At 71.8% G+C, this 56,079-nt stretch carries 50 protein-coding genes (2 of these 50 cut by a window edge); 25 read left to right on the plus strand and 25 right to left on the minus strand.

The window, feature by feature from the left end; translation table 11 throughout:
- A protein-coding gene (locus tag BN4251_RS09020; RefSeq protein ID WP_087484762.1) for an NADPH-dependent 2,4-dienoyl-CoA reductase crosses the window boundary here: on the plus strand, positions 1-795 show its 3' end. 1,269 nt of this gene lie to the left of the window's left edge; the window shows 795 of its 2,064 coding nt (coding positions 1,270-2,064); its start codon lies beyond the left edge, outside the window; its stop codon occupies positions 793-795.
- Between the two features lie 18 nt (positions 796-813).
- On the opposite strand, the gene BN4251_RS09025 is transcribed toward BN4251_RS09020, so the two are convergent.
- On the minus strand, positions 814-2,700 hold the full coding sequence (locus BN4251_RS09025; protein ID WP_087484763.1) for a penicillin-binding transpeptidase domain-containing protein: 1,887 nt from the start codon (positions 2,698-2,700) through the stop codon (positions 814-816).
- A gap of 30 nt (positions 2,701-2,730) precedes the next feature.
- On the opposite strand from BN4251_RS09025, the gene BN4251_RS09030 reads away from it, so the two are divergent.
- The 8 genes from BN4251_RS09030 (at position 2,731) to BN4251_RS09065 (ending at position 14,617) form a co-directional block, all read left to right on the plus strand.
- Positions 2,731-3,642 (plus strand): PfkB family carbohydrate kinase, encoded by a 912-nt coding sequence (locus BN4251_RS09030; RefSeq protein ID WP_087484764.1) that lies wholly within the window; start codon positions 2,731-2,733, stop codon positions 3,640-3,642.
- 98 nt (positions 3,643-3,740) lie between these two features.
- Positions 3,741-4,244 carry a glutathione peroxidase gene (locus BN4251_RS09035; RefSeq protein WP_087484975.1) on the plus strand — a complete coding sequence of 168 codons (504 nt, stop codon included), beginning with the start codon at positions 3,741-3,743 and terminating at the stop codon, positions 4,242-4,244.
- Between the two features lie 63 nt (positions 4,245-4,307).
- Complete coding sequence (locus tag BN4251_RS09040; protein ID WP_087484765.1) at positions 4,308-5,444, plus strand: SPFH domain-containing protein; 1,137 nt, start codon at positions 4,308-4,310, stop codon at positions 5,442-5,444.
- A 3-nt stretch (positions 5,445-5,447) separates the two neighbouring features.
- Positions 5,448-6,914, plus strand: a complete 1,467-nt coding sequence (locus BN4251_RS09045; RefSeq protein WP_087484766.1) for an arylsulfatase — start codon at positions 5,448-5,450, stop codon at positions 6,912-6,914.
- Positions 6,915-7,009: 95 nt separating this feature from the next.
- Positions 7,010-8,056 (plus strand): hypothetical protein, encoded by a 1,047-nt coding sequence (locus BN4251_RS09050; protein ID WP_087484767.1) that lies wholly within the window; start codon positions 7,010-7,012, stop codon positions 8,054-8,056.
- A gap of 60 nt (positions 8,057-8,116) precedes the next feature.
- Positions 8,117-10,786, plus strand: a complete 2,670-nt coding sequence (locus tag BN4251_RS09055; protein ID WP_087484768.1) for a PD-(D/E)XK nuclease family protein — start codon at positions 8,117-8,119, stop codon at positions 10,784-10,786.
- Complete coding sequence (locus BN4251_RS09060; protein WP_087484769.1) at positions 10,783-13,980, plus strand: UvrD-helicase domain-containing protein; 3,198 nt, start codon at positions 10,783-10,785, stop codon at positions 13,978-13,980. The genes BN4251_RS09055 and BN4251_RS09060 overlap by 4 nt, the downstream gene beginning before the upstream one ends.
- Entirely contained in the window at positions 13,973-14,617 is a 645-nt protein-coding gene (locus tag BN4251_RS09065; protein WP_087484770.1) for a nucleoside/nucleotide kinase family protein, read from the plus strand. The genes BN4251_RS09060 and BN4251_RS09065 overlap by 8 nt, the downstream gene beginning before the upstream one ends.
- Here BN4251_RS09065 and BN4251_RS09070 read toward each other — a convergent pair.
- The 5 genes from BN4251_RS09070 to BN4251_RS09090 form a co-directional block, all read right to left on the minus strand.
- On the minus strand, positions 14,604-15,101 hold the full coding sequence (locus BN4251_RS09070) for an FBP domain-containing protein (protein ID WP_087484771.1): 498 nt from the start codon (positions 15,099-15,101) through the stop codon (positions 14,604-14,606). The two genes, BN4251_RS09065 and BN4251_RS09070, sit on opposite strands and share 14 nt — an antisense overlap.
- Before the next feature lie 187 nt (positions 15,102-15,288).
- Positions 15,289-16,173: an aldo/keto reductase gene (locus BN4251_RS09075; RefSeq protein ID WP_087484772.1), complete on the minus strand. Its 885-nt coding sequence runs from the start codon at positions 16,171-16,173 to the stop codon at positions 15,289-15,291.
- Positions 16,174-16,204: 31 nt separating this feature from the next.
- Positions 16,205-17,203: a LacI family DNA-binding transcriptional regulator gene (locus BN4251_RS09080; protein ID WP_087484773.1), complete on the minus strand. Its 999-nt coding sequence runs from the start codon at positions 17,201-17,203 to the stop codon at positions 16,205-16,207.
- Between the two features lie 19 nt (positions 17,204-17,222).
- Complete coding sequence (locus BN4251_RS09085) at positions 17,223-18,872, minus strand: fucose isomerase (RefSeq protein WP_087484774.1); 1,650 nt, start codon at positions 18,870-18,872, stop codon at positions 17,223-17,225.
- Positions 18,873-18,889: 17 nt separating this feature from the next.
- Positions 18,890-19,966: a glycoside hydrolase family 172 protein gene (locus BN4251_RS09090; RefSeq protein WP_245810275.1), complete on the minus strand. Its 1,077-nt coding sequence runs from the start codon at positions 19,964-19,966 to the stop codon at positions 18,890-18,892.
- 375 nt (positions 19,967-20,341) lie between these two features.
- On the opposite strand from BN4251_RS09090, the gene BN4251_RS09095 reads away from it, so the two are divergent.
- The 4 genes from BN4251_RS09095 to BN4251_RS09110 all read left to right on the plus strand — a co-directional run bounded on the left by BN4251_RS09095 (position 20,342) and on the right by BN4251_RS09110 (position 24,814).
- Positions 20,342-21,697 carry an extracellular solute-binding protein gene (locus tag BN4251_RS09095; RefSeq protein ID WP_170931902.1) on the plus strand — a complete coding sequence of 452 codons (1,356 nt, stop codon included), beginning with the start codon at positions 20,342-20,344 and terminating at the stop codon, positions 21,695-21,697.
- A 26-nt stretch (positions 21,698-21,723) separates the two neighbouring features.
- A complete protein-coding gene (locus tag BN4251_RS09100; protein WP_087484777.1) occupies positions 21,724-22,647 on the plus strand; it encodes a carbohydrate ABC transporter permease in 924 nt (307 codons plus the stop codon).
- A gap of 1 nt (position 22,648) precedes the next feature.
- The gene (locus BN4251_RS09105; RefSeq protein ID WP_245810276.1) at positions 22,649-23,566 is read left to right on the plus strand and encodes a carbohydrate ABC transporter permease; all 918 of its coding nucleotides are present in this window, start codon (positions 22,649-22,651) and stop codon (positions 23,564-23,566) included.
- A gap of 129 nt (positions 23,567-23,695) precedes the next feature.
- Positions 23,696-24,814, plus strand: a complete 1,119-nt coding sequence (locus BN4251_RS09110; protein WP_087484778.1) for a glycoside hydrolase family 183 protein — start codon at positions 23,696-23,698, stop codon at positions 24,812-24,814.
- Between the two features lie 4 nt (positions 24,815-24,818).
- Here the strand turns inward: BN4251_RS09110 and BN4251_RS09115 are convergent, their stop codons facing one another.
- From BN4251_RS09115 to BN4251_RS09125, 3 genes are all read right to left on the minus strand, one after another.
- Positions 24,819-25,226 (minus strand): GNAT family N-acetyltransferase, encoded by a 408-nt coding sequence (locus tag BN4251_RS09115; RefSeq protein WP_087484779.1) that lies wholly within the window; start codon positions 25,224-25,226, stop codon positions 24,819-24,821.
- Between the two features lie 60 nt (positions 25,227-25,286).
- Positions 25,287-26,141, minus strand: a complete 855-nt coding sequence (locus BN4251_RS09120; protein WP_170931903.1) for a family 43 glycosylhydrolase — start codon at positions 26,139-26,141, stop codon at positions 25,287-25,289.
- 98 nt (positions 26,142-26,239) lie between these two features.
- Positions 26,240-26,806, minus strand: coding sequence for a helix-turn-helix domain-containing protein (locus BN4251_RS09125; protein WP_087484781.1), 567 nt, complete (start codon positions 26,804-26,806; stop codon positions 26,240-26,242).
- Between the two features lie 124 nt (positions 26,807-26,930).
- Here BN4251_RS09125 and BN4251_RS09130 point away from each other — a divergent pair, with 124 nt between their 5' ends.
- Complete coding sequence (locus BN4251_RS09130; protein ID WP_087484782.1) at positions 26,931-28,181, plus strand: MFS transporter; 1,251 nt, start codon at positions 26,931-26,933, stop codon at positions 28,179-28,181.
- 68 nt (positions 28,182-28,249) lie between these two features.
- Positions 28,250-29,389 carry a glycoside hydrolase family 183 protein gene (locus BN4251_RS09135; RefSeq protein ID WP_087484783.1) on the plus strand — a complete coding sequence of 380 codons (1,140 nt, stop codon included), beginning with the start codon at positions 28,250-28,252 and terminating at the stop codon, positions 29,387-29,389.
- 29 nt (positions 29,390-29,418) lie between these two features.
- On the opposite strand, the gene BN4251_RS09140 is transcribed toward BN4251_RS09135, so the two are convergent.
- On the minus strand, positions 29,419-30,795 hold the full coding sequence (locus tag BN4251_RS09140) for an exo-beta-N-acetylmuramidase NamZ family protein (RefSeq protein WP_245810277.1): 1,377 nt from the start codon (positions 30,793-30,795) through the stop codon (positions 29,419-29,421).
- A 193-nt stretch (positions 30,796-30,988) separates the two neighbouring features.
- Between BN4251_RS09140 and BN4251_RS09145 the strand changes: the two genes are divergently transcribed.
- Complete coding sequence (locus tag BN4251_RS09145; RefSeq protein WP_170931904.1) at positions 30,989-31,954, plus strand: formylglycine-generating enzyme family protein; 966 nt, start codon at positions 30,989-30,991, stop codon at positions 31,952-31,954.
- A 173-nt stretch (positions 31,955-32,127) separates the two neighbouring features.
- Here the strand turns inward: BN4251_RS09145 and BN4251_RS09150 are convergent, their stop codons facing one another.
- The 3 genes from BN4251_RS09150 to BN4251_RS09160 all read right to left on the minus strand — a co-directional run bounded on the left by BN4251_RS09150 (position 32,128) and on the right by BN4251_RS09160 (position 35,429).
- The gene (locus BN4251_RS09150; protein WP_087484785.1) at positions 32,128-33,435 is read right to left on the minus strand and encodes an alpha/beta fold hydrolase; all 1,308 of its coding nucleotides are present in this window, start codon (positions 33,433-33,435) and stop codon (positions 32,128-32,130) included.
- Positions 33,432-34,487 carry a LacI family DNA-binding transcriptional regulator gene (locus tag BN4251_RS09155; protein ID WP_087484786.1) on the minus strand — a complete coding sequence of 352 codons (1,056 nt, stop codon included), beginning with the start codon at positions 34,485-34,487 and terminating at the stop codon, positions 33,432-33,434. The genes BN4251_RS09150 and BN4251_RS09155 overlap by 4 nt, the downstream gene beginning before the upstream one ends.
- A 198-nt stretch (positions 34,488-34,685) precedes the next feature.
- Positions 34,686-35,429 (minus strand): GAP family protein, encoded by a 744-nt coding sequence (locus BN4251_RS09160; RefSeq protein WP_087484787.1) that lies wholly within the window; start codon positions 35,427-35,429, stop codon positions 34,686-34,688.
- A 104-nt stretch (positions 35,430-35,533) separates the two neighbouring features.
- Here BN4251_RS09160 and BN4251_RS09165 point away from each other — a divergent pair, with 104 nt between their 5' ends.
- The 3 genes from BN4251_RS09165 to BN4251_RS09175 all read left to right on the plus strand — a co-directional run bounded on the left by BN4251_RS09165 (position 35,534) and on the right by BN4251_RS09175 (position 39,282).
- The gene (locus tag BN4251_RS09165; protein WP_087484788.1) at positions 35,534-36,919 is read left to right on the plus strand and encodes a sensor histidine kinase; all 1,386 of its coding nucleotides are present in this window, start codon (positions 35,534-35,536) and stop codon (positions 36,917-36,919) included.
- Positions 36,852-37,556, plus strand: coding sequence for a response regulator (locus BN4251_RS09170; RefSeq protein WP_087484789.1), 705 nt, complete (start codon positions 36,852-36,854; stop codon positions 37,554-37,556). Before BN4251_RS09165 ends, BN4251_RS09170 begins: the two co-directional genes overlap by 68 nt.
- Before the next feature lie 238 nt (positions 37,557-37,794).
- Positions 37,795-39,282 carry a DHA2 family efflux MFS transporter permease subunit gene (locus BN4251_RS09175; protein ID WP_087484790.1) on the plus strand — a complete coding sequence of 496 codons (1,488 nt, stop codon included), beginning with the start codon at positions 37,795-37,797 and terminating at the stop codon, positions 39,280-39,282.
- Between the two features lie 19 nt (positions 39,283-39,301).
- Here BN4251_RS09175 and BN4251_RS09180 read toward each other — a convergent pair whose 3' ends face one another.
- From BN4251_RS09180 to BN4251_RS09210, 7 genes are all read right to left on the minus strand, one after another.
- Positions 39,302-40,294 carry an ArsA family ATPase gene (locus BN4251_RS09180; protein WP_087484791.1) on the minus strand — a complete coding sequence of 331 codons (993 nt, stop codon included), beginning with the start codon at positions 40,292-40,294 and terminating at the stop codon, positions 39,302-39,304.
- On the minus strand, positions 40,285-40,542 hold the full coding sequence (locus BN4251_RS09185; RefSeq protein ID WP_087484978.1) for a cory-CC-star protein: 258 nt from the start codon (positions 40,540-40,542) through the stop codon (positions 40,285-40,287). Before BN4251_RS09185 ends, BN4251_RS09180 begins: the two co-directional genes overlap by 10 nt.
- 77 nt (positions 40,543-40,619) lie before the next feature.
- Entirely contained in the window at positions 40,620-42,329 is a 1,710-nt protein-coding gene (locus tag BN4251_RS09190) for a carbon starvation CstA family protein (protein WP_087484792.1), read from the minus strand.
- A gap of 199 nt (positions 42,330-42,528) precedes the next feature.
- Positions 42,529-43,911, minus strand: coding sequence for a DUF1990 domain-containing protein (locus BN4251_RS18475; RefSeq protein WP_087484793.1), 1,383 nt, complete (start codon positions 43,909-43,911; stop codon positions 42,529-42,531).
- 60 nt (positions 43,912-43,971) lie between these two features.
- Entirely contained in the window at positions 43,972-44,610 is a 639-nt protein-coding gene (locus tag BN4251_RS09200; protein WP_087484794.1) for a DUF5701 family protein, read from the minus strand.
- An 87-nt stretch (positions 44,611-44,697) separates the two neighbouring features.
- A complete protein-coding gene (locus tag BN4251_RS09205) occupies positions 44,698-45,561 on the minus strand; it encodes an endonuclease/exonuclease/phosphatase family protein (RefSeq protein ID WP_140398414.1) in 864 nt (287 codons plus the stop codon).
- Entirely contained in the window at positions 45,558-46,613 is a 1,056-nt protein-coding gene (locus tag BN4251_RS09210) for a 3-deoxy-7-phosphoheptulonate synthase (protein ID WP_087484795.1), read from the minus strand. Before BN4251_RS09210 ends, BN4251_RS09205 begins: the two co-directional genes overlap by 4 nt.
- Before the next feature lie 358 nt (positions 46,614-46,971).
- Between BN4251_RS09210 and BN4251_RS09215 the strand changes: the two genes are divergently transcribed.
- Positions 46,972-48,915, plus strand: coding sequence for an aconitate hydratase (locus tag BN4251_RS09215; protein ID WP_087484796.1), 1,944 nt, complete (start codon positions 46,972-46,974; stop codon positions 48,913-48,915).
- A gap of 106 nt (positions 48,916-49,021) precedes the next feature.
- Complete coding sequence (locus BN4251_RS09220) at positions 49,022-49,234, plus strand: CsbD family protein (protein WP_087484797.1); 213 nt, start codon at positions 49,022-49,024, stop codon at positions 49,232-49,234.
- Between the two features lie 295 nt (positions 49,235-49,529).
- On the opposite strand, the gene thpD is transcribed toward BN4251_RS09220, so the two are convergent.
- Positions 49,530-50,426: an ectoine hydroxylase gene (thpD, locus tag BN4251_RS09225; RefSeq protein ID WP_087484798.1), complete on the minus strand. Its 897-nt coding sequence runs from the start codon at positions 50,424-50,426 to the stop codon at positions 49,530-49,532.
- A 282-nt stretch (positions 50,427-50,708) separates the two neighbouring features.
- On the opposite strand from thpD, the gene BN4251_RS09230 reads away from it, so the two are divergent.
- Complete coding sequence (locus tag BN4251_RS09230; protein ID WP_087484799.1) at positions 50,709-51,131, plus strand: hypothetical protein; 423 nt, start codon at positions 50,709-50,711, stop codon at positions 51,129-51,131.
- Positions 51,132-51,206: 75 nt separating this feature from the next.
- Positions 51,207-51,710 (plus strand): nucleoside deaminase, encoded by a 504-nt coding sequence (locus BN4251_RS09235; RefSeq protein ID WP_087484800.1) that lies wholly within the window; start codon positions 51,207-51,209, stop codon positions 51,708-51,710.
- A gap of 12 nt (positions 51,711-51,722) precedes the next feature.
- Here the strand turns inward: BN4251_RS09235 and BN4251_RS09240 are convergent, their stop codons facing one another.
- Complete coding sequence (locus BN4251_RS09240) at positions 51,723-52,373, minus strand: VOC family protein (protein WP_087484801.1); 651 nt, start codon at positions 52,371-52,373, stop codon at positions 51,723-51,725.
- A gap of 189 nt (positions 52,374-52,562) precedes the next feature.
- On the opposite strand from BN4251_RS09240, the gene BN4251_RS09245 reads away from it, so the two are divergent.
- Together BN4251_RS09245 and BN4251_RS09250 are read left to right on the plus strand one after the other, a co-directional pair.
- Positions 52,563-53,195 carry a hypothetical protein gene (locus tag BN4251_RS09245; protein ID WP_087484802.1) on the plus strand — a complete coding sequence of 211 codons (633 nt, stop codon included), beginning with the start codon at positions 52,563-52,565 and terminating at the stop codon, positions 53,193-53,195.
- Between the two features lie 70 nt (positions 53,196-53,265).
- Positions 53,266-53,511, plus strand: coding sequence for a hypothetical protein (locus BN4251_RS09250; protein WP_087484803.1), 246 nt, complete (start codon positions 53,266-53,268; stop codon positions 53,509-53,511).
- 19 nt (positions 53,512-53,530) lie between these two features.
- Here the strand turns inward: BN4251_RS09250 and BN4251_RS09255 are convergent, their stop codons facing one another.
- The 3 genes in view from BN4251_RS09255 to BN4251_RS09265 are tightly spaced (at most 49 nt apart) and all read right to left on the minus strand, a layout consistent with a single transcriptional unit that may run on beyond the window.
- Positions 53,531-54,997 carry an FGGY family carbohydrate kinase gene (locus BN4251_RS09255; protein ID WP_087484804.1) on the minus strand — a complete coding sequence of 489 codons (1,467 nt, stop codon included), beginning with the start codon at positions 54,995-54,997 and terminating at the stop codon, positions 53,531-53,533.
- 49 nt (positions 54,998-55,046) lie between these two features.
- Positions 55,047-55,613: a hypothetical protein gene (locus tag BN4251_RS09260; RefSeq protein WP_087484805.1), complete on the minus strand. Its 567-nt coding sequence runs from the start codon at positions 55,611-55,613 to the stop codon at positions 55,047-55,049.
- Positions 55,606-56,079, minus strand: the final stretch of a protein-coding gene (locus tag BN4251_RS09265) for a helix-turn-helix domain-containing protein (protein ID WP_087484806.1). Its footprint extends 603 nt past the window's final position; only the last 474 of its 1,077 coding nucleotides appear in the window; the start codon falls outside the window, past its right edge; it ends in the stop codon at positions 55,606-55,608. Before BN4251_RS09265 ends, BN4251_RS09260 begins: the two co-directional genes overlap by 8 nt.

Consider the following 56,079-nt stretch of genomic DNA (forward strand, 5'->3'; position numbering starts at 1 on the left):
CAGCTGCGCATGGCCGCCCGCATCCCCGGCAAGGAGGACTACGCCCAGGCGCTGACCTCCTGGCGGATGCGTCTGGCCGCGGCCGGGGTGGGGATCCGTCTGAACACCCGCCCGCACCCCCACGAGCTCACCGGCTTCCACGACGTCATCGTCGCCACCGGCGTCACCCCGCGCCGGATCGATCTGCCGGCCAGCGGCGGCCCCGAGATGATCAGCTACGCGGACCTGCTGGAGGGCCGCGCGGAGGCCGGGGACAGGGTCGCGATCATCGGCGCGGGCGGCATCGGGGTCGACGTCGCCGAGTTCCTCACCGCCCCGCGCCCCTCCCCCACCCTCGACGTGGAGACGTGGAAGCGGCACTGGGGCGTGGTCGAGGCCGACGAGGAGCATCGCGGCGGCGTCATCACCCGCCCCTCCGCGCCTGCCCGGCGCGAGGTCCACCTGCTGCAGCGCAAGGAGTCCCGGATCGGGGCGACCCTGGGCCGCACCACCGGCTGGGTGCACCGCGCCGAGCTGCGCCACGCGGGCGTGATCCAGCATCGCGGGGTGACCTACCGTCACGTCGACGAGCAGGGCCTGCACATCCTCGAGGGCGAGGAGGCGACCGTGCTCGACGTGGACACCGTGGTGATCTGCGCCGGTCAGGAGAGCGTGAACGAGCTCGCGGACGAGCTCACCGCCGCGCGCAAGGGCCGCTCGCCGCGGGTGCACGTGATCGGCGGGGCCCACGTCGCCGCCGAGCTCGACGCCGAGCGGGCCATCCGTCAGGCCGTCGAGGTGGTCGCCGGGCTCTGATCGCCCGGGTGCGCGCGGTCAGGCGCCCTCGAGCACCTCGCGGGCAATCGGTCCGGCGGTGACGGAGCCGTAGCTGCCGTCCTCGACGAACACGGCGATCACCAGGTCGCCCTGGGCGACGATCACCCAGGAGTGCAGCGACAGCTCGCCGTCCTCGTTCGTCCACTCGGCGGTGCCGGTCTTGCCGATCACGGGCTCGCCCGGCAGGTCGGCGAGGTCGTCGAGGCTGCCGTCGGTCACCACACCGCGCAGCATCTGCTGCATCTGCGTGGTCTCCTCCTCGGTGAGCGGGGTGGGCACCTCCGCGGCGGACTGCTCCTGCTCGGCGAGGATCCGCGGGGTGACGGTCTGCCCGTTCTGGACGCTCGCGAGCACCACCGCCATGGACAGCGGCGAGGTGAGCACGCGGCCCTGCCCCATCATCGCGGCGGCATGCTCGGTGCCCGTGTCCTGCGGATCCACCGAGCCCATGAACGCCTCGAGGCCAGCGGGCGTCGGCTGGCCGATGCCGAGAGTCGTCGCGGCGTCGGCGAGGGCCGGCTGGTCCACGGTGTCGTGCTCGAGCAGCAGCGCGGTGTTGCACGAATGGGCGATGACGTCGCGCAGCGGCAGCGTGCCGAACAGCGAGGGGTCCATCGAGTCGGCGTTCTTGAAGCTCGCACCCTCGATGGTCGCGGTCTCGGGGCACTCCAGCGCGGTGTCCGGGGTGACGCCCTCGCGCAGCAGGGCGAGCGCGGTGACGGTCTTGAAGGTGGAGCCGGGCGCGTACTGGCCCACCAGGCCCACCGGATAGGACTGTCCGGTGGGGCCGAGGGCCGCGGCGAGCACGTCCCCGCTCGAGGGCTGCAGGGCGATCACGGCCGACGGGGAGTCCTCGTCGGCGATCGCGGCGGTGGCCCGTCGCTGCAGGTCGTCGTCGAGCGTGGTGGTGACCGCGGTGCCGTCGACCGGGTCCACGGTGTGCAGGGGCCGCTTCTCGTCGGCGTCCTCATCGACGGCGAGCACCTCGACGCCGTCGGTGCCCACCAGGGCGTCATGCTCGGCGGCGACCACGCCGCCGGTCGCGACCAGGTCCCCGGCCTCGATCTCCCCGTCGGAGTCCTCGACGTCCTCGCTGCTGGCCTCGCGCAGCGCGCCGAGCACGCCGGGGGCGTAGTCGCGCTCGACCGCGAGCGGGCGGGTCTGCTCGGAGGCGTGGAAGCCGGTGATCTGCGCGGCCTCGACCAGCGGGTAGTCGCCCTCGTCGGAGGTGCGGATGGTCAGAGCGGGGACGAACGCCTCGGGGCCGTTGTCCGCGACGGCCTTCGCGTAGCGGTCCGGATCGGTGCCGAGCAGGCCGGCGAGCTCGCGCGCGGCGTCCTCCTGCGCGGACTCCTCGATCCGGGTCTTGTCCAGGCCCAGCACCTTCACGTCGTGCTCCCCGTAGAGCACCTCGCCGTCGCGGTCGGTGATCGTGCCGAGCGCCGGCTCTAGGGTCCTGAGGTCCAGGTGCTCGCCTGCGGCGAGGTCCGGTGCATAGATCTCGGGTGCGAGCTGGGCGGCCCAGCCGTCCTCGCCGCGCTCGAGGGTGGCCTCGGTGGTGTACTCCCAGGTCCCGGCGTCGTCCGGGAGGGTCCAGGTCCAGGCGAGGGTCACGGTGCGCCGGCCGTCCTCGGCGCTGCCGGAATCAGCGAGCTCGACCTGCGGGGCGGCGCCGGTGGCCTCGATCAGCGGACCGAGCACCGCCTGGTGCTCCGGTGCCTCGGCACGGGCGAGCGCGGCGGCGAGCGCCCCGGCCTCCTCCTGCCCGTCACCGGCGCGGTCCCGCCACAGCAGCGCGCCCGCGACCAGGGCCGCGATCGCGAGCACGGCGATCAGCACGATCAGGGGCGCTCGGCGGCGCGGGGCGGCGGAAGTGGGGGCCATCGCCCCATGCTCCCACCTAGACTCGTGCGCATGCCCCGAGTGCTCCACACCGCCCAGGCTCTCGTCGACGTGATCCTGGAGATCGACGAGCTGCCGCCGCGGGGCGGCAACGCCAACGCCCGCAGCGAGACCACCTACGCCGGCGGCGCGGTGACCACCCTGATCGCCGCCGCACGCACCGGGGCCACCGCGGTACACGGCGGGGCGCACGGTACCGGCCCGCACGGCGACCTGATCCGGCAGGCCCTCGCCCGGGACGGGGTGGCTCTCTCGGACTCTCCGCGCCCCGATCTCGACACCGGGTACTGCACGGTGCTGCTCGAACCGTCGGCCGAACGGACGTTCCTCACCGTGTACGGGGCGGAGCGGCAGGTCACCGCGCAGTCGCTGGCGACCCTCGCGCCGGAGCCCGGGGACCTGGTGTGCGTCTCCGGCTACAGCCTGTTCGAGCCCACCCGCGAGCCGATCCTCGAGTTCCTCGAGTCGCTCAAGGAGGGCGTGGACGTGGTGCTCGACCCGGGCGACCCCTTCGCCACGTTCCCCCGCGAGGTCCAGAACCGGATGCTCGCCCGCACCACGGTGTGGACCTCCAATGCGGATGAGGCGAAGGCCCTCACCGGGCTCGAGGCGCTCGAGGACACCCCCGAGGCGATCCGGCGCCGCCTCTCCCCCGGCGCCGCGGTGGTGGTGCGGGACGGCGAGCGCGGCTGCGTGGTGTTCCATCATGGGCGCGGCACGCAGATCCCGGCCTTCCCGCAGAAGGCGGTGGACACCAACGGCGCAGGCGACACCCACACCGGGGTGCTGCTGGCCGAGCGCGCGCTCGGCGCGGACTGGGAGTCCGCCGCGACCCGCGCCAACGCCGCCGCCGCGATCGCGGTGACCCGCCGCGGCACCGAGAGCGCCCCCACCCGGGTCGAGGTCGACGAGTTCCTCTCCTGACCTCTCCTGAACGGCTCCTCCAGCCGGGTCCCGGCCGTCGATCAGGGTCCGGACCTAGGATGGAGGCGCACCTCACATCCGACATGTTCAAGGGGACCATGGACGAGCAGGCCGGGACCGGCACCACCTTCCACGACTTCCGGGCGAGGACGATCGACGGCGTCGAGCAGGACTTGAGCGAGTACCGCGGCCGCCTCGTCCTGGTGGTCAACACGGCCTCGGAGTGCACCTTCACGCCGCAGCTGACCGCGCTGCAGGAGCTGCAGGACCGTTTCGGCGAGCACGGCTTCACGGTGATCGGCTTCCCCTCCGACCAGTTCCGACAGGAACCCGGCACGGACGAGGAGATCAAGGAGCTGTGCATCTCGACCTACGAGGTGACCTTCCCGCTGTTCTCGAAGGTCGATGTCAACGGGCCGGGCGCCCACCCGCTGTGGCAGTGGATGTGCACGCAGAAGGCCGGCGTGATCGGCGGCCGCATCGCCTGGAACTTCACCAAGTTCCTGATCGACGGCGAGGGGCGCGTGCTGCGCCGCTACGCCCCGCCGGTGCCGCCGGCGCGGATCGCGCGGCGGATAGAGACCGAGCTGGGGCTGCGCTGAGCGCTCCCGCACCGACGGTTGGTAGCGTGGGTCACAGCACCCGTCTACCCGAAAGGTGACCTCATGGAAGGCGCAGTACTCTTCCTCGTCCTAGGCCTCGGCCTGCTGATCTTCCTCGTGATCGTGGCGGCGCTGCTGTTCGGCGGCCTGCGCACCTCCCTGATGTTCACGGTGCATACGCAGGAGGCCGTGATCGTCGAGCGCTTCGGCAAGTTCAAGCACGTCGCGCACGCCGGCCTGAACTTCAAGACCCCCTTCATCGACAACACCACGCGCCCGGTCTCGCTGCGCGTGCAGCAGCTCGAGGTGAACATCGAGTCCAAGACCAAGGACAACGTGTTCGTCACCGTGCCGGTCGCGGTCCAGTACCGGATCCGCGAGGAGCAGGTCGTCGACGCGTACTACAAGCTCTCGAACCCCGAGGCGCAGATCCGCTCCTACGTGTTCGACACCGTGCGCTCGGCGCTCTCCGGCCTCGAGCTGGACGCGGCCTTCGAGTCGAAGGACGACATCGCCCGCAGCGTCGAGACCACGCTCTCGCAGCGCATGCAGGAGTTCGGCTTCAACATCATCAACACCCTGGTCCAGGACATCTCCCCGGACCAGCGCGTGCGGGACTCGATGAACTCGATCAACGCCGCCCAGCGCGACCGGGTGGCGGCGCAGTCCCTCGCCGAGGCGGACAAGATCAAGCGCGTCACCCAGGCGGAGGCCGAGGCCGAGTCCAAGCGCCTTCAGGGTGAGGGCGTGGCCGCGCAGCGCAAGGCGATCGCCCTTGGTATCGCCGAACAGTACGAGATGCTCCGCAAGGTGGGTATCGAGAACTCCGCCGAGCAGCTGCTGCTGATGACGCAGTACTTCGACACCATGCAGGACGTGGCCCGCAACGCCCGCTCCAACGTGCTGTACCTGCCCTCGAACCCGGGGGCCGTCGGCTCGATGGGCGAGGAGATCCGCACCGCGATGCTGCAGTCCCAGGCGGCCGCCGAGGCCAGCCAGGACGCCGACGTCGCCGATGCCGAGAACCGCAGGCGCAGCTCCGCGCAGCAGCAGCGCGCACAGCAGGAGGCCCGTGCCGAGCGCGCCCGCCAGCAGGCGGAGCAGCGGGCTCGTGAGGCGAGCCGGCAGGAGGCCCCAGAGGGCTACCCGGGCGGGGAGATCCCGCCGTGGGCGCACCCGAACAGCGGCAATCTGGGCTGAGCGATGACCGAGCGGCCCCACATCGTGCTCGTCTGCGTCGACGAGATGAGGGCGGATGCGATGGGGGTCGCCGGGAACGCCCACATCGACACCCCCAACCTCGACGATCTCGCGCGCGGCGGATACCGCTTCACCCGCGCCTATTCCGCCACCCCCACGTGCGTGCCCGCGCGCGTCGCGATGTTCACCGGGAAATCGCCCTCCCTGCATGGCCGCTACGGCTACCGGGAGGGGATCTCCTTTCCGGAGGCGTACCCCGTCACGCTGCAGTCCACGCTGCGGGAGGCGGGCTACCAGACCTTCGGCGTCGGGAAGATGCACGTGTTCCCGGACCGGGCCCGCTGCGGCTTCGACGAAGTGCTGCTGCACGACGGCTTCCTGCACACCTCACGCCGGCTGAGCCGGGGCCCGTCGGCGACGATCGACGACTACGTGGACTTCCTGCAGCGGGAGACCGGTGATCCGCGTGCCGACTACCAGGAGACCGGGATCGGCTGCAATGCGATGACGGCCCGGCCCTGGGAGCGCGCGGAGCGGCTGCACCCCACCCGCTGGGTGGCCGACGAGTCCTTCCGCTTCCTCGAGCGGCGCGATCCCACCCGGCCGTTCTTCCTGTACATGTCCTTCCACCGGCCGCACGCGCCCTTCGATCCCCCGCCGTGGCTGTGGGACAAGTACCGCGCACGCTCGGGCCCGGCGCGTGCACAGGGCGACTGGGTCTCGCGTTTCGACGAGCATCGGCGTGACTTCCACTCCGAGGCGGAGTTCGGAGCGCAGAAGGAGAGCACCCATGAACAGGTGCGAGCCGGCTACTACGGCTCGATCGAGTTCATCGACCTGCAGCTGAACCGGCTCAAGGAGACGCTCTCGGATCAGGGCCTGCTCGAGGACACGGTGATCGTGTTCGTCTCCGATCACGGCGACATGCTCGGCGATCACGACATGTACCGGAAGTCCGTGGGCTACGAGGGCTCAGCGCGGGTGCCGCTGGTGGTGCACGTGCCGCCGCGCTGGCGAGGGAGCTGGGGTGAGCCTGGAGAGGTCCACTCGATCGCGGAGCTGAGGGATCTGATGCCGACGCTGCTCGAGCTCGCCGAGGTCGCGGTGCCAGACGGCGTGGACGGCATCAGCCTGCGCCCCGGGAGCGGGACGCGCGATCACCTGCACGGCGAGCACGTGATCAGCGCTCTGGGCCGGCACTCGATGCAGTGGATCCGCTCGCAGCGCTTCAAGTACGTGTGGTTCTCCGGGGACGGGCACGAGCAGCTCTTCGATCTCGAGGCGGATCCGTGCGAGGAGCGGGACCTGGCCGGGGTCGATGACGTCGCCGGGGAGCTTGCGCGGCATCGGGAACTGCTGGTCGCCGAGCTCACGGACCGCGAGGAGGGCTTCGTGGAGAACGGAGCGCTCGTGGGCGGGCGGCCGGTGCAGTCCGAGGCGGCGTGGGTGCGCGAGTTCGCACGGCTCTGACCGGCGCTGACCAGGAGATCATTCGACGGAAGTCGTACTGGCCCGACCCCGTAGGAGGGCTATGCGGGGCTGCCCCGTGCGATGGGATAGGAGGCATGAACGAGAGCGCGCCCTCCCCCGACTACACCGTCGAGAAGCAGCTGGCCCGCACCGCGGGGGTGACCCTGGTGTGGTGGGCACACGGCATCGTGCGCCTGCTGCTCGCGGTGGCGATGGTCTACTACGGGGTCGCCAAGCTCGTCTTCGGCCAGTTCGGCGTCACCGACATGGGCGACGCGCTCATCGCCCAGGGCGAGATGAGCCCGATGGGGGTGCTGTGGCGGATGGTCGCCCTCTCCCCGCTGTTCCAGTTCCTGGGCGGCCTCGCGGAGCTCGGGGCGGCGCTCGCACTGCTGTGGCGGCGCACGATCCCGCTCGGCGCGGTGCTCGCCGGGGCGTCGATGGCCCTGGTCTTCGTGCTGAACCTCGGCTACGACGTGCCCGTCAAGCAGATCTCCCTGGCGCTGCTGATCATGTCGGTGCTGGTGCTGATCCCCTGGATGCCGCGCCTGTCCCGGGCGCTGCTCGGTCACGGGGAGATCCGGCCCGGGCCGGTGCCCGTGCTCATCCCCTGGCGCCCGCTGGCGAGGGTCACGAACGTTCTCGGACCCATCGCGGCGCTCGCGCTGGTGGGGCTGATCGGCTGGGGTGTGAGCGGGATGTACCCGGAGCGCAGCACCGACGAGACCACCCCTGCCGGGGTGTGGACGGTGCAGGAGGACGCCGCCGCGCCGGCTGCGCAGCTGAGCGAGGACACCCGCTGGAGCGCGATCGCCTTCGGCGAGGTCGAGTACGGGGGTCTCGCCTCGGTCCAGCTCCGGCGCGCTGACGGCGAGCTGCTGCACGGCCGCTACGAGCGCACCGGGGAGGGCACGGTCGAGCTCTCGCTGCGTCCGCTAAGGGATCCGGGGACCACGGCCCAGGAGTACATCGACTCCGAGCCCACCGAGCTGACCCTCAGCATCGTCGAACGCGAGGACGGCACCCTGCACGCCACCGGGGGCGGCCAGGACCTCGTGCTCGCGCCCAATGACTCCGCGATGGTGCTCTACGAGCGCGGCTTCAGCTGGGGCGTGCGCCCGGACGATCCCTTCAACCGCTGAGACGTCGGCCCCGTCCCCTAAGGTGGGACCGCACACGACCTGCGATGGAGGAGCCCCCGCATGCTGATCGAGTTCGGCTGGTCCCTCGATGGTGCCGCCTGGGCCGACGGGACGGGGACGACCGGTTCGGTGCGGCTGGGGCCGCGCGGTCTGGTCCAGCTGCTGCAGAGCCGCCTCGCGCTGACCCGTCCGTCGGTGGACCCCGCCGTGCGGATCGCGCAGTACGGCCGCGCGCTCGCGGCGGCGGATCATCCGTGGCCGAGGGAGTCCTTCGCCGTGGATCCCTGGGCGACGGCGGCGACCATGCTCAGCTGGCGGGATGCCGCGGTGGTGGCCGGGGCCGGGCTGCAGCCGCGCGAGGGGCTGCCGGCGCGGGTGGAGGCGCTGTGCGCGATCGAGCAGGTCGCGGACCTCTCCCCCGGCGCGGCGGATGATCTTCAGGAGCTGGTGGCGCTGCTGCAGGAGTCGCCCTGGCCGCTCGGCATCGAGCGCCTGCTGTGCCATGAGGCGCCCGAGTCCCTGCCGGGATCCTGGCCGCGGCTGCTGGCGCTGCTGGGTGAGGGCGGGGTCGAGGTCTCTGCGGCGGCGGAGCGGCCGACGGGGCGGCCCGAGCTGGTGCTGCTCGAGGCGGAGGACGAGTGGACTGCGGCGGAGGCCGCGGCGCGCTTCCTCGCCGGGCGCGAGGGACGAGCCGTGCATGTGCTCGCCACGGAGGACACGATCCTGCTGGACCAGGAGCTGCGTCGCCGCGGCCTGCCGGCCCTCGGCGTGGCGGAGTCCTCGGCGGATCGCACGAGCCTGCAGATCCTGCCGCTGTACCTCTCGATCGCGGTGGCGCCGGTGGATGTGCAGCAGCTCGGCGCGTTCCTGGATCTCCGGGTGCTGGACGCCCCGGACTCGGATCGGGAGCCGATCGGGCTGGTGCCCTCGCGGGTGCGCCGCCGCTTCCTCGACGCGCTCGCGGCGGAGCCCGGCACGGGAGGTGCGGCGTGGCGGGCGGTGCTCGAGGAGTTCGCGGGAGATCCCGACGCCTACGAGGTGGCCCGGGCCGTCTCCGATCTGGTCACCGCGCCGCTTCGCCCCGAGCAGCTCACCCCGGCGCGGCTGCGCGCGGCGACGGCCTGGCTCGGGCAGCGCCTGCGCGCCCTCGGCCAGGGGGATCCCGAGCTGCTGCGCGCGAGCACCCATCTGCAGACCTTCCTCGAGGTGCTCGACACCCTCGGAGACGATCACGTGCTCGACGAGCGCGAGCTCTCCCAGGTGCTCGAGGCCTCCGGCGGGCGAGCCGCCTCCCCCTTCGCCCGCCCCGAGGCGAGCGGCAAGCGCACCTCCTGCACCCGGCCCGCCCAGCTGCGGGCCGACGGCGGGGACGTGCTGTGGTGGGGCGCGGACCGGCAGGACGCCCGCACCGGCGTCACCTGGGACGCGAACGAGGTCGAGGCGCTCACCGCGCTCGGCGCACGGGTGCCGGACCCCGCGGCGCTCGCGGCCCTCGAGACCGACGCCGGGCTACGGGCGCTGCGCGGCGCGGGCCGCGTGATCGTGGTCCGCACCCGCACCCGCAGGGAGAAGGCCACCGCCCCGCACTCGCTGCTCGCGCACCTCGCGGCCGAGCGCGCACAGCCCGGCGAGGACGTCGCCGCGGTGCTCGAGAGCCACCGGGTGGATCCGCGCAGCGCCGTCGGCGCCGGGGCGTGGGAGCTCGCGGGATCGCGTCGGGCGCTGCACGTGCCCGCGCTCGAGGCGCCGACGGGGCCGCGCGAGGACCTCACCCGGCACGCCGCGCCCGCGCCGCATCTGCTGCCGCGGGCGCTGAGCTACTCGCAGGCGGAGAACCTGCTGGGCTGCCGCCAGAAGTGGACCTACCGCACGGGGCTCGGGATCCGGCCGGCGTCGGTCGCGAGCGTGCCCACCGGCAACCAGATGATCGGCACCCTCGTGCACGCCGTGGTCGAGGAGCTGGTCACCGCCCGGCAGAAGCAGGGCGGGGCGCCGGCGGCCGAGGAGATCGCCGAGATGCTGGACCGCCTGGTCCCGCAGCTCGCCTCGGAGCTGCTGCTGCCCGGGCGCGAGGTCGAGCTGACCACGATGCGCGAGACGGCCGTGCGCTCCCTCGAGGAGTTCTTCGGCCGGCTGGCCGCGGCGGGCCTGGTGATCACCTCGGTCGAGTCCCGCTTCGAGGAGCCGCTGCGGCTGCACCTGGCGCGAGGCGACGTCGAGGTGCCGTTCATGGGCTACCGAGACGTGCTCGCCGAGGATGCCGCGGGCCGGCCCACCGTGATCGACCTGAAGTGGACCTCGGCGGCGAAGAAGTATCCCGAGCTGTTCGATGCCGGAGAGGCGCTGCAGCTGGCCTCCTACGCCTGGTCGCTCGATGCCCCGGACGCGGACGTCGGCTACTTCCTGCTCAAGCAGGGCGAGTTCGTCTCCGCGAACCCGGCGCTGGACCCGCACGGCCGGCCCACCCTCGACATCGAGGAGGCCTGGTCCACCACCGTGGCCGGCGTGACCGAGGCGCTCGACGCGATCGGCGAGGGCACCGTCTCCGCCCGCTCCGGGCAGATCCTGCGCGATGCCGGGCAGAGCCTGAGCACCCCGCGCACCGAGGCGAAGAAGACCTACGCCGCCGCGCAGGAGGTCGCGCGGGCCGAGGGCGGGATCGTGGTCGACGCCCGCTGCGACTTCTGTGATTTCTCCCTGCTGTGCGGCCTGAGAGGCGATGCATCATGAGCTTCACCCTGATCAACGCCTCCGCCGGCTCCGGCAAGACGTACACCCTCACCCGGCTGCTGGCCGAGCGCCTGGCCGCCGGGCTCGACCCCTCCGAGGTCATCGCCACCACCTTCACCGTCAAAGCGGCCGACGAACTCTCCCAGCGGGTGCGCTCGACGCTGCTGGACCGCCAGCAAGTCGAGGCGGCGCGCGGCATCGACAGCGCCCTGATCAGCACCGTCAACTCCGTCGCGGGGCGACTGGTGACCGAGTACGCGCTCGATGCAGGGATCTCCCCGCAGGTGCGGGTGCTCGACGAGACCACGCAGAAGGCCGCGTTCGCCGCGGCGATCGACCGCACCGCCGCCGCGGCCGGGGTGCGCTGGGGCGCGATGCTCGCCCGCACCGAGCACGACGGCGACGAGCGCGACACCGGCTACGTGCGCACGCAGGCCTGGCGCGCGCGGGTCAAGGACGTCGCCGACGCCGCCCGCACGAACCTGCTGGGCGCCGAGGACCTGCGCGCCGCCGCCGAGACGTCATGGGAGGAGTTCCGGGCCGCGGCGCAGCTGCCGGCACCGGGCGAGGACCAGCGCGGGCGCTGGCTGCACGAGCTCGGCGTGAGGATCGCGGACTTCGAGGCGGAGCTCGCGGCGGGCACCATCGCGGCGCGCAGCGTGGACAGGGCGCGGCGCGATCTCGAGGCGCTGCGCCGGATGGAGCGGAGCCTGCGCGATCGGGAGCGCACCCCGTGGTCGAGCTGGCTGCGGCTCGCCGGAGGCGGCAGCTACGGCGCGCCCGCGAAGAAGGCGCTCGAGCCGCTCTCGCTCCAGATCTCCGAGACCTTCGCCGAGAATCCCGCGTGGCAGCAGGATCTGCAGGACCTGATCCGGCTGATCCTCGAGGTCGCCGCCGAGTCCCTCGAGGCGTACGAGACGTACAAGCGCGAGCTGGGGCTGATCGACTTCATCGACCAGGAGGTGCGGGCGCTGCGCCTGCTGCAGGACTCCCCGCGGGTGCGCGAGTCGATCGCCTCCCGCTTCCGGCTGCTCGCGGTGGACGAGTTCCAGGACACCTCCCCCGTCCAGCTCGCCCTCTTCCTCGAGCTCTCCCAGCTCATCGAGGAGAAGATCTGGGTGGGCGATCCGAAGCAGGCGATCTACGGCTTCCGCGACGCCGACCCCCGTCTGATGCAGGACATCATCGCCGCGCTCGAGGGCGGCGGCACCGTGTTCGGCACGGGCGAGGTGAGGAACCTGTCGGAGTCCTGGCGCTCGCAGAAGCTGCTGGTCGACTTCTCCAACGCCGTGTTCACCCCGGTGTTCGCGCCCGACGGGGCAGGGGCCGAGCGAGTGCGTCTGGCGATCCCCGCGCCGCGCCGCGAGCGCGCGGGCGGGGGCGCGCTCGAGGTGTGGGAGGCGACCAAGCACGATCGCCGCGCGGTCTCCGCGCACAAGCACGCCTCGATGATCGCCGAGCAGATCCGTCACCGGATCGAGGAGGGTGCCTTCGCCCCCGGGGACACCGCCGTGCTGGTGCGCAGCAATGCACAGCGCGAGGCGGTGGTCGCCGCGCTGCAGGAGCGGGGCGTGCCCACCGCCGGCGCCGCCCATCCGCTGCTCGCCACCCGCGAGGCGCAGATGGTGCGGGCCGCGCTCGCGGTCACCCTCGACGGCTCGGACACCCTCGCCCTCACCGAGCTGGTCACGCTGCTCGGCGACCACGGCGCCCACGAGGACTGGTTCGCCCAGCTCATGGCCGCGCCGGACCGCGACGCCCGCCGGGCCGTCTTCTCTGCCTGGTGGGAGGATCCCGCGCTGAGCGGTCTGCGCGAGGTGCGCCGGGCCTGCATCGGATTCACCCCGGTGGAGATGATGAGCGCGTTGATCGACGCCCTCGACCTGCCGCAGCGGATCAAGCGCTGGAGCGGGCAGGCCTCGCGCCGCCGTACCCTCGATGCACTGCGGGCGATGGCGCGGGAGACCACCGAGCGGCGCCGCGCCGAGGGCTCCCCCATCACGCTCACCGGCCTGCGCGCCGAGCTCGACGCCTGGGAGGAGGGGCCGGACCTCTCCGCGCTGCCCGAGGCGGTGTGGGTGGGCACCGTCCACGGTGCCAAGGGCCTGGAATGGGAGCACGTGGTCACCTACCTCGGCGCGCCCCCGAAGGAGCGCGACCACTCCAGCGGCGTGCTCGTCCTCTCCCCCGGCGCGCTCGACGTCACCGCGCCGCTGGCCGGGCGCAGACTGCGCTTCTGGCCCCAGGTCGCCGCGCCCGCAGAGGTGAGCGAGCAACTCGCCGCCTCGGACTTCGCGACCCGTCGGCGCGAGGCGGAGGCGGAGGAGTCCGGGCGGTTGCACTACGTGGCCCTCACTCGCGCCGCCCGTACCGGCGTGCTCGCCGTGCCCGGTGCCGCGACCGTGCTCGACACCCTCGTCGAGGGCACGCAGCTGGTGCGCTGGACGGACACCGGCCTCACTGTGCACGGCACCGAGGAGCCGTTGCCGGCGACGGTGACCCGCGTGAACGTGGACGATCTGGTGGAGGAGGCGGTGGAGCGCCTGCCGGTCGGGGCGGATCCCCTGGCGGCGACGGATGTGCCGCTGCGCCCGGAGGGCGAGGCGGGAAATCGTGCTACGGCGCGGTTTCAGGCGTCGGGCGTCGGCTCCGACGACTCGCTCGCGCAGGTGGGTGCGCCGCGCAGCATCGGCGAGGTGCTCGTGCGCGGCGGCGGGCCGCAGTGGGAGCGGGTGGGCGAGGCGCTCCACGCCTACCTCGCCCTGCCGCTCGAGCAGCTGACGCAGGCGCAGAAGGACAGCGCCGCGCAGCGTCTGCTCGAGCGCTGGGCGGTGACCCGCACCGTCGACGCCGAGGTGCTGCATGCGGCGGGACGGGCCTGGTCACGGTTCCTCACCAAGGAGTTCCCCGGCGCCGAGCAGCTCACCGAGCAGCCGATCACCTGGTGGAACGAGGAGGAACAGGTGATGGAGGGCTGGATCGACACCCTGCTCCGCCTGCCCTCCGGCGAGATCGTGCTGGTGGACCACAAGTCCTATCCCGGCGATGACCCGGTGGGGCACGTGCGGCGTCACTACCTCGGGCAGATGGCGACCTATGCGCAGGCCCTGGCCGCGGCGGGGCGGGCACCGGATCGGATCCTGATGCACCTGCCGCTGCGCGGGGAGGTCCTCGAGGTGACCCTGCATGGATGAGCTGAGCGCCGCCCAGGCGATCGATGCCGCGCGGGTGCTGCTGGACGACGCGCTGCGCTCCGGCGGGCGGCGGCTGCTGGGGATCGCCGGGGCGCCCGGAGCGGGCAAGTCGACGCTCACGGCGCTGCTGGCGGAGCAGCTGCCGGCGGGCAGCTGCGTCGTGGTGCCGATGGATGGGTTCCATCTCGCCGATGTCGCGCTCGCGCGGCTGGGCCGGGCGGAGCGGAAGGGCGCCCCGGACACCTTCGACGCGGCGGGCTATGCCACGCTGCTGCAGCGGCTGCGCACCGCGATGCCGCAGGATCCGCCCGTGTGGGCGCCGATGTTCGAGCGGGAGCTCGAGCAGCCCCTGGCGGGCGCGATCGAGGTGGGCGCCGAGGTGCCTCTGGTGATCACCGAGGGCAACTACCTGCTGCTCGATCAGGGGCCGTTCGCGCAGGTGGGCGCGATGCTCGATGCGCGCTGGTTCGTCGAGGTCCCCGAGCAGGTGCGCCACGAACGGCTGATCGCCCGGCACGAGCGCTTCGGCAAGCCGCCGGAGGCGGCGCGCGAGTGGGCGCTCGGGCCGGACGAGCACAACGCCCGCCTGGTCGCGGCGACCCGCGAACGGGCGGACGCCGTGGTCAGCCTGCCATGACGGTGCGCACGAAGCGCGCAGAGCGCTCCTGCAGGCCGGCGATCTTCTGCTGCTGGTGGTACTCGAGCAGGGCGGGATCCTCCGAGCGCAGCTCGTAGGAGCTCGGTGCGCGGCGCACGTTGCGCGAGCAGCGCAGATCGGCGCAGATCGCGGTGCCGACGGTGTTGCCGCGCCGGCCGGACTCCCCGGCCAGGGGTGCCACGAAGAGCGCGGCCTGATTGCCGTCCACGATGTCCTCGCACCACGAGCAAAGCAGCTTCTTCGCCGGAGGACGCTCGGCGCCGCGCAGCAGCAGGGTGCGCACGTGGCCGTCGACCTCGAGGCTCACGTAGTGCTGTGTGGGGCGCTTGGGGTCCTGCCAGCCCAGCAGGTCGAGCTGCTCGAAGTCGATGGCATCGAGCTCGGGGAGCTGGGCGCGCTGGGCCGCGCCCTTGCTCGCGTTGATGAAGGAGGTGCGGATCAGGTCTTCGGTCAGGGTGATCATGAGGGTCCTCACGGGAGAGCGGAAGGTCGTGGTGGCGTGCGGGCGCGCCGAGATCAGACCGAGCAGGCCACGTGGGCCGCCCCGCTCCCTGCAGGCGCGATGCGCATGCTGACTCCCTCTGCCGTCACGGACCCGGTCACGCTACGCCCGCACAAGGCGGGCGGCAACCGGGTTTCCCGGGCCCGGATCAGAGGATGATCTGGTTCAGCTCGGCCAGGTCCACGTCGCTGAGCTGGAGCGACATCGCCTGCGCGGAGTCGGTGATCGACTCGGGGCGGCTCGCACCCGGGATCGGGATCACGTGCTCGCCCAGCGCCAGCTCCCAGGCCAGCACCACCTGCTGGGGGCTGACCGCATGCGCCTCGGCGATCCGCTGGATCTGCGGGAACCGCTCCCCCACCGCGGCCGCCCCGCCGCCGGTGCCGCCCAGCGGCGACCAGGGAACGAAGGCGATGCCGTGCTCGCCGCAGTGCTCGAGCTCGCGGCGGCTGGTGTGGAAGAACGTCGGCGAGAACTCGTTCTGCACCGCAGCCAGGCCGCCCTCGCCGAGCACCTCGCGAGCCACGTCGATCTCCTCGACGTTCGCGTTGGAGATGCCGACCTCGCGGATCAGGCCCTCCTGCTGGAAGCCGGCCAGCGCCTCGACCGCGTCGGCATAGCGGATGCTGCGGTCCGGACGGTGCCAGTAGTAGAGGTCCACCGAGTCCATGCCCAGCGCCGTCAGTGACCTCTCGAGCGCGGAGCGGAGGTAGGCGGCGGAGCCGTCGCGACCCCCGCCCTCGGCGGAGCGGGTGATGCCGCCCTTGGTCGCGACCACCACCTGCGAGCGGTCCCCGTCCCAGCTGCGCAGCGCCTCGCCCACGAGCTGCTCGTTGTGGCCCGTGGTGTCCCAGCTGGGGGCGTAGATGTCGGCGGTGTCGAGCAGGGTGATCCCGGCGTCGAGCGCGGCATGGAGGGTGGCCATGGCGCGGTCATGGGGGGCGGGCTCTCCCCGTCCCATCGACAGCGGCATGGCGCCGAGACCCAGTGCGGAGACGGTCAGGGAGCCGATGCGGCGGGTGGATGCACTCATGCGGCAAGCGTATGCCCACGCGCGCGGCGCGTCAGCCCCTCGGGCGAGTGGATTCGCGTTCGATCAGGCGCGAGCGCAGCAGCGTGGTCGAGGGCTCCTCATCGGGGTTCGCCATCCGCTGGGCGAGCATCCGGGCCGCGGCGCGGCTGGTGGCGCGCACCGCCTGATGCACCACGGAGACCGACGGGGTGACCAGGCGGGTCCACAGATCGTCGTCGGTCGCGAGCAGGGCAGGCGCGCCCTGGATCCCGCGCAGCGCCTCGAACGCCCCGGCGGACATCCGGTTGTTGGTGACGTAGACGCAGTCCGCCGTGCCGTCGGCCAGCAGCTGCTCCATCAGCGCGCGACCCGATTCGACGTGCAGGTCACCGCGCTGGAGCGCGGCGTCACCGAGCTCGACCCCGAGCTCGCGCCAGGTGGCGAGGAAGCCGATCGCACGGTCCTCGGTGGTGCGCAGGGTCTGCGGGCCGGCGATCACGGCCGGGGCGCGGAAGCCCCGCTCGTGCAGGTGGCGCGCGGCCTGCCGGCCGGCATCGAGGTTGTCGGTGGCGACCACGTCGGTGGCCGCGCCGTCGATCCCGCGGTCCACCAGCACCACCGGGATCCCGGCATCGGTCAGCGGGCTCAGGTCGGTGCGCAGGCTGTCCACCGGCACCAGCAGCACCCCGGAGACGTGCCGGCTCACCAGCTGGGCGAAGCAGTCCTGCTCGAGGGCGAGATCGTCCTCGGTGTGCGCGACCGTCACCGAGTGGCTCTGGTCGCGGGCGATCCGCTCCACCTCGCCGATGATCTGGGTGAAGTAGGGGTTCTCCGCATCGGGCGCGACCACCGCGATCTGGGAGGTGCCGCCGCGGCGCAGGGAGCGGCCCAGGGCGTTGGGCACGTAGCCCGTGGCCCGGACCGCCGCCTGCACCCGCTTGGACAGCTCCTTGTCGACGGTGGTGGCACCGTTGATGACACGGGAGACAGTCGCCGAGGAGACGCCCGCGGTGCGCGCGACATCCATGATCGTGGGTCGTGGTGACACCATGGGCTGCTCCTCGTTCCGGTCAGGATCCGACGATCACCGCATCGCCGCAGAGGTGCACGTTCACCCCGAGGTGGTGGAACAGCGCGGCCTTGGCGGTCAGCGCCCGGTCGGCGGAATCGGAGTCGTCAGCGTAGACGAGCTGGGCATGGTTGGCCTTGTGCCGGCCCATGAACTGGTCACGGCTCACGCCGTGCAGCACCACATGCGCGATCGGCCACTCGGGGTTGGTGGCCTCCTTGCGCCGACGGGTCTCCTCCTCGGGCAGCTCGACCACGCTGCCGCGGCCGATGTCCACATGCAGCGCCCCCTCCTGCACGTACACGCGGGACCACACGATCTCGCCCGGCTTGGAGACGCCGTTGATGGTGGAACCTCCAGCCGGGAAGAACTCCGGCCCCTGACGCCAGCCCTCCGCGTCGGCGTACCCGTTCGGGAAGTGGCTGGGCGGGACCGAGCCGGAGATCTCGTACACCCACACGTACTGCCCCTCGTACTCCTCGCCCCAGCGCACGTCGTGCAGCGTCGTGGCCGGATCCATCCCCATCGCGTTCCAGACCCGGTGGGTGACCAAGGCGTCGACCGCGACACCCTCGTCCACCTCGTTGAAGTTCGGCAGCGCCTGCCCCTCCCACAGCACGCGGGAGCCGTCACGGCTGGTCACCGGCGGGCGCTGGACGTTGTTCAGCAACCCCTCGACGAGGTCCGAGGCGGGGGCGACGTCCTTCATGCCCTGCTGGTACTGGATGCCCACCGCGTCCAGGCCGAAGTCGTCGCTGATCCGCAGCGCGGCGACGTACATCTTGTACTGCCAACGCAGCTGGGACTCGGTGAGCTCGGTGGCCTCGTCGGTGCCCAGGCGGAAGGTCATCCCCGCCTCGCGCAGCCAGGCGCCGATCGCGTCGGCCTCCTGGTCGGTGACGGTCTGCATCTCCGCCCACAGCGCGGACTGGCTCAGCCGCTCCTTGTAGATGCCCAGCGGGTTGAGCATCTCGTCGTCGATGATGGCGTTGTACATGCCCATGCAGCCCTCGTCGAAGATCCCGATGATGGCCTTGTCCTGCCTCAGCTGATCGGCGAGCGCGCGGCCCAGCTCCACCTCGGGGGTGGTGGGCAGGGCGGGCAGCGGGCGCACATGGCTCGCGTCGTGCTCGAGGCGGCCGGACTCGATCCAGGTGGCGATGCCGTCCCGGAACCAGGCGTCGGTGCCGTCGACGGTCCACAGCGAGGAGTACTCGCGGTCCATCTTGGTGAGCCCTCCGTTGAGGTTCAGCAGGCCCACCAGGCCCGGCCATTCGGGGGCGAAGTTCGCGACCGTGAGGATCGGGCCGCGGTGGGTGCGCAGCCCGGCCAGCACGTGATGGCTGTACTGCCAGTTCGCGGTCGCGACGATCAGCGGCGCGTCGGCCGGGATCTGCGTGAACACCTCGATGCCCATCCGCTGGGAGCGGATGAACCCGTGACCGAACTCGGGATCCTCCTCGAAGGCGCGCTGGACGCGCCAGCCGGTCGCGCCGACGGCCTCGCCGACGATCCGCTCGAGCTCCTGCTGATACGGCCAGGCGGGGACGTTCGCGCTCTCGCGCGAGTCGCCGCTGGGGATGAGGTAGACGGTCTTCTCCGGGGCGGGGATCTCCTCGCGGAGGGCGGGGAGCTGGTACGTGGTGGTCATGGGTGCGTCCTTCGTGGTCAGCGGCGTGCGGGGCCGGCGGGGCTGTGCGGGCCGGCACCGGCCCCCAGGTGGATCTCCATCGCCTCGAAGCTCGGCGCCTCGGGCCGGACGGTGACGGGACGGTCGAGGTAGAAGATCGCGGTGGAGGCGATGTCATCGCGCAGCGGCAGGTAGCGCCCGGCGCTCTTCCAGCCGAGCGCCTGGATGTCCACGCGCGGCAGGCCGGTGGTGAAGTGGATCGGATCGGCCACGTGCCAGCGGTACATCCCGAAACGCTGCTGGGAGATGTACAGCCCGTCAGGCCGGATCACCTGCGGCATCCCCAGATACGGCGTGGAGAAGGCGGTGTAGCCCTCGCCGGGGACGTCGAAGTTCCAGGCCCCGCCGAAGTAGTCCTCGGTGCCGGTACCCGCGATGGTGGGGAACTCGCGGTCGTCATCCAGGTAGAACTTGATCTCGCCCTCACCCCACCAGCCGTTGGAGTTCACCCCCCAGGCGATGTAGGTGCCCACATACTGGCCCTGTCCCTCGACGCCCTCGAGGAGCACGTGCGGGGTGGCCGCCTCCAGCGGGTTCGAGCGGCGCCACTGGGCGTGGAAGTACGCGTCCTCGCTGTGGTCGCCGCCCAGCTCGTAGGTCACCTGGTAGTAGACGCGCGCGTCCTGATCGGAGGTGTTCTCGAGGGTGAGCACCGCCCCCTCGCGGAAGGGCATGGGCCAGTAGGAGTTGAAGCCGCCGTGCGGGTTCGCGGCGATCATCTGCGAGTCGACCTGGGCGAACCTCCCCCAGCCGCTCGCGAAGAAGTCGCCGTAGGGCACCTCGACCGCGGGCTCCTCGGCACCGTCCCAGTAGGCGCGCAGCACCAGCTGGCGCCAGTGATCGGTGTGGGTGGTGATCCAGATGTGGGTGATCACGCCGGCGGAGTCGATGTCCGCGAGGGTGAAGGTCTCCCCCGCCTTCACATCGACGCTCGGGGAGACCTTCCAGCCCTGGCCGAGGTCGCGGGCCGCCTCGGCCCCGGTGCCCTCGGTGGCGCGGCCTCCGCCACCGACGGAGCCGTCGAAGTTCTCGGGGCTGATGGAGCGGGTCTGCACCGCTCGCAGGCTGGCGAGCGAGGAATGGGCACGGGGTGAGCAGGCAGAACGGGTCACGGAAGCACTCCCTGGAGTCGGATCGTCGTCGATTCGTTCTCGCGCCGCGGGGCGGCGGTGGGCAAACGATTACTGGGACCATACGGAACCGCCCGCGGCCCGTCAATGCACTCTGCGACATGCGGTGGCCGACTCGTGACCACGAATCGATGTGACCTCGTTGACACCCGTCCACGCCGGGGCTACCTTGGCGCGTAATCGATTACCAGGAGCGGCACACGGACGTGCCGAGCCTCGAGCTCCCGCTCGACATGCGCAGCGACGCCCACTGCGCGAGCACCACACACCGCGAGATCCCCGATGACGAGGAGAAGCATCATGAAGCGCAGGAGTTTCCTCTCCGCAGCAGCCGCCACCACCGGAATGGCCGGTCTCGCCGCATGCGGCAGCGGCACCCCCGGACAGCGGGCCGACGACCCCGCGGCCGAGGGCCGCACCACCGTCGAGTTCTGGGGCAACGTCTTCACCACCCCGGAGAACGCCTGGTACGAGAAGATCGTCGAGGACTTCAACGCCTCGCAGGAGGACGTCTTCATCAACTACCAGGTGGTCCCCGGTGACGCCTGGGACCAGAAGCTCAAGGCCGCCCAGGCCGCGGGCAACGCCCCCGACATCTACATCCAGGCCGGCCGGCTCGACACCGCCGCCCGCACCGGCACCCTGATGGCGCTGGATGATCTGTTCGATGCGGAGGTGCTCGGCTCCGTCACCGACATCGCCAAGGAGGTCAGCCAGTACCAGGGTGCCTTCTACGCCTTCCCGCTGCTGGTCGAGCCCCAGATGACGCTCTACTGGAACCGGGACCTGTTCGAGCAGGCCGGACTGGATCCGGACTCCCCGCCGCAGTCCTGGGAGCAGATGTACGACGCCTGCGAGGCCCTCTCCGGCGTAATGGGCAACGGCGAGTTCGCCCTGAACACCGCCGTGGACTCCGGCACCTTCGGGTGGACCACCGTGGCCGCGCAGCAGCATGTGGCCGGCCACCTGCCGATCTCCGAGGACTGGGCCACCGCGGACGCCGAGGACCCCGCCTACGAGGAGCTCATCACCTTCTACAAGACCCTGCAGGACAACGGCTGGATCCCGCGCCAGCCCCTGGGCGCCGGCAACTCCGCCCAGGCCTTCGGCGAGGGCAAGGTCGCGATGATGTCGCAGGGCTCCTGGGGCATGTCCGAGATCGCCGCCGACTACCCCGACATGGTCGCGGTGACCGGGGTGGCGCCGTGGGTGCAGTCCGACGGCGACATGTCGCACTCGATCTCCACGATCGGCAACATGAAGTGGGTGATGGACGCGAAGGCGAAGGAGCCCGAGGCCGCGGCGTCGTTCATCAGCTGGGCGCTCGGCGGCGAACCCGAGGTGCTCACCCCCTTCTTCGTCGACACCCAGTTCACCAAGGCACCCGCACGGGACGAGGTGACCGAGGTGGTCAACTCCGACCCCGCCGCCGCGGATGCCCCGTGGTCCGACGTCGTGTTCAACGACGTGGTCCCCTTCTGCATCCCCGAGGCCCAGTACCCCTGGGACGTGAACATGGCGATGGGCGATGCGATCCAGGCCGGGATGCTCGGCGAGAAGAGCCCCGCCGAGGCGCTGGCCGACGCGAACGCCGAGATCCAGAAGGTGATCGACCGCGAGGACCTCGCCTCGGTGCGTGCCGAGATGGACGCCTGAGCCGGAGACGACCGGGAAGGAGAGGGATGAGCATCAACGCTCCCACCGCCGGTGGGCGCCGGCGCACCGTGCACCCCAGCCGCCGCCGGGACACCTCGATGGCGTACATCATGCTGGCGCCGGTGCTCGTGCTGCTGAGCATCTTCGTCATCTGGCCCGCGATCCAGGCGGTGTTCCTGAGCTTCTACGACTGGAGCTTCTACACCGAGTCCGAGTTCGTGGGATGGAAGAACTTCCGCAACGTGCTCGTGGACCCCAGTTTCTGGGAGGCCGTGGTGCGGGGCCTGCAGTTCGTGCTGATGACGGTGCCGTTCAGCCTCGTGCTCTCCTTCCTGGTCGCGACGCTGGCCACCTCGGTCTCCCGCCGGGTCTCCTCGGTGCTGAAGGTCAGCATCTACATCCCCTCGGTGATCTCGGGCGTGATCGCCTCGATCACCTTCGTGATCATCTACGACTACTCCGGCGGCCTGCTCAACGCCCTGATCAACCTCTTCGGGGCGCCGAACCAGGCCTGGCTCGGCGATCCGCGCTGGGCCCTCGGTGCGATCGCTGTGCCGGCCGTCTGGCTCGGGATGGGCATCACCACGCTGATCATGATCGCAGCGATGCTCGACATCCCCGAGAGCCTCTACGAGGCGGCCGAGCTCGAGGGCGCCAACTGGTGGCAGCGCACCCGCTTCATCACCATCCCGCAGATGAAGAACGTGCTGCTGTTCCTGCTGGTGACCGGATTCGTCGGCTCGATCCAGCAGTACGAGCTGCCGCTGGTGATGACCGGCGGCGGGCCGAACTCCGCCACCGAGCTGCCGAACCTCTTCATCTTCAACCACTTCCGCGGAGACGCCTACGTGGGCTACTCGATCGCCGCCGCGCTGCTGCTGTTCGTGGTGCTGGGCTCGATCTCCTCGGTCATCTTCCGCATCGTCAACTCCGAGAAGCTGGTGGACTGAGATGGCCATCGCCGTGGACCCACGCCCCCGCACTCCCCTGGGCGGCACCGAGGACGCCGCCTCGCTGCGCCGCCGCGCCCGTCGGCGTCGGATCCTCCATCCGATGCAACTGCTGCGGTTCCTGGTCAAGGCGTTCTTCAGCCTGCTGATCGTGTTCCTGGCGCTGTTCCCGCTGGCCTGGATGATCATCTCCGGGTTCAAGATCCGCACCGAGGTGGTCTCCACCCCGTTCCAGTTCTTCCCCGAGGTCTGGCAGTGGCAGAACTACGTGCAGATCCTCGCGGACACCGCGTTCCTGCGCACGCTGCTGATCACCGGTGGCGGCGCGGTGGTGTTCACCGCCGGCTCGATCGCCGTGAACTCGATGGCGGCCTACGCCTTCGCCCGGCTCGAGTTCGCGGGCAAGAGGTTCGTGTGGCCGCTGGTGCTGATGACCATGTTCATCCCCGGCATGACGATCCTGCTGACCAGCTTCATCGTGGTCACCAACCTGCGGATGCTGGACACCCTCGCGGTGCTGATCATCCCCGGCATGGCCGCGGCCGGGCACATCTTCTTCGTGCGCCAGTTCTACCTGAACATCCCCTCGAGCCTCGAGGAGGCCGCGGTGATGGACGGCTGCGGGAGGTGGGGCGTGTACCTGCGGATCTTCCTGCCGCTGTCGAAGGCGCCGTTCGTGGTCGTGGGGATCACCAGCTTCATGGCCTACTGGAACAACTTCGTCTGGCCGGTCATGACGATCACCAGCCCCGAGCTGTACCAGGTGCAGCAGTATCTCGCCGCGTTCCGCGGCGAGCGCTCCTCGGAGCTGGGGCTGCTGATGGCGGGGTCGGCCTGCGCCGCGCTGCCGATCATCATCATCTTCCTCATCTTCCAGCGCCAGATCATCGCGAACATCAAGATGGCCGGGCTGAAGTAGGCCCGCCCTTTCGTCCCCGCACCGGCACGAACGTCCCGTCGGATTCGGTGCGAAGGGACGATGCGGACGAGCCCGGTTCTGCGATGAGGTGGAGGGAGCATCCGCTCCCTACCTCACCAGGAGGCCGTCATGGCCGATCATCACCGCAGCGAGCACTCCCCCGCGGGCCTGAGCCGCGGCGCGTTCCTCCGCCTGGGCGGGATCACCGCCGCGGCCACCGGTCTGGGCATGGCGGGGACGCAGCTGGGCCCGCTCGCGGCGCCGGCGTCGGCCGCTCCGAGCGTGACCCGCATGGGCGAGGTGACCGGTCCCGGCATCACCAGCGACTGGGGCGTGACCTCGACGGATCTGGGCATCCCGGCGCGCACGCCCGACGGTCGGATCCTCGCGATCTTCGGGGACACCTGGTCGGAGCAGGGCGTGGGCAACGGCGACTGGCGCTCGCCCGTCGGCCTGTACGCGGATCCGCAGCGACCGCTCGCCGAGGGGATCGCGTGGACCGGCGCCGTGGGCGGCGACTACGCCCACCAGCTGGTGCCCTACGCGCACGATTCGAACCCGGTCTCCACCATCCTGCCCAGCGACGTCATCACCCTCGGGGACACGATGTACCTGTGGGTGATGGTCAACCACGGCTTCGGCAACGTCGCCTCCACCGAGATCTGGACCTCGAAGGACTCCGGTGAGAGCTGGCAGCGCGGCGGCACCATGTTCGACGGCGCCCACGCCGGCGGCCTGATGCAGCAGGCCACCTGGACCTACAACCATGACGACGACCACGTGTACGTGCTGACCACCGGCTTCCAGCGCGACAAGCCGATCATCCTGCATCGCGTGTTCGGCGGTGCGATCACCGACCCGGCCGCCTACGAGCCGTGGGGCTTCGCGAACGGTGCCTGGGGGTGGGGCAACCCGGCCACGCCCGTGCTCGAGGGCTCCTTCGGCGAGATGTGCTGGCGGATCATCGACGGCACCTGGGTGCTGTCCTGGTTCAACGCGGGCGAGGGCACCGTGGACGTGCTGCTGCACGACGGCCCCACCGCGAACCTCCACACCGCCACCCGGCACCAGGTGCTGCACAACGCCCCGTGGGGCGGGGAATCGGAGACCGGGGTCTCCCAGCTGTACGGGGGCTACATCGTGCCCGGCTCGACCCTGGACGACCTCCACCTGCTGGTCAGCCAGTGGAACACGGGGACCGGCTGGCCCTACTGGACCCAGCAGTTCCGGGTGCGGGGCCTGGCCTGAGAGCTCAGAGCCGGAGGATCCCGGCGGTGGTGCGCCGGAACAGTCCCTCGGCCATGTAGAAGGCGCCGAGGTCCGTCTCGAAGTCGACGTGGAGCCACTCCACCTCGAGCGCGCGGCACTCCTCGATCGCGTGCAGCACCAGGGAGCGGCCGATGCCGGTGCCCTGGTGCTCGGGGTGGACCATCACGTCGAGCAGGAAGGCGTGGCGTCCGCCGTCGGTGATGACGTTGCAGAACCCCACCAGCGACTCGCCGCGGCGCGCCACGACCCAGCCCAGCGAGTACCGCTCGAGCCGCTGCGACCAGGGCTCGAGCGCATCGTCTCCGACGAACGCGGCGGAGTGCAGCGCGGAGAGCTCCTGGTCGTCGATCTCCTCGCGCCAGGCGAAGCGGAGCTGCGATGGCTCATCCATGCCTGACAGTGTGCCGCCCCGCGGCGTTCTCCGTACGGGTTTCGGGGGATCACCCGCTCCTCAGCGGCCGGGCAGCACCTTCAGCTCACGGATGGTGAGCCCGCCGCGGCCCCAGCCACCTCCGGTGATCCAGGTGCGCCCGCCCTCGGTGACGATCTCGGCGCAGTGCTCATCGAGGTCCACGTCGATCTGCCCGGAGTCCTCGAAGCGCCGCGGATCGGTCGAGAAATAGGCCAGGGTGCGGTCGTACTGCGTGGATTCGCAGACGAACAGGATCCAGCCTTCGCGGGTGCGCACCACGAACGGCGACTCGGTGGGCCCGCCATAGGTACCCCTCTCACGCGAGCGGTAGGCGACCTCGGGCTCGGACCAGGTCAGCAGGTCCTCGCTGGTGCGCACCGCGACCTCGTGGTGTCCGCCGTCGGGCGCGGAGGTGCGGGTGTAGTACATCAACCAGCAGCGCCCGTCATGGATCACCATCGGGTCACGCGCATCGAAGCCGTCCTCGAACAGGACCTGCTCCTGCGGCGTCCAGTCGAAGAGGTCCTCGCTGGTCGCGAGCGTCATCCGGTAGGCGGTGTGATCGGCGGTGCCGCCCGCGTAGAACATCCAGTAGCGATCCTCGTGATGGATCACGTGCGGGGCCCACACATGGGTCTCGCCACGCTCGGTGCGGGCGTGGAGGATCGAGTCGTGGACGGTCCATGGCGCGCCCTCGAGATCGTCGGCGGAGGCGTGGAGGAACATCGTCTCCTCGAGCGGCGCGGCCGGTTCGGGATGCCAGATCCCGAACACGTGCCAGCGCCCGTCCCGGTCGCGGATCAGGGTGTGGTCGTTGATGTACCAGGGCTCCTGGGCCGACGGCGAGGCGTCGAGCAGGCGGCGCTTCTCGCCGGGGATCAGTTGAACGGTCACGGTTCTCCTCTTCGAGATCAGGTGGGCGGAGAACGATTACTCGCCCTCGTGCCACCGTAGGCGAGATACGCGATCCTGCGCACCCCTGTCGTGACGCTTCAGCGCACCGGGCGTGCGAGCAGCGCGACGGAGAAGAACACCGCCGCCTGCCCCTCGTGGGCGCGGTAGCGGTAGGTCTCGTCAGTCGCGAGGCGGCCGGAGCCGCCGGCCTCGATGAGGCGCGTCCCGTCGGCCGTCTCCACCTCGAGCGCACCCTCGAGCACATGGTGCATGAGCTCGGGCATCGGCACGCCTCCGCCACCCTCATAGACATCCTCGCCCAGGAGCTTCCACTTCCAGGTCTCGACGGAGAGCGCCGGGGTGTCCGCTGCGTCCAGCAGCACCGCCCAGCTGCCGGAGTCGGTGGACCAGACCTCCACGCCTTCGGGCGGCCCGTCGGCCCCCACGCCCATCAGGGCGGCGAAGGTGGTGCCGAGCCCGGCGGCGACGCGGTCCAGCGTCGCGACGGAAGGGTTCGCCTGGCCGAGCTCGATCTGGGTGAGCATGCGACGGCTGACCTCGCTGAGCTCCGCGAGGCCGCCGACGGAGAGGTCCAGCTCCTGGCGGGCGGCGCGGATCCGGTGACCGAGCTGCTCGACCACCGCAGGCCGCATCCCTCCGCTCATGAGCGCCTCCTCGACCTGTTCCGATGGGGTGACGGGAACTATATTGCACATCGCCCAGGGTGCGCATTATGTTGCGCAGAGGCGCTGTCGCCCCTGTTCACCCCCACGTCGAAGGAGGTCCTCCATGGCCGGCACCACCGTCCACGCCCCCGCGCCGCAGTCCGTCGCCCGGTCCCCGCGAGGGCCCCTGCTGCGCTGGTACGTCTCCTACGGCTCCTTCGCGGTGCCGCAGGCTGCGGCACCGATCGCCTTCTCGCTGATCGCACTGCCGCTGACCGGCGATGCCGCCAGCGGCGCGGCGATGATGCTCGCGATGACGATCGCGCAGGTGGTGGGCGCCGTGCCGATCACGCGCCTGGGTGCGCGCTTCTCCCCCATCCCCTTCCTGCGGGCGCTGATCGGTCTGCGCACCCTGGCACTGGTGGGCATCGCGGTGCTCGCCGCCGTGCACGCGCCGTTCCCGCTGGTGGTCGTCGGCGCCGCGCTCGCAGGGCTGGTCAACGGCGCCGCCTACGGCATGCTCCGCGCGGCGCTGAACCATCTGGTGCCCGCCAGCCGGCTGCCCCGCTCCCTCGGTGTCGCGGCGACGCTGAACGAGGTCACCTTCGTCTCCGCCCCCGTGATCGCGGCGGCGCTGGGGAGCATCTCCCCGCAGGCCGCGGCGTGGGCGATGGCGATCCTGGGCATGGGCCCGATGCTCCTGCTGCCGCGCATCCCCACCGCCACGGCGACCGGTCCCGCGCAGCGCGGATCACGCCTGAAGCTCACGCCGATGATCGTGCTGTGGCTGGTGTGCGGCGGGGCCAGCGCCGCCTCGATCGCCGCGATCGAGATCGGCGCGGTCTCGATGGCGGTCTCCTTCGGGATGCCGGCGGCCTGGGGCGTGCTGTTCCCCGTCGCGATCTGCGTGACCTCGATCCTCGGCGGGATCTGGGTGAGCGTGCGCAACCGCGTGCCGCGCCGCCGCACGGTGCTCGGCTGGCTCGCGGTCACCGCTCTCGGCGTGGCCGCGGTGGGCTTCGGCAGCTCGGTGACCGCCACCGTGATCGGCGCCCTGCTGGTCGGGGCGGTGCTCGCTCCGCTGGCCACCTACTACTCGCTGGTGCTGGACCGGCTGGTGGCGCCCGAGCACCGGGCCGAGGTGTTCGCGCAGCTGCGCACCGCGAACGCGCTGGGGATCATCACCTCGAGCGCTCTGCTGTCCCTGGCCACGCTGCAGGTCACCTTCGCGGTGGTGATCGGCGTGATGGCCGCGGTGCTGGTGGTGACGGGCCTGGTGTTCACCAGCGCATGGGTCAACGCCCGTCGTCGCCGGCTGGCGCGGGAGGCCGCCGAGCAGCGGGCGCAGGAGGCGCTGGCACCGGCGCGCCAGTAAACGATTGCTCGCGGGCCGGGGCTCCCGTAGGGTGGGCGCGGACCCACGTCGGCGAGGAGGCCCCCGTGATGACCCGTTCCCGTTTCCTGCGCGGCGCAGCCGCCCTCACCGGTGCCGGCGTGCTCGGCACGGCCTCCGGCTGCACTCCTGAGGAGCCGGGAGGCTCCCCCGCCCCCGAGGAGGCCACCTCGCAGGGGCCTGATTTCGGGCCCATCCCTGAGGACGCCTGCCCGCGCGTGGAGCGAATGGCGCCGATCACCGGCCCAGGGATCACCACCCGGTTCCGGATGGAGGCCACCGACCTCGGCGCCCCGGCCCTCACGCCCGACGGCCGGATCCTGTTCATCTTCGGCGACACCTTCGAGGAGGCCGTGGTGGGCGGCGGGTTCTGGCGCTCCCCCGTCGGCCTCTACGCGGACCCGGAGGTGCCGCTCGACGACGGGATCCGCTGGACCGGGGCGGTGGGCGGCGAGACCGCCGAGCAGCTGGTGCCCTACGAGCACGACGACGCCCCGGTCTCCACGATCCTGCCGGGTGATGTGCTCACCCTCGGGGACACCATGTATGTGTGGGTGATGGTCAACCACGGCTTCGGCAACGTCGCCTCCACGGAGATCTGGACCTCGGCCGATTCCGGCGAGAGCTGGGAGCGCACCGCCGAGATGTTCCCCGGCGACCATCTCGACGGGTTCATGCAGCAGTGCACCTGGTGCGCCCATCCCACCGACGGGTACGTCTATGTGCTGACCACCGGGTTTCAGCGCGACAAGGGCGTGATCCTCTCCCGGGTGCCCACGCAGTCCCTGCTCGATCCGGGCGCCTACGAGGTCTTCAGCGGCGGCGGCAGCTGGGGCGGGGAGCCGCTGACCGTGCTCGAGGGCTCGATCGGCGAGATGTGCCTGCGGATCGTGGACGGCACCTGGGTACTGACCTACTTCGACGCCGGGAACTACCGGGCGGACATTCTCGCCGCAGACTCTCCCGAGCAGCTCGCGGACGCCCGGCCCCGCACCCTGCTGCACGGCGGGGAGTGGGGGAACGAGGCGCACGACGTGGTCGCCCAGCTGTACGGGCTCTACATCGTGCCCGGCTCGACCCTCGAGGTGATGCACCTGGTGTGCTCGCAGTGGCACACCGGCCCGGACTGGCCGTACCACGTCGAGCAGTTCCGGATCGAGGATCCGCTGGGCCGCGGCTGCGTGGACTGAGCCGGGGCGGGCGCAGACGGCTCTGCTGCTCAGTAGCGTCGGTAGCGCTGGGTGGTGGCGCGGAAGCGCTGGGACTCCTTGCGCCAGGCGGCGACGATCGCCTCCGGGCTGTCGCCGCCCTCGAGCATCAGGCGGGTGCGCTTGGTGCCGGTGAGCTTGTCGACCCAGCACTCGTCGGCCTCCGTGCGGCAGTCCTCGCCCTCGCGCCAGTCGACCTCCTCGACGTTCCGCAGCAGCGCGGCGAGCACATGGATGCCCGTGCGCACCGGCTCGTACTCCTGGGCGTCGGTGACGTGGATCTGCAGGCCGCCGCAGAACTCGCCGGCGTGCTTGGAGGTGGTGGGGGTGGCGAACATCGGCCGGTAGAGCACGCCCGGGAGGTCCGCGGCCTCCAGCTCGGCGATCAGGGTGTCCACATGGGCCTCGGTGATGAACGGGGCCCCGAACCACAGGAACGGCGTGGTGGTGCCGCGGCCCTCGGAGATGTTCAGCGACTCGATCATGCCGGTGCCGGCGTACACCAGCGCGGTCTCCGCGGAGGGGATGTTCGGGGAGGGCAGCACCCATGGCAGCTCCGCCTCGAGCGGCTCCTCGGGGTCGTAGCCGCTCATCTCGATCACCTCGAGAGCGGTGGCGCCGTCGAGGAACTCGCCGTTGAACAGCAGCGCCAGCTCGCCGACGGTGAGGCCGTGGGTCTGCGGGATCTCGCGCAGCCCCACGAAGGAGGACAGCTCCGGCTCGAGCACGAAGCCCTCGATGTCCGTGCCCAGCGGATTCGGGCGGTCCAGCACGATGAACCGCTTGTCGTTCTCACCGGCAGCTTGCATTGCGTAGTACAGCGTCCAGATGTAGGTGTAGAAGCGGGTGCCGATGTCCTGGATGTCGAAGACCAGCACGTCGACGTCCTCGAGCATCTCCGGGGTGGGCTTCTGGGTGGCGCCGTACAGCGAGCGCACGGGCAGGCCCGTCTTCTCGTCGATGTAGTCCACGACCGAGCCGCCGGCCGGTTCCGCGCCGCGCACCCCGTGCTCGGGACCGAACAGCGCGGTCATCGTGAAGCCGCCCTGCTCCTGCGCCTCGACCAGCAGATCGATCGTGGAGCGCAGGGAGCTGTCGGTGCCGGTGGGATTGGTGATCAGGCCGACGCGCGCATCGCGCAGCGTCTCCAGCGCCTCCTCCTCGAGCAGGTTCTCGACGCCGAGACGGAATCCGCCGCGACCCTTCCCCCTGCCCTTGCCGCGGCCCTTGCCCTTGCCTCTGCCGCCCGGGGCGGCGTGCGCGGCGCCGGCACCGGCGAGCACCGCTCCGGCGGGGAGGGCGCCGAGCGAGGCGAGCACCCGGCGGCGGGCGGGCCGGCTCCCCTCGTCCTCGTTCTGCTCCGTGCGTCTGGGTGCTGCCTGGTTCACGAGGGGACCTCCGTCATCGTCGTCGGATCGTGCGCGCAGGAGCGGCGCTCCCGCATCGGGCGCACGGTCGAGCACGCTAACAACCATGTGTCGGCGGTCACAACCGGGGCGGGCGTCGCCCCACGTGGGGCCGCGTGGCGGTCGATTACCGTGAGGTCCGTACGGCGGTCGCGCCGGCGAAGGAGGCGAGGGCATGGCAGAGAGCGTGGGCAGCTGCTGCGCGGCGGGTCGGGCGAGCATGGAGGCCGGGGCGGCGCGCGGGGCCGACGGGATCGGCGCTGCGGAGCGCGACCTCTCCTTCGCCGCACCCGCCGAGGAGGTCCGGGCCCGCGCCGAGCGCGCCGTGCTGATCGAGGCGGGCAGCTTCCGGATGGGCACCGAGGACGCCGACCGCAACCGCGCCGACGGGGAGTCCCCCGTGCGCCCGGTGGACGTGCCCGCCTTCCGCATCGACCCCGCCTGCGTGACCAACGCCGAGTTCGCCGCCTTCGTCGCGGAGACCGGCTACGTCACCGAGGCCGAGGAGTTCGGCTGGTCCTTCGTGTTCGGCGCGCTGCTGGAGCGGGAGGTGCGACGGGCGAGCCCGAAGCCGCCCGGCACCCCGTGGTGGCGGGCGGTCGACGGGGCGCGCTGGGATGCGCCCGAAGGGCCCGGCTCCACGGTCACGGATCGTGGCGACCATCCGGTGGTGCATGTGTCGCTGCGCGATGCGGAGGCCTTCGCCGGCTGGTGCGGGATGCGCCTGCCGCGCGAGGCGGAGTGGGAGAAGGCGGCCCGCGGCGGCCTGGACCAGGCCCGCTACGCCTGGGGCGATGAGCTCACACCGGGCGGCGAGCACCGCTGCAACATCTGGCAGGGCGCCTTCCCCGTGCGCAACACCCTCGAGGACGGATATCTCGGCACCGCGCCGGTGCGGTCCTTCCCGCCGAACGGATTCGGGCTGTTTGAGGTGGCGGGCAACGTGTGGGAATGGTGCAGCGACCGCTGGACCACCGGGCAGGCGCAGTCCCTCGACGGGGACGTGCGCGTGATGCGCGGCGGCTCCTACCTGTGCCACGACTCGTACTGCAACCGCTACCGCGTCGCCGCCCGCTCCTCGACCGCCGCGGAGGACGCCAGCGGCAACAAGGGCTTCCGCCTCGCCGTCGACGCGGCGTAGCCCCGCGGCGCAGGCTCGCACGGCGCAGGCCCGCACGGCACAGGCCCGCACGGCACAGGCCCGCGGCACAGGCCCGCGCGGCGTAGCCCCGGCGAGCGCCTCTCGTCGCGGTGGCGAGTCGAAAGGTGCCAGCTGAGTGGTACTTCTCGTCGCGTGGCTGGCGATGCGGCCGGTCAGGCGGCGCGGCGGCCGGTGGCGAGGTCGAGGAGGTGGTCGAGCACGCCCTCGCCGCTCGCGCGCAGGCCGTTGTGCTCATACTCGCTGGTGATCCACGTGCGCAGGCCGGGCAGCAGCTCGGCGGTGGCCAGGGAGTGCTCGCGCGGGACGTACACGTCGCCGAAGTAGATCGCGGCGGCGCCGGGGACCTGGCAGTCGCGCAGCACGTCGGCGTCGTAGAGCTGCGGCCACTCGTGCTCGGCCAGCAGGTCCGCCGCCTCCGCCCACATCTCGAGCTCGGGATCCTCGGCGAAGAGCTCGCGGTGCATGTGCTCGCCGCCCAGCAGGGTCGGGTCCGCGCGCACCTCGGCGGGCATCATCCGATCCGCGGACCAGCGGGTGGCGGTGCCGTCGGCCCAGCAGCTCTCATGGATCACGGCGTACAGCGGGTTGCGGCCGCCGAAGGGCAGCGCCGCGGCGAGGTCGTGGGCGAAGGCGGGGGATGCCGGGTCGAGGTCCAGCAGGTAGTGGAGGCGCTCCGCGCCCTGGGAGGCGCCGAGCAGATGCCCCAGGCGGCGCAGTCGCTCCACGCCCACCCGCTGCCCGTCCGGGAGGCGGAGGCGTCCGGCGTCGGCGGCGTCGGCGAGGCGGCGGAAGCGGTCGCGGTCGGCGGGGAAGCGCGACCAGTACTCCTCGGAGCGGGCGGCCATCGAGCGCCAGGTGGTGGCGTAGACGTCGTCCATCTGCGGGCCCACGGCGGGCAGACCGCCGGTGAACAGGGCCTTCTGGATCCCTCCGCAGGCGACGCTGAGGTAGCGCAGGGTGGTGAAGCCGCCGAAGGACTGCCCCAGCAGCGACCAGGTGCGCGCGCCGAGCAGCTCGCGCAGGATCTCGGCGTCGCGCACGATCGCGTCGGCCCGGAAGTGGGTGAGGTACTGGGCCTGCTGGGAGGGGGTGGCCTCGCGCAGGGTGGCGGCGCCGGGGATCGCGCCCTCGGGCAGCGCGGTGTCGGGGCCGACGGGGGTGGAGCGGCCGGTGCCGCGCTGGTCGAGCATCACCACGCGGTGCTCGCGCAGGGCGCGGGCGAGCCATCCCGGGGAGGAGTCCTCGAGCGGGCGGGGCGCCTCGGAGCCGGGGCCGCCCTGCAGGTAGACGAGGTAGGGCCGGTCCTCGCCGCCGGGGGCGGTGACGATCCGGGCGAACACCTCGATCCGGGCCGCGGTGGGGTTCGCGTGGTCCAGCGGGGCGTCGAAGGTGAGATCCCGCAGCTTCAGGCCGGGCAGGGTCCATGAGGTCGAGGAGGTCGAGGAGGTCGAGGAGGTCACGGTGCTCCTTCGTGATCGCGGGTGGTGGTGCCGGGGAAGAACTCCCAGTCGAAGGTGTGCAGCTCCCCGGGGCGGTCCTCGCGGTCGATCGCGCGCGCGATGATGATGCTCGACAGTCGCACGAACACGTCGTCCACGCCGTAGTAGCTGATGGGGCCGAAGAACTCTGTCTTCGCGGGGACGTCGCCGATGGCGATGAACTCGAGGTCCTCGGGCACCCGGATGCCGATCCGTTCTGCGGCGAGCTGGAGCGCGACCGCTTGATACCCCGTGAAGCAGATGACCGCCTCGGGTCGCTGCGGCCCGCTGAGCCATTCGACCGCGGCGAGATAGGTGTCGTGGCTGCCCTCGGGCACCACGTGCACGAGCTGTGCGGCAGGGCCGTCGCCGAGCTCCTCGGCCGCGTCGAGGAAGGCGCGGGTGCGCGAGTGCCCGAAGGTCCCCTCGGATCGGCGTTCGAGGTTCGGGGCGAGCAGCTGGACGCGCTCGTGGCGGGAGCGCAGGCGCTGGTAGGCCTGGCGGATCGCGCGGAAGGGCGTGGAGGAGACGACGTCGAAGTCCTCCGGCTCCATCTGGGCGCTGAACGCGACCAGCCCGCTGTGGGTCGAGGCGGCGAGGCGACGCACGAGGTCCGGGCCGTTCTCGACGAAGTCGACGCTGGTGACCAGCGCCGCATCGGTCGAGGCGCCGAGCAGGTACTCGAACCAGCGCTCGTCGGCCAGGACCAGGGTGGACAGGTCGTGCTCGAGGGCGTCGTCCCGCACCTGAGTGGTGAGCTGCACGCCCCAGGGGTCATCGAGGGTGCCCAGCGCGAGCACGATCCCGCCGCCGCGGCCGGTGCGCATGGCCTGGGCATGACGGTTGGGGACGTAGCCGAGCTCGGCGGCGGCGGCGCGCACCTTCACCTTGGTGGTCTCGGAGCCGGCGGAGCGGGAGCCGCCCCGCCCGGAGAGCACGAAGGAGGCGGTGGCCAGCGAGACCCCGGCGGTGCGGGCCACGTCGGCGAGGGTCACGGTGCCGCGGGCTGGCGAGGCGCGAGAATCGCGGGGCATGGCGGCGGACCTCCTGGGGCACACGACGAGGCGCAGCGCGGAGGGTCCGAGGTCCGGGTTCCCCTCCTCGGGACTCCCGTCGGGCCTCTCCGCCCCACGGGAGACCGTGCGGCATCCTCTGCGCCTGCTGGACGTTCCGGGCAGTCTATCGGGATCGAAGCGACTGCACGCGCCGTCCGAGCGGGCGGGGCCGGGTGCTCAGGATCCGCCGGTGAGCCAGGTCAGCGCCGGGCCGATGGTGTTCAGTGCGAGGATCGCGCCGATGATGCCGACGGTCCAGGAGAAGGCGCCCGCGGCGTGCTTGACCGCCCACTGGTGCACACGCTCCAGGAGGTCGTCAGCCCGTCGGCCCAGCAGCAGGCGCACCAGGCTCAGCAGCGCGCCGGGCGCGATCATCACCGCGCAGTAGCCCACCAGGATCAGGGCGCCGCGGCCCAGCCCCACGCCCATCTCGGCGATGATCCCCATCGCGGCGAGGTACGGGATCATCGACGCCGCCTCGATCAGGCCCGCGAGCAGCGCGAGAGAGATCAGCACGGCGGGACGGCCGGAGGCGCGGCGGGCGCGGCCGGTCCACTTGCGGGCGGAGGCCTCGGGGGCCCCGCCGCGCTTCGCGACGGATTTCGGGTCCAGGCGGAAGGACCAGATCACCAGCAGCACGCCGAGCACCGCGAGCACCAGCATCACCGAAGGTGAGGTGAGCAGATGCCCGTAGGACTCGATCAGCGGCAGCAGCCCGGCCAGCAGCGCGATGCCCAGCAGCAGGTAGAACACCCCGATCACGGCCAGGAACAGCAGGGTGCGGCCGGCGACGCGACGGGCCCCGCCCTCCCCCACCACCAGCAGGATCACCGGGATCACCAGCGTGCCCATCGAGGTCGAGTCCACCAGGGCGAGCACCAGCAGACCCAGCGGGCCGGCGACATCCATCAGCGATTCCATGGGATCCATCCTGGCTGCGGGGCCCGCCGTGGGGCTTCCTCCCTTGGGAGGAGACCGGGGCCGGCCGGCCGACGGGCAGGGCGGTGCCGCGTAGTCTTTCGGACATGCCCACCACGCCGACGTCGGCCGATCTCGAGGAGCCCGTGCCCCCGCCGCTGGAGCGGCGGGATGCGCTGGTCCCGGCCGGGTACGCGGCGCTCGCACTGGTGCTGGCCTTCTCCGGCCTCCGCAACTCCGGCCTCCTCGCCGACGGTCGGGCCTGGCCGCTGTGGGTCTCGGTGACGCTGATGCTGATCGGCTGTGTGAGCCTCATCTGGCGTCGGCGCCGGCCCGCGATCACGCTCGCGGTGGCCGGACCGCTGGGCCTTGCGGAGATCATCGCAGGCGGGCAGATCTTCGCCTACGTCCTGCTGTTCGAGGCGGTGTTCGAGCCGGTGATGCACGGCAGCCGCCGCCTCGCCCAACTCACCACGCGCCTTGCGATCGGTCTGACGCCGGTGGGGATGCTCGCGGCGCTGCTCGCGGGGATGCCCGTGCAGGTGATCTTCCTGATCGCGGTGATCGCGGCACTGACGGTGATGACCCCGCTGCTGTGGGGCTGGGAGGTGCGCCATCATCGCGGGGCCCGTCAGGCGGCCGAGCATCTGGCCGGTCTCGAGCACGAGCTCGCCCGCACGCGCGCCGCCCATGCGGTGGAGACCGAGCGGCGCAGCATCGCCCATGACCTGCACGACGTGATCGCGGGGCATCTCAGCGCCGTCTCGCTGCACACCACCCTCGCCTCCTCCCTCGAGGATCCCCAGGCGCGCGACCGCTCCCTGCACACCGCGCGGGATTCCGCCCATGCGGCGCTGCGGGACCTGCGCTCGATGATCGGGGTGCTCTCGACCGAGCAGCCCGGCGCTCTGCCGGAGGTGACCCTGGACTGGCCCTCCCTCAGCACGCGACTGCGCGACCGCGACCCGCAGGCGCAGGTGCGTATCGATCCAGCCGTCACCGACCCCGCCCTGGTGGAGCCCTCGGTGCAGGCGGCGCTGCTGCGGATCGGGGCGGAGGCCGTCACCAACGCGGTGCGCCACGGCCGGGCGCCGATCCGCCTCAGCGTGGAGCTCCGCGACGAGGAGGTGCACCTCGAGCTGGTGAACCGGTGCGCCGCCGCGCCCGCGCCGGCGGGCGGGACGGAGCACGGCGGGGTGGGGCGCGGGGCGATCTCGCACCGGGCCACCGCCGTGGGCGGCGCCGCGCACAGCGGGCCGATGCCGCCCCCCGCGCAGGAGGACTGGCAGGTCCTCGCCCGCCTGCCCACCCACACCGCCGCCTCCGGCGTGGCAGATGCCCCAGCCCAGCCCGTGCCGTCCCCTCCCCCGGCGTGGCAGATGCCCCAGCCCAGCCCGTGCCGTCCCCTCCCCAGGAGTCCTCCCGATGAGCGTCCCCTCTCCCGCCGAGAGCCCCGCGCCGCAGTCCCCGATCCGGGTGGTGGTGGCCGATGATCATCCCGCCGTGCGCTCGGGCCTGGTGGCGCTGCTCAGCTCCGCGCCGGACATCACCGTGGTCGCCGAGACGGCCGACGGCGAGGCCGCGGTCGCGGCCGCGCGCGAGCACCGCCCCGACGTGGTGCTCACCGACGTGCGCATGCCCGGCGCGACCGGTATCGAGATCACCCCCAGGCTGCGGGAGACCGGTGCGAACGTGCTGGTGATTTCCGGTTTCGATCTCGATGACTTCGTGCTGGGCGCGCTCGCGGCGGGGGCCGACGGCTACCTCGTCAAGACCGAGGAGCCGCAGCGGATCCTCGCCGCCGTGCGAGATGTGCATCGCGGCGACGCGGTGCTCTCCGCGGCCGCGACCCGGGCCGTGGTGGGGGCGCTGCGCGGGCGAGGGGAGCCGGCGGCGCAGTCCGCACACGAGGTGCGGGCGCCTGCGCCCGTCGGCCCCGCGCCGACCTTCACCCAGCGCGAGGAGGACGTGCTCGCACTGGTCGCGCAGGGGCTGACCAATCAGCAGATCGCCCGCCAGCTGTTCGTCGAGATCACCACGGTGAAGTCCCACCTGTCCAATGCGCTGGCGAAGCTGCAGCTGGACTCGCGGGTCCAGGCCGCGCTGTGGTGGCAGCAGCACCGCGGCTGAGCTGGAGGCTCCAGGCCCGGCCCGGCCATCAGAGATCGGGTCGGGGCGCAAGGGAATGTGCCCCGCGCAGGGCGCGTTGCTTATCACCATGACGAAATGCGGTCCTCGTGAAAGGATCACCGCGGCCGCTGACGGTGTTCTCCGGCCCGCCGGAGGGTGACCCGTCCGCCCCGCTCCCCCAGCACGACACCGGGTCCCGGCCCTCCGGTCCCCCGAAGGAAGAAAGCCTCCCCTCTCCATGAGCACGAGCACGCCCACCCCCACCGGAGAAATGCCCGCGGTCGCCGCGGCCGGTGACTCCTCCCCCTCGTCCGTGAAGGTCGCCCCGATCATCGCGGTGCTGGTGGTCTCCGCCTTCGTGATGATCCTCAACGAGACCCTGCTGTCGGTCGCGCTGCCCACGTTGATGGCGGATCTGTCGATCACCGCGGTCACCGCGCAGTGGCTCTCGACCGGCTTCATGCTGACGATGGCCGTGGTCATCCCCACCACAGGCTTCCTCATGAAGCGGCTCTCGGCCCGTCAGGTGTTCCTCGTGGCGATGGGCCTGTTCCTGGCCGGCACCGTGGTGGCGATGGTCGCGCCCACCTTCCCCGTGCTGCTGGGCGCGCGCGTGGTCCAGGCCGCGGGCACCGCGATGGTGCTGCCGCTGCTGATGACCACCATCCTCGCGCTCGTGGCGCTGCGCTCCCGCGGCCTGGTGATGGGCCTGGTGGGTGTGGTGATCTCGGCCGCGCCGGCGCTGGGGCCCTCGATCTCGGGCTTCATCCTCGAGCACGGCACCTGGCACCACCTGTTCGCGCTGATGCTGCCGATCATCGTGGTCGCGCTGATCATCGGGCTGCTGTTCATGCGCAACTACGCCGAGCCGGAGCGGGTGCGACTCGACGTGCTCTCCGTGATCCTCTCCGCGATCGGCTTCGGCGGCGCGATCTACGCGCTCGCCTCGATCAGCCAGATCGTCTCCGGCACCGATCGCCTGATGCCGCTGCTCGCGGCCGGGATCGGGCTGGTCTCGCTCACGCTCTTCACGCTGCGCCAGGTGCGGATGCTCTCGCGCGGCCAGGAGCCGCTGCTGGATCTGCGCCCGCTGAAGGTGCGCACCTACACCGTCTCGCTGCTGGTGATCCTGATGGGCTTCGCGACGATGCTCGGCACCGTGGTGGCGCTGCCGCTGTACATGACCGGCTCGCTCGGGATGGGCACCCTCGAGATCGGGCTGACGATGCTGCCCGGCGCCGCGGCCTCGGGCCTGCTGGGCCCGGTGGTGGGCTCGCTGTACGACCGCTTCGGGCCCCGCCCGATCGTGGTGCCCGGTGCGGCGCTGATGGCGCTGGTGTGCTGGCTCGAGGTGCTGCTGCTGGACGAGCACGCCACCCAGGGCCTGATCATCGCGCTGAACATCCCGCTCGGCATCGGCATGGCGATGGTGATGACCCCGCTGCTGACCCTCTCCCTGGGGGCGCTGCCGCGCTCGCTGTACGGTCACGGCTCGGCGATCCTCAACACCCTCCAGCAGCTCGCCGGTGCACTCGGCACCGCGGTGTTCATCGCGCTGCTCACCCTCGGCGCGGCCGTCGCCGCGGAGGCCGGGGCGCCTGCCGAGATCGCTCAGGCCAGCGGTGCGAGCTGGGCCTTCGTGTTCGGCGGCGTGGTCACCACGGCCGCGATCGTGCTCGCCTGCACGCTCAAGCAGAACCCGGTCGAGGTGGAGCCGGCCGCCTGAGGGACGGCTGGCCCGCACCTCACAGCAACCGCGCGAACTGCTCGAGCGCGGCGGCGCCCACCACGTCCTGCTCCCCCAGCGGGATCTGCTGCAGGGGCACGCGGGGCAGGGCGGTGCGAAGGCTCGCCAGATGCTCCTCCTCCATCGCGCGGCGGCGTTCGAGGAACTCCCCGCGCCCTGCCGGGGAGCGCTTGTTGACCACCAGCGCGCCGACGTCCACGCCGGTGCGGGTGAGCTCCTCGTGCAGCTCGATCGTCTCGAGCACCGGCAGCCGCTCCGCGGCGAGCACGATCGCGAAGGAGGAGAGGGCGGGGTCGGTGAGCACCTCGCGCAGGGAGGCGAGGCGGTCGCGCCGGCGCAGCAGGATCGAGCGGATCTCCTCGTCGCGCTCCTCGAGCGGGTCGCGCGGGGCGGTGCTGCCCAGCAGGGTCTGACCGCGGTCGCGCTCGCGGCCGGTCTCCAGGCCGCGCATCGCCGCGCCGAGCTTCTGGGACTTCTCGCGCCGCCGCAGCAGCCCGTCGGTCCAGGCGGTCATCACCTCCGGCAGCGCCATCAGGCGGGCGGTGTGCCCGGAGGGGGCGGTGTCGAAGACGACCAGGTCGTGCTCGCGCATCCCCTCCTCGACCAGCTCGGTGATCCGCTCGAGCACCGCCGCCTCGTGGGTGCCCGGGGAGCAGCGGGAGAGGTCCATGTGCTTGTCCACCTCGCCCGCGAGGCTGCCCGGCATCAGACGCTTCAGGGTGCGGCCGACGTCCGCGAGGTGGCGGTCGGTGGTGGCGTCGGGGTCGATCTCGAGGCCCTGCAGGTTCTCGGCCAGGCGCGTCGGCCGATCCCCGATCCGCCGCCCCCACAGGTGGCCGAGGTTGTGGGCGGGGTCGGTGGAGACCACCAGGGCGCGCCTGCCCTGCCGGGAGGCGGCGAGCGCGAGCGCGGAGGCGACGGTCGTCTTGCCCACCCCGCCCTTGCCGCCCAGGAACAGCACACGGCGCTCGACGGCGAGGCTCAGCAGCATCGGTACTCCTCCAGCGGCGAGCGCTCCATGCCCATCCGGCGATGCCAGTCGTGGAAGCTGTCGTAGAGCACGGGCAGCAGCTCGGCGGTGTAGTACGCGGCGGGGTTGGGCACGCCCAGCATCTCGCTCATCACGAGCATCCGGAACAGGTCGTCCTCGTCCCGCTGGGCGCGGGCGAAGGTGCGCCGGTAGGGGGCGACGTAGAACTCGTGCAGTCCGTCGCTGAGCGCGCGCCAGCGCTCACGCAGCGTGGGTCGGTCGCGCTCCGCCCCGTCGACGGGCCTGTCCGGCGGCCCGCCGACGGGAGTGTGCGGGGACCGGGAGGTCACTCGCGGGTACCTCCGGCGCCGACGGAGTCCAGCTCGTCCTCCCCGTCGGACTCCGGGGCGCCGGTGCGTGCCCGGTTCAGCGCGATCGCGGATTCGACGATCACCCAGATCGCGGCGACCACGATGATCGCGTCGAGGATCAGCAGCAGCCAGTTGCCGTCGCGGTAGAAGGTGCCCAGCTGGATCAGGGCCGCGTACACGCTGACCACCAGCACGAACAGCAGCGGGATCACGATCGGCAGCACGGGGCGGCGCTTGCGCATCAGCATCACCGCGAGGATCGACAGGGTCAGGCCCGCGAGGATCTGGTTGGTGGTGCCGAACAGCGGCCAGATGACCATGCCGCCGGCGCCGTCGGCGCCGGCGCTGAAGGCGAGGCCCAGGCACACCGCCAGCACGACCACGGTGGCGACCGCGGTGCCGAGCTTGATGCCCACCACCTGACCGATCTCCTGGACCACGAAGCGCTGCAGGCGCACGCCGGTGTCCATCGTGGTGGCCGCGAAGAGCACCGCCATGGTCGCCAGGATCGTGGCGGACAGCGAGGTGGGGATGCCCAGGCCTGCGTTGAGGATCGCGCCGCCGCCGTCGACGAACGCCGCCACACCGCCCTCGTTGAATGCGGTGTACACCGCCTCCCAGTCGGCGAGGGTGCGGAAGCCGGCAGTGGTGGCGATGATCGCGCCGAGCGCGAGCAGGCCCTCGCCCACTGCGCCGAAGTAGCCGACGAACCGGGCGTCGGTCTCCTTGTCGAGCTGCTTGGAGGAAGTGCCGGAGGAGACGATCCCGTGGAAGCCGGAGATCGCCCCGCAGGCGATGGTGACGAACAGCAGCGGCATGATGCCGGGGGTGCCGTCGGGGACGTTGTCGTTCAGGGCGGGGGCGACCACCTCGGGCCGGAAGATCAGCACCGCGCCGTAGAGCAGGCCCAGGCCGATGAACAGCTGCAGGCCGTTGATGTAGTCGCGCGGCTGCAGCAGCACCCACACCGGCAGCACCGAGGCGACCGCGGCGTAGACGAACAGCACCACGATCCAGAACGCGCCGGCGGACAGGCCCAGCACCGTCTCCGGCAGCACGACCGGGAAGCGGTCCCCGAGCAGGATCAGCCCGTACAGCGCGACCACGCCGATCACGGAGACGATCGGCAGGTTCCACTTGAGTCGGTAGATCGCCTGGCCGATCAGCACGGCGACCACGAGCGCGCCCCAGGTGGGGATCACGGCGGTGGGGGTGGAGACCAGCAGCCCTGAGATGACCACCGCGAAGGCGGCGTTGACCATGAGCAGCAGCAGGAAGATGACCACCAGGAACAGGCGGCTTCCGCGCTTGCCGATGTAGCGGGCCGAGAGGGTGCCGATGGACTGGCCGCGGTTGCGCACCGAGGCCCACAGGGCGCCCAGGTCGTGCATGCCGGCGAAGAAGACGGTGCCGAGGGTGACCCAGAGGAAGGCGGGCAGCCAGCCCCAGATCACCGCGACCGCGGGGCCCACGATCGGGGCGGCGCCGGCGACGGAGGTGAAGTGGTGGCCCCACAGCACGAGCTTGTTGGTGGGGACGTAGTCGACGCCGTCCTGCAGCTCATGGGCGGGGGTGCGGAAGGAGGCGCTGAGCTTGTAGACGCGCCGGCCGAGGAAGCGGCTGTAGAGCAGATAGCCGGCGACCATCATGGCCACGCCGACCACGGCGAGGATCAGGGAGTTCATGAGGGCCCTTCGTGACGTGGGTGGGGAACGGTCCACGGCGCAGGCCACGAGCGGGGCCGACGGGGCCCTGGGCCCCGCAGGTCACCTTTCGCGTCCTCATCGCGCGCGATGTGGGTCACAGTAGCCGATCAGATCTCGGTGAGGTGCGACGCTCGCCGAGGACGTCATGCTCCCCGCTGCGGTCACGCGCGCTCTCGGCTCAGGCGGGCGGCGGCGCGGACAGGGCGCGAAGGTAGCGGCGGGTGACCATCTCCTGGACCAGCCGGGTGATCGGCGCTCCGAGCCGCGCGTACCAGGTGGCGGACTTCGAGACCACGTCGAGGTGGAAGCGCACCAGCCCGGCCGCGGTGCGGGTGAGCGTGAACTGCTCGATCCCGGACTCGGGGTGCCCGGGCAGGGTGGCATAGGCGAAACCCGCGCGGTCCGGCTCCTCGATCGTCCATGCGACGCGGCACGGGGCGGTGATCCGCAGCGGCCCCAGACCCACCCCGAGCCGCACCTCGGTCCCCTCCCGCAACGGGGTGTGGGCCGCACGGACCTGCAGACCTGCCCTGCGGTGCACCGTCCAGGTGCGAAGCGCGGAGGCGGCGCGCTCGAAGTCCATGCCGGTGACCACGGCGCTGCGGTGATCCCTGCGGTACCCGGCCGGCGGGTGCTCGAGGGCGTCGAGCGGCACGGTGATCTCCTGCTCGAGCTGGGGGAGCCGGACGTAGGTCGTCGCGACTCCCGAGTGACGGGACCGCAGGCGATCGAACCATGCCGTCGCCCCGCGCCCCTCGCGCAGCATCTCCTCCGCCCAGGCGGAATCATCCTGGTCGATCGCCGGGCTCAGCGGGCGCGGCACCCATCCGTCGGCCCAGGGCTGCGCGGTGAGCGTCAGCGAGAGGTCCGTCCCCTCCTCGCCACTGCCTCCGCTCGCGCCGAAGGAGGTGCGGCGGCTGGTCCAACCGGGGCTCAGCTGCGTCTCGAAGGAGCCGTCGACGATCGAGAGGATCGTGCGGTCGAGGTGCTCGAGCAGGTCGCGGGAGCCGGAGTCGCAGGCATCGCAGCCGCAGTCCGGGAACGGCTCCACCTCGAGGGCCGGCTCGCCGACGCCGAGCACCAGGCCAGGAAGGACGGCGTCGGTGCGGGCGATGTCGACGTCTGCGCCGACCGTTGCATCGTCCGCGGCGGTGCGGGCGAGGATCAGCACCAGCGCTCCCGGCCTGCGCGGGTGCAGCACGGTGGTGCGGTGGAGCCGGAGACGCGGCGGGGCCGCCCAGCGCAGGCCCGAGCGCAGATCGCCGGTCTCGACGTCGCTGCACGCGGCCCAGCCGCGGGCGGTGAGCACCTGCACCCAGGCCTCGGCGCGGGTCCACAGGATCCGGTACTTGCCCGGGTCCAGGCAGCGGCTGTACTCCTCCTCGCGGCTGTCACGGAGCTCGCCGTCGGCCCCGAGATGCGGATCCTCCCAGCCGGGGGTGTGCGCGCCGGTGCGCGTGAAGGCGTCCTCCACGTCGGCGAGCAGCTGCACCAGTTCGTCCGAGAAGGGCGGTGCGGCATCGGCGTGCTCGCTCTCCCACCAGGCGGGGGTCGGGGTCATGGGAGGACAGTAGCCGGGGACCGTGCGGGCCGACGAGGGATTTCGCGCCCGCGGGCCGGCTCAGCCGCCGCTGCGGCGCGCGGCCGAGGCGATGCCGAGCCAGGTGTGGCGGTTGCCCCACCAGCACCAGCCGAGCTTCGGGGCGTCCTTGCGGTCCTTCCCGTCGCGGCCGGTGCCGTTGCTGATCCACAGCGCCGGGGTGCGAGCGTCGAGCCTGCCGCCAGGCTTGGTCAGGCGGGAGCCGATGGTCATGAAGCAGCTCCCGCGCTCGAGGATCTCCGGCTGCTGGAGCACCCAGTGCAGGCCCTCGGTGAGCAGCAGCGGGGAGCGGCCGCGGGAGGTGAGCACCGGCAGCGCCTCCTCGGGGGTCCAGTTGCTGAGGTCATCGCCGCGCTCGAGCCCCTCGACGAGGTAGAGCGGGTCCCCGCCGAGCGTGATGCCGGCGGGGGTGAAGCGGTCCACGTCCGTCATGTCCTCGACCACGAAGCCGGGCTTCTCCCCGCGCCGCAGGAGCGGGGCGAGAGCCGAGGCGGGCACGAGGGCGGGATCGAGGGCGAGCAGCGCGTCGGTGCGGTCGGCGCCGTGCTGGGCGGCAGCCTCGTGCAGCTGCGCTGCGGTGAGTCCGGCGAGGGTGTGGACGCCGAGATCGATCAGGCGCTGGGCCTGGGCGGCGAGGGTGGGCAGAGCGGTGGCGGTGATGGGAGCTCCCGGGGCGCGACGACGAAGGGGACAGTGCTCAACGGCGCGCGCGGCCGCGGTATTCCCTCGCCGTTCCTTCCCGCCCTCTCAGCGCAGCGCGACTCGGGCCTGGACCGCGGCGTGGTCGGAGGGGAAGCGACCGCGGCTGTCGGCGCCGGGGTTGATCGCGGCCTCGAGCACGGTGAACTCCTCGGTGGCCAGCACCCAGTCGATCCGCTCCCCACCCTCGACGGGCTCGCGATAGTTCGGGAAGGTGCCCCAGGCCGGGGTGAGCCGCTGCTGCGCCGCATCCCAGGTGTCGCGGAACGGCCCGCCGGTCACCAGCGCGGTATAGGCGCCCGAGCTGTGCGCCGGGGAGTTGAAGTCACCGGTGACCAGGGTGGGCAGGCCTTTCAGCGCGCTGCTGCCGAGCAGGTCGATCAGCGCCTGCGCGCTCCGCACCCGGGCGGGCTCGGACTCGTGGTCGAGGTGGGTGGTGATCATCGCCAGCTCCCGGCCCGTGGCGAGGTCCTCCATCCGCGCCCACACCACGATGCGGGTGATCCGGTTCCCCCACGAGGTGGAGCCGATCAGCTGCGGGGTGTCCGAGAGCCAGAACTGATCCCACTGCCTGATCCGCAGCCGCGAGGGGTCATACAGCAGCGCGGAGTGCTCCCCGGCGCTGCCGCCCTCGCGCCCGTAGCCGATCATCGAGTGCCCGGGCAGCGCCTCGCGCAGCGCATCCAGCTGCCCGAACAGGGCCTCCTGGACGCCGAGCAGGGTGGGCTGCTCGCGGGCGAGCAGGTCGATCATCAGCGGCCGACGCTCCGGCCAGTGGTCCGGCTCCCCCACCGCGGTGGCAGAGGAGTTGTCGTAGCGCAGGTTGAAGGTCATCACGTGCAGGTGGTCCTGCCGGGCGGGACCGATCAGCGGGTGTCGGTCCTGGTAGCCGGTGCGGGGCGCGGTGCTCATGCGCGCCCCGGGATGGCCTGGCGGCGGCGTCGCGCGCCCCCGGCGAGCGCTCGCAGCACTCCCTCGGTGGCCTCCCAGTCCATGCACTTGTCGGTCACGGACTGGCCGCGCAGCAGGCCGGCGGGCCCCTCGTCGACGTCGAGCTTCTGGGCGCCGCCGATCAGGTTGGACTCGAGCATCACCCCGGCCACGGCCGCGCCGTCCACCGCGATCTGGTCCGCGAGCATGGTGGCCACCTCAGCCTGGCGCAGGTGGTCCTTGTCGCTGTTGCCGTGGCTGGCGTCGATCACCAGGCGCGCAGGGAGGCTCTGCGCGCTGAGCCGCTCGGCCGCGGCGCGCACAGGGCCGGGCCCCCAGTTCGGGCCGTCGGTGCCGCCGCGCAGGATCAGGTGGGCGTCGGGGTTGCCGGTGGTCGCGACCAGGTTCGCGCGCCCATCGCCGCCGATGCCGAGGAAGGACTGCGGGGCCGACGCCGCCTGCACCGCATCCAGCGCGACCTGCACGTTGCCGTCGGTGCCGTTCTTGAAGCCGATCGGCATCGACAGCCCGGAGGCGAGCTGGCGGTGGATCTGGGATTCGGTGGTGCGGGCGCCGATCGCGCCCCACGAGATGAGATCCGCGATGTACTGCGGGCTGATCGGCTCGAGGAACTCGGTGGCGCAGGGCAGGCCGAGCGCGGTGACCTCGCGCAGGAAGGCCCGGGCGCGGTGCAGACCGGTGGCGATGTCGTGGGAGCCGTCCAGGTGCGGGTCGTTGATCAGGCCCTTCCAGCCCACCGTGGTGCGCGGCTTCTCGAAGTAGGTGCGCATCACCACCAGCAGCTCCTCCCTCAGCTCGGACTGGAGCATCGCGAGGCGGCGGGCGTAGTCCAGCCCCGCCTCCGGATCGTGGATGGAGCAGGGGCCCACGACCACCAGCAGCCGCGGGTCGCTGCCGCGCAGCGTGGCGCGCACCTGCTCGCGGAAGCCGGCGATCTGCGCGGCGTGCTCCGGGGAGAGGGCGAGATCGACGAGCAGCTCGGCGGGGGTGGGCAGCGGGGTGTAGCTCGCGATGTGGCGCTCCGGTGGGTGCTGCGGCGAGGAGTGTCATGAGGGTTCCTGTCCTGGTGAGGGGCGGACCCGATGCTCAGAGCCCGCCGGGAAATGGCGAAGGGCAGAGCGTGTGCTCTGCCCTTGTCGGCTCTGGAGGGTTGGTGGCGCTATACGGCGGCCGGCCCCTCCGGAGCCGACATCGCATAGGTAAACCAACGGTTCTGCATGCGGCGAGAGTACACGGATCCCTGAGGTGCGCAACCCTCATCCCGAGGAGCGGGCGGCAGGGCAATGGTCTTCGCGGGCGAGCGGGCCTACGGTGGGAGCAGGCCCGCCGCCGGGCCTCGCCGGCGGCACGCCCACCGAGGAGGACAGTGCCATGCCCCGCAACGTCGCCCAGAAGCTCATCGCCGATCATCTCGTGGAGGGATCGCTCGAACCCGGTGCCGAGATCGGCCTGCGAGTCGACCAGACCCTCACCCAGGACGCCACCGGCACGATGGTGATGCTGGAGCTGGAGGCGCTGGGCCTGGACCGGATCCGCACCGAGCTGTCGGTCCAGTACGTCGACCACAACCTGCTGCAGACCGATGAGAAGAACCCCGACGACCACCTGTTCCTGCAGTCGGCGGCAGAGCGCTTCGGGCTGTGGTTCTCCAAGGCCGGCAACGGCGTCTCCCACCCCGTCCATCAGGCGCACTTCGGCCGCCCGGGCGCGCTGCTGATCGGCTCGGACTCCCACACCTGCGCTGCCGGTGCGCTGGGGATGCTGGCGATCGGCGTGGGCGGGCTCGAGGTCGCGATGGCGATGGCCGGGCAGCCGCTGTACGTGACGGTGCCGCAGATCTGGGGTGTGGAGCTGACGGGCACGCTGCCGGACTGGGTCAGCGCGAAGGACGTCGTGCTGGAGATGCTGCGTCGTCACGGCGTCAGCGGCGGCGTGGGACGCATCATCGAGTACCACGGCGAGGGCCTCGCGCAGCTCGACGCGATGGACCGGCACGTCATCGCGAACATGGGTGCCGAGCTGGGGGCCACCGCCACGGTCTTCCCGGCCGACGACGCCGCCCGTGCCTACCTCGGTGCCGTCGGCCGCGGCGACCAGTTCGAGCGCTGGGAGGCCGACGAGGGCGCGACCTACGATCTCACCGAGCACATCGAGCTCTCGGACCTCGTCCCGCTGATCGCACGGCCCTCCTCCCCCGGCAACGTCGTGCCGGTCGCCGAGGTGACCGGAGAGGACGTGAACCAGGTGGTCATCGGCTCCTCCGCGAACCCGGGGCTGCGCGACTTCGCCGTGATCGCCGAGATCCTCGAAGGCCGCCAGGCGCATCCGCGGGTCTCCGTGGACGTCAATCCCTCCTCGCGCGAGGTGCTCGCGGACCTGATCTCCGGCGGCTGGCTGGGGGCGCTCGTCGGCGCCGGCGCACGCATCCACCAGTACGGCTGCATGGGCTGCATCGGGATGGGGCAGGCCCCGGCGAGCGGCCGCAACTCGCTGCGCACGATGCCGCGCAACTTCCCCGGCCGCTCCGGCACCGAGGAGGACGCGGTGTGGCTGTGCTCCCCCGAGACCGCCGCGGCCGCCGCCCTGACCGGGAGGATCACCGACCCGCGCACCCTCGAGGACAGCCATGACATGGCATACCCGCGGCCCACCCTGCCGGAGCGGTACGCGCAGATCGACGAGATGCTGATCCCCCCGCTGCCTGAGGCGGAGGCGCGGGACATCGAGCTGGTCAAGGGGCCGAACATCTCCTCCCTGCCGGACTTCACCCCGATCGCGGACCGCCTGGCGCTGCCCGTGCTGCTGGTGATGGGCGACGACATCTCGACCGACGAGATCCTGCCCGCCGGCTCGCAGGTGCTCCCCTTCCGCTCCAACATCCCCCGGATCGCCGATTTCGCCTTCTCCCGGATCGACGAGAGCTACCCCGAGCGCGCCCGCGGCACCGAGGGCGGGCACGTGGTGGTGGCCGGGAGGAACTATGGCCAGGGCTCCTCGCGCGAGCATGCGGTGATCGCCCCGCGCCACCTGGGCCTGCAGGCGGTGATCGCGGTGAGCTTCGCGCGGATCCACTGGCAGAACCTCGCGAACTTCGGGATCGTGCCGCTCGAGTTCGAGGACCCCGCCGACCTCGCGCAGATCTGCGTGGGGGACGAGGTGGTGCTCGAGGCGGTGCACGGGGCTCTGCGGGCCGGCGGCTCGCTGAGCGCACGGATCGGCGACCGCGAGGTGCCGCTGAGGCACCGGCTCTCGCAGCGCCAGGTGGACATGGTCCTCGCCGGCGGGCGGATCCCTCTCACGGCGCAGGCGGTGTGAACGGGCCGCTCAGCCCGACCAGGAGGTCGGCGGATCACGGCGCCGCCGTCCTAGACTCGCCCCACCGCACGCGACCCGTGCGGACCCTCGTCACAGGAGGTATTCGATGAGCACCGACGAGAAGTTCGAGAACGCGAAGGACAAGCTGGGCGGCCAGGCCAAGGAGGGCCTCGGCAAGGTCACCGGCAACAAGCAGACCGAGGCCGAGGGCCAGACCCAGCAGGGGAAGGCCGAGGCCAAGGACAAGCTCCAGGACGCCCGTGACTCCGTCAAGGGCGCCGCCGAGGGCATGTTCGGCGACAAGGACAAGCGCGGCTGATCCGCGCCGGGCGCCCCGGACGGCGCCAGCACCCACCCGATGGCGGCTCCTGACCAGGGGCCGCCATCGGCATGAGCGGGGTATGTGTATTGCCTGGCGCTGGGCCTGCTGGTGCCGGTGTACCTGGACTGCGAGGGGGTCGAGGAGTCCCGGATCAGCCAGGTAGGGGCGACGGCACGCTGTGCACCCCGACCGGTGCCGGGGCCGGGGGCAGCCGACGGGGAGCAGGGGCCCGGGCCGAGCCCACCAGCAGCTGAACCGTGGTGGGCTCGGCCAGGGGATCCAGCCCTGCGCCTCAGCGCAGCGGCGTCGCGTCCTGGTGGGCGATGTGGTCCGGGCGCGGGGCGGAGGCTGCGAAGGGCTTCTGCAGCGTGTTCTCGACGCTGTTGAACACCATGAAGATGTTCGAGCGCGGGAACGGGGTGATGTTGTTGCCCGAGCCGTGCATGATGTTCGCGTCGAACCAGAGCGCGGACCCGGCCGGGCCGGTGAACTGGTCGATCCCGTGGCGATGGGCCATCTGGGTGATGACCTCCTCGGAGGGGACGCCCACCTTCTGCTCCTTCAGCGAGGAGCGGTAGTTGTCCTCCGGGGTCTCACCGAGGCTCGGCACGAAGGTGCGGTGCGAGCCGGGCATGACCATCAGCCCGCCGTTGTACGGATAGTTCGGCGTCAGGGCGAGCGAGCAGCTGACGGCGCGGGGCGCGGGCATGCCGTCCTCGGCATGCCAGGTCTCGAAGTCCGAGTGCCAGTAGAAGCCGGCGCCCTTGAACCCGGGCATGTAGTTGATGCGGGTCTGGTGGAGGTAGACGTCCGAGCCGAGCAGCTGGCGTGCCCGCTCGAGCAGGCGGGGGTCCCGGGAGAGGTCATCGATCAGCTCGCTGAGGTGCTGGACGGCGAAGATCGAGCGCACCTCGCCGGAGCCCTTCTCGGTGATCACGCGCTCGTCGCCGCGCAGCGTCTCGTCGGTGGTCAGTCGCTCCAGCTCGCGGCTGTAGGTCTCGATCTCGCCGCCGGTGAGGGTGCCGGGCAGGATGCTGAAGCCTCGCTCGTCGTGGGCGCGCAGCTCCTCGGCGTCGAAGGGTCCGTCGGCTGCGGTGCCCCACACGGTGGGGTGCACGCGCTCGGTCGGTGCGGCCGCCTCGGTGAGGCGGGTGGGGTAGAGATCATCGGTCACGGTCGCCGTGGGCATGGTGTCCTTTCTCGATCGGTCTCCGGTACAGGCATGCCCGCGACCGCAGCACGACCGAGGACATGCCTGGAGCCCGGCTCTGCGGCCCGGCTCCTGCGTTCAACCGTACCCGCGAAGCGGTGTCGGTGCGAGTGTTGTTCCTGGTCGTCGACGCGCGCACCTGCGAAGACCGCTCCGCCGACCGTTCGAAAGGTGCGGCGCGAAGCGCTCTCCCCCGTCCTGTCCTGTGCTCTCGACCTCGCGCAGGTTCCTGGGGGCACCGCGTGCTGGTAGACCAGGGGGATGGCTTTCGCACGTCGTCTCCGTCCCGCTCTCGCTCTGCCGCTGCTCGCGCTCACGTTCGCCGCGTGCTCGGGTCCTGCCGAGGAGACCGCTCCCGAGGACGCACCGACGGTGGGGACGCTCGCGATCACGCTGGACGGTGAAACCACCGAGTTCACTCCGGAGGTGGTGCGCTGCGAGGGCGAGCCCGGCGCGCTCGCTCACCTCGAGCTGCGCGAGAGCGAGGACGGGTTCCCGCTGGTCGAGGTGGTCCCGGACGAGTTCGCGATGGTGAAGCTGGTCGCGGAGGGTGGGCCGGAGAAGAACGAGCGCGGCACCGACGGCATCACCGCGCGGGATGCCGCAGTGACCTTCGCCGATGCGGAGATCGGAGACGCGGTGGTCAGCGGCACGGTCGACTGCCCGACCGGCTCCGAGGGCTGATCTGCTCCGGGGTCGGCGCTGTGCGGTGTGCCCGGCGCTGACCATAAGCGCGGCCGGGTGTGATGAGGTGGCCGCATGACGACCTCGCTGACAGCCACCGACCGTGCACACCTCGCCCGCTGCGTAGACCTCGCCCGGGAGGCGCTCGAGGACGGGGACGAGCCCTTCGGCTCGCTGCTCGTCGGCGCCGACGGGACCGAGCTGTTCGCGGACCGCAACCGGGTCTCCGGCGGGGATGCCACCCAGCATCCCGAGTTCGCGATCGCCCGCTGGGCGGCGATGCACCTCTCGCCGCAGGAGCGGGCCCGGGCGACGGTCTACACCTCCGGGGAGCACTGCCCGATGTGCGCGGCCGCGCACGCCTGGGTGGGGCTGGGCCGGATCGTCTATGCCAGCAGCAGCGCGCAGCTGAGCAGCTGGCTCGCGCAGTGGGGCCTTCCGGCAGGGCCGGTCGCGCCGCTGCCGATCCAGACCATCGCCCCCGGCATCGAGGTGGCGGGCCCCGACGACGAGCTCAGCGCGCAGGTGCGGGCGCTGCAGGCCCGGGCGCGCGGGATCGACTCCGCACAGTCGCGCTGACGGGTCGCGCCCTCAGATCTCGATCTCGCGCCCGTCCTCGGTGGCGACGGTGAGCACGAAGCGGGAGCCGCGGCCCTCGCGGATCTCGGCGACGCCGTCCCCGAGCCCCAGGGCGTCCAGCTGCTCCTGCTGCCGGGCGGGGTCCACCTCGATGCGCTCGAAGGAGACCAGCTCGAGCGAGGGCAGCCCGCCCAGGCCCGGATGGTCGGTGGTGCCCCAGTCGATGAGGAAGGGCACGGCGTAGTTGCGCGGGGCCTGCGCCTGGGTGAGGCGCCAGGCCAGCTCGGTGCCGTCCGGGGCGCGGCGGGAGAGGTCCTGGACGTCGCCGGGGTCGAAGCCTGCGGCGCGGGCGCGCTCGACGACCTGGTCGATGCCCTCGGGGTGCACGGCGTAGGTGATCAGCGTGGGCTTCTTCAGCCGGTTGATGGAGAAGGTCTTCGGCAGCTCCTCCCCCTCCCGCTTGGGGTCGGGGCCGATCAGCTCGAGGTAGTGCGGGCGGGGCTGGCCGTTCACGGTCAGGGCCACCAGCGCGTTCGCGGTGCCGGAGGGGTGCGAGCCGCCGGGTGCGGCGGTGATGCCGGTCAGCTCGCGGAACCACTCCACGGTCTCGGCGAGGTCGGGGCCGGCGATGACGATGTGGTCGAGCAGGCGGGGGATGCTCATGGGCGCTCCTTCGAACGGTGCGGGTCTCGGGGTCGCCGAGGAGAGGCAGGGGCGGGACGGCGGTGGCGCGTTCCCGGGGATCTCGCACCTTATCCCGGATGGCGGTGCGCTGATCTCGGCGGCGGGCTCGATCGTCTGAGGCACGTGCCACCCTGGTCACGGTCCAGCACCCCATCGACGGAGAGCACCGTGAGCTCTGCACCGGAGATCGACGCCCTCATCCCCGACTATGTCCTCGACCTGGCCACGAAGGATCTCGACTACCTCGACGAGCACGGCTGGGTGCCATGGGCCTGGAGTGTCCTCGCCGGCGCCGGTGAGGTCACGGCGCGGATCGATGAGGACGCGGAGGATTACCCCTCCCACCTGCTCTCCCTCGCCGGCCTGGGGCACCTGTTCGCGCTGTTCCGTGAAGTGCTGGACGACGGCGACGCCTCGGCGGAGCCCGCCCTCGAGCTCGTCGGCCCGGTGCGCCCGCTCCTCACGGAGATCGAGATCGGCCGGTACGGCGAACGGCACGGGATCTGGGACCGGCAGGATCCCGAGACCGCCGACGGGCTGGTCCGTGAGGCCACGTCGGCACGCGCCGAGGAGCTGCGCGGCCGCCTGGTCGAGATCGTCGGCGAGGCTCGCCTGTTCACCTCGCTCGCGATCACGCGCCTGCCCGAGCTCGCAGGCGGCGACGAGACCTCCGGATGGCAGGGCGGGCCGGTGTCCGAGGCAGCAATCGACGCCTTCGTCATCGATGCCGTGAACGGGGATCCGAGCAGCTCGGCCACGCGTGCCTACGCGTGGCTCAGCGGCGACCTCGACCTCGGGTGAAACCGCCGGGCCGGCGAACGCATCGGGGCCCTCTGCGGCGCGAGCACTTGCGCCCACCTATGGTCGGGCCATGGAGATCATCCCTGGACAGGGCATCCCTCAGGTTCCGCTCGGTGCCGACCGTCAGGCGGTGCACGCCGCGCTCGGCGTCCCGTCCGTGGTGTCCGGGCAGAACGAGCACCACAACGAGCCCGAGGGGTTCTCGGTGTGGTCGATGGGGTCGCTGATGATCGAGGACATCGACCAGCCCGGTGATGCGGACGAGGTGGTCGAGGGAGTCTCGATCGCGGCGGCGGGGTACTTCGAGGACATGTGAGGGACGCAGCGCCGCCGGCTCAGCCCGCGAGCTGCGCCACCACGTCATACAACTGCCGGTGCCGTGCCCGCAGCGCGGCATAGGCCGACGCGGCCGACGGATCCGGTACGACCACGTCCCCGCCCTGCGCGCTGAGCGGGGCGATGCGGTGCCCCAGCCCTAGCGTCTCGGCGCCGGCGAGCGCGGCGCCGAGCAGGGTCGCGTCCGTGCCGTCGGCCCGGAGCACGGGGCGGCCGGTGACGTCGGCGAGGATCTGCCGCCAGGGCAGCGAGTCCGCTCCCCCGCCGACGACGGGCAGCACGCGGCCTGCATCGGCCGGAACGAGCGCATGGGACAGCGCGAGGGCGACGCCTTCGAGGGTCGCGGCGTAGAGATCTGCCGGGGTGGTGGAGGCGTGGAGGCCGAGGACGGCGCCGCGGAGATGCTCGTCCCGCACGGGGAAGCGTTCCCCTCCCAGCGAGGGCAGCACGAGCAGGCCCGTCGGCCCGCGCCCGTGCCGCTGTGCGCGCTCGGTGAGCAGCTCGTCGGCGGCGTCGGCGGAGGCGCCTGCGAGGTAGGCGTCACGGGCCCAGGCGGCGGCCGCTCCGGCGGCGAGCAGCGCGGAGATCCGCAGCTCGGCGCCGCCGCCGAGGGCGAGGCGGTGGGAGGCGCCGTCGAGGGTCGTGTGCTGCGGGGCGGGGCGGATGCTGGCGATCCAGCCGCTGGTGCCGAGGGAGGCGTGGTCCTGGCCGGTCCCGATTCCGGTGATCCCGAGGGCGGCGGCGCCCGCGTCACCGGGGGCGAGCACGATGGGGATCCCGGCGGGCAGGCCGAGCAGCTCGCGGGCGGAGTCGCCGGTGCGGCCCACGATCTCGCCCACCTCGCGGGTCAGGTGCGGCAGCAGCGATTCGTCGATCCCGGCGGCGCGGGCGATCGCCGGTGACCAGTCGCGGGTGCGGGAATCGAGCAGGCCGGTGGTCGAGGCGGTGGTGAGGTCGCAGTGCAGCCCGGCACCGAGCACATAGGCAAGGTGACCGGCAGGGCCGAAGACGATGCCGCGCAGGGCCATGGTCGCATCGGGATCGGTGCGGGCCAGGCGGCGGAACATCGCGGCGCAGCTGCTGGCGTCCTGCAGGTTCCCGGCGAGCGCGTCCCAGTCCTGCCCGTCGGCGGCGAGCGCGGCGCGGATCTCGCCGACCTCGGCGCCGGCGCGCAGGTCGGTGTAGAGCACGGCGGGGTGCGCGGGGCCGTGCACGCGCTCGAGGATCAGGTCCTGCATCTGCCCGGTGAGGCAGAGCGCGGCGATCTGCGCGTCGGCGGGCAGCACGCCCGCGATCGCGGTGCGGGCGGCGCTGATCCAGTCGCCCGGATTCTGCTCGGCGCCGCCGTCCGGGGTGTGCCGGGTGGGGTATCCGGCGCTCGCACCGGCGAGGGTGCAGCCCTCGAGGTCGATCAGCGCGGCTTTCGCGGAGGTGGTGCCGAGGTCGAGGGCGAGGAGGACGGGCATGAGATCAGGGTAGGCGGGGCGGTCTCACACCTGCCGCCCTGCGGGCCTCCTACCGGTCGCGGAACCAGGTGAGCATTCGGTTCCGCGTTGCGACATCTCGAGGCGGGTGGCCCCCTGCATCGATGAACGCCTGCCACAGCCGGAGGGCGTCATCGTCATTGACGTCTCCCCTTCGATGCGCCAGCTTCAACAGCCGCCACGTCCCTACGGAACGAATCGGAGTGGCCCATCGCCGGGCGTCGCCATCATCGGTCACGAGCACTGCATCGAGTCGCCGCTGATGGATGATCGCGATGGTCTCCGCTTCGCCCCAGTGCTCATCAGGGTGGTCTCCCGGCGACGCCATCAAGGTGCGCAGCTGGCGGATCGGCAGGTGCTCAGCGGTCTCGGGCACGATCGGGGTGCCCAGGAGCCCGTCGGCGGCGGTGACGAGCCCCGGCAGCTGCAGTCGCCCCTCCTGGCGCTCACATTCGCGGCGGATCGTGGCAGTCCATCTCACCTTGGTTCCGAACAGTGAGCCGAGCACCGGAATCATGCCCGGCCGATGAAAGTTGATCAGGACTGCGGTGTCATGGAAGAACAGCGGGGCATCTCGGGTCACGATCCGCTCACCCAAGGAGCTTGTCGAGGTCAGTGTCGTCGAGCTCCTCGGCGGGTGCCGGCTCGTCGACCTCCAACGCATCGGCGGAGACCTCGAGCATCCATGCGAGAGTTCCCTTCCCGATCGCTCCAGCGGCGATCTGCTCGAGATGCGCGGCCTTGAGCCATGACGGGAACCTTCGCTCTCCGGCCTCGGTCATCCGCTGGGTGATCGGATCGCCGTACCGTGCTCCGGTCCAGTGCCGCCGCAGCAGCTTCTGGGTGCTGAGGAGCACCGCGTCAGCGACCGGCGGCGACATCACGAGTCCCAAGGCGTTCGCCCGTCGACGCAGCGCCTCCGTGGAGATTCCTCGCTCCCACACGAGTTCGGCGAGCTCGGGCAGTCCCAGGTCCTGCCATGCGACTGAGTGCATGAACTCCGAAGGGAGCAGCAGCTCGGCGGCGAAGTTGTTCGCGGCCGCCTCGCGCTCCTCGTATCCGGG

Source organism: Brachybacterium massiliense (assembly GCF_900184245.1).
Classification (GTDB): Bacteria; Actinomycetota; Actinomycetes; order Actinomycetales; family Dermabacteraceae; genus Brachybacterium; species Brachybacterium massiliense.

What these genes read in the sequence shown, in the direction of transcription:
- BN4251_RS09025 (WP_087484763.1), bottom strand. Translation starts at nt 2,700, where the DNA reads ATGGCCCCCACTTCCGCCGCCCCGCGCCGCCGAGCGCCCCTGATCGTG.
- BN4251_RS09030 (WP_087484764.1), top strand. Translation starts at nt 2,731, where the DNA reads ATGCCCCGAGTGCTCCACACCGCCCAGGCTCTCGTCGACGTGATCCTG.
- BN4251_RS09035 (WP_087484975.1), top strand. Translation starts at nt 3,741, where the DNA reads ATGGACGAGCAGGCCGGGACCGGCACCACCTTCCACGACTTCCGGGCG.
- BN4251_RS09040 (WP_087484765.1), top strand. Translation starts at nt 4,308, where the DNA reads ATGGAAGGCGCAGTACTCTTCCTCGTCCTAGGCCTCGGCCTGCTGATC.
- BN4251_RS09045 (WP_087484766.1), top strand. Translation starts at nt 5,448, where the DNA reads ATGACCGAGCGGCCCCACATCGTGCTCGTCTGCGTCGACGAGATGAGG.
- BN4251_RS09050 (WP_087484767.1), top strand. Translation starts at nt 7,010, where the DNA reads ATGAACGAGAGCGCGCCCTCCCCCGACTACACCGTCGAGAAGCAGCTG.
- BN4251_RS09055 (WP_087484768.1), top strand. Translation starts at nt 8,117, where the DNA reads ATGCTGATCGAGTTCGGCTGGTCCCTCGATGGTGCCGCCTGGGCCGAC.
- BN4251_RS09060 (WP_087484769.1), top strand. Translation starts at nt 10,783, where the DNA reads ATGAGCTTCACCCTGATCAACGCCTCCGCCGGCTCCGGCAAGACGTAC.
- BN4251_RS09065 (WP_087484770.1), top strand. Translation starts at nt 13,973, where the DNA reads ATGGATGAGCTGAGCGCCGCCCAGGCGATCGATGCCGCGCGGGTGCTG.
- BN4251_RS09070 (WP_087484771.1), bottom strand. Translation starts at nt 15,101, where the DNA reads ATGATCACCCTGACCGAAGACCTGATCCGCACCTCCTTCATCAACGCG.
- BN4251_RS09075 (WP_087484772.1), bottom strand. Translation starts at nt 16,173, where the DNA reads ATGAGTGCATCCACCCGCCGCATCGGCTCCCTGACCGTCTCCGCACTG.
- BN4251_RS09080 (WP_087484773.1), bottom strand. Translation starts at nt 17,203, where the DNA reads ATGGTGTCACCACGACCCACGATCATGGATGTCGCGCGCACCGCGGGC.
- BN4251_RS09085 (WP_087484774.1), bottom strand. Translation starts at nt 18,872, where the DNA reads ATGACCACCACGTACCAGCTCCCCGCCCTCCGCGAGGAGATCCCCGCC.
- BN4251_RS09095 (WP_170931902.1), top strand. Translation starts at nt 20,342, where the DNA reads ATGAAGCGCAGGAGTTTCCTCTCCGCAGCAGCCGCCACCACCGGAATG.
- BN4251_RS09100 (WP_087484777.1), top strand. Translation starts at nt 21,724, where the DNA reads ATGAGCATCAACGCTCCCACCGCCGGTGGGCGCCGGCGCACCGTGCAC.
- BN4251_RS09105 (WP_245810276.1), top strand. Translation starts at nt 22,649, where the DNA reads ATGGCCATCGCCGTGGACCCACGCCCCCGCACTCCCCTGGGCGGCACC.
- BN4251_RS09110 (WP_087484778.1), top strand. Translation starts at nt 23,696, where the DNA reads ATGGCCGATCATCACCGCAGCGAGCACTCCCCCGCGGGCCTGAGCCGC.
- BN4251_RS09115 (WP_087484779.1), bottom strand. Translation starts at nt 25,226, where the DNA reads ATGGATGAGCCATCGCAGCTCCGCTTCGCCTGGCGCGAGGAGATCGAC.
- BN4251_RS09125 (WP_087484781.1), bottom strand. Translation starts at nt 26,806, where the DNA reads ATGAGCGGAGGGATGCGGCCTGCGGTGGTCGAGCAGCTCGGTCACCGG.
- BN4251_RS09130 (WP_087484782.1), top strand. Translation starts at nt 26,931, where the DNA reads ATGGCCGGCACCACCGTCCACGCCCCCGCGCCGCAGTCCGTCGCCCGG.
- BN4251_RS09135 (WP_087484783.1), top strand. Translation starts at nt 28,250, where the DNA reads ATGACCCGTTCCCGTTTCCTGCGCGGCGCAGCCGCCCTCACCGGTGCC.
- BN4251_RS09145 (WP_170931904.1), top strand. Translation starts at nt 30,989, where the DNA reads ATGGCAGAGAGCGTGGGCAGCTGCTGCGCGGCGGGTCGGGCGAGCATG.
- BN4251_RS09155 (WP_087484786.1), bottom strand. Translation starts at nt 34,487, where the DNA reads ATGCCCCGCGATTCTCGCGCCTCGCCAGCCCGCGGCACCGTGACCCTC.
- BN4251_RS09160 (WP_087484787.1), bottom strand. Translation starts at nt 35,429, where the DNA reads ATGGAATCGCTGATGGATGTCGCCGGCCCGCTGGGTCTGCTGGTGCTC.
- BN4251_RS09165 (WP_087484788.1), top strand. Translation starts at nt 35,534, where the DNA reads ATGCCCACCACGCCGACGTCGGCCGATCTCGAGGAGCCCGTGCCCCCG.
- BN4251_RS09170 (WP_087484789.1), top strand. Translation starts at nt 36,852, where the DNA reads ATGAGCGTCCCCTCTCCCGCCGAGAGCCCCGCGCCGCAGTCCCCGATC.
- BN4251_RS09175 (WP_087484790.1), top strand. Translation starts at nt 37,795, where the DNA reads ATGAGCACGAGCACGCCCACCCCCACCGGAGAAATGCCCGCGGTCGCC.
- BN4251_RS09180 (WP_087484791.1), bottom strand. Translation starts at nt 40,294, where the DNA reads ATGCTGCTGAGCCTCGCCGTCGAGCGCCGTGTGCTGTTCCTGGGCGGC.
- BN4251_RS09190 (WP_087484792.1), bottom strand. Translation starts at nt 42,329, where the DNA reads ATGAACTCCCTGATCCTCGCCGTGGTCGGCGTGGCCATGATGGTCGCC.
- BN4251_RS18475 (WP_087484793.1), bottom strand. Translation starts at nt 43,911, where the DNA reads ATGACCCCGACCCCCGCCTGGTGGGAGAGCGAGCACGCCGATGCCGCA.
- BN4251_RS09205 (WP_140398414.1), bottom strand. Translation starts at nt 45,561, where the DNA reads ATGAGCACCGCGCCCCGCACCGGCTACCAGGACCGACACCCGCTGATC.
- BN4251_RS09215 (WP_087484796.1), top strand. Translation starts at nt 46,972, where the DNA reads ATGCCCCGCAACGTCGCCCAGAAGCTCATCGCCGATCATCTCGTGGAG.
- BN4251_RS09220 (WP_087484797.1), top strand. Translation starts at nt 49,022, where the DNA reads ATGAGCACCGACGAGAAGTTCGAGAACGCGAAGGACAAGCTGGGCGGC.
- thpD (WP_087484798.1), bottom strand. Translation starts at nt 50,426, where the DNA reads ATGCCCACGGCGACCGTGACCGATGATCTCTACCCCACCCGCCTCACC.
- BN4251_RS09230 (WP_087484799.1), top strand. Translation starts at nt 50,709, where the DNA reads ATGGCTTTCGCACGTCGTCTCCGTCCCGCTCTCGCTCTGCCGCTGCTC.
- BN4251_RS09235 (WP_087484800.1), top strand. Translation starts at nt 51,207, where the DNA reads ATGACGACCTCGCTGACAGCCACCGACCGTGCACACCTCGCCCGCTGC.
- BN4251_RS09240 (WP_087484801.1), bottom strand. Translation starts at nt 52,373, where the DNA reads ATGAGCATCCCCCGCCTGCTCGACCACATCGTCATCGCCGGCCCCGAC.
- BN4251_RS09250 (WP_087484803.1), top strand. Translation starts at nt 53,266, where the DNA reads ATGGAGATCATCCCTGGACAGGGCATCCCTCAGGTTCCGCTCGGTGCC.
- BN4251_RS09255 (WP_087484804.1), bottom strand. Translation starts at nt 54,997, where the DNA reads ATGCCCGTCCTCCTCGCCCTCGACCTCGGCACCACCTCCGCGAAAGCC.